This is a genomic window from Dyadobacter arcticus (assembly GCF_011762185.1).
Classification (GTDB): Bacteria; Bacteroidota; Bacteroidia; order Cytophagales; family Spirosomataceae; genus Dyadobacter; species Dyadobacter arcticus.
In genome coordinates this window covers 173,015-214,502 of sequence record NZ_JAASQJ010000007.1, presented here as the reverse complement: position 1 = coordinate 214,502, position 41,488 = coordinate 173,015, and the positions used below count along the sequence as shown (strand labels likewise).

The window sequence follows — 41,488 nt, the reverse complement described above, 5'->3', positions numbered from 1 at the left end:
TGATACTTGGATCAAACCTGGTAAAGTAGGTAGTCGCCACAATACCATTTATAGCAAAAGCATCCCCTAACAAGGATGCTTTTTTTTGTGTGTAAGTGGCCTGGTATCACCGCATCCCAGCAGGCTGGGATTACGCATCCCGGATCAAACCTGATAAAGTAGGGCGGGCTGCGTAGGTAGTCGCCACAATACTATTACCAAAGACCATCTTAAAAGGACGGTCTTTTTTGTTCTGAGGACTTGTTGGGTAGAAACGCTTAGTCCCGACGGCTTGCTCCGCACTCAGCCACAGCGAACGCGTCGAAAAGCAAAATCAGTTAAAAGATATATACCCAATGTACTTAATAAGCATAAAAAAATGTCACCTCTTAAAGTGACGTTTGGGTATTTCTAAGAAAATTTGACTAGTAGACTAATAAACAAAACGTTTTGATCTAACTCCCGCACCAAGCATTTCATTTACAGAACGTACAATTCCTGCGGTGTCTATTCCGCACTCTTGATATAATTCATTCGGTTCACCATGTTCTATTACTATATCAGAAACACCCAACCTTTTAACATTGCTGTTATAACCATTATCAGACATGAATTCAATCACAGCGCTTCCAAAGCCACCTTGCAGACAACCGTCTTCAAGTGTGACAATACGATCGAAACGTTTGAAGATTTCATGCAATAAAGCCTCATCCAAAGGTTTTGCGAACCTCATATCGTACAAACCCACAGAAATACCTTGAAGTCTTAATTCCTCGCATGCTTTTTGAGCAAAATTTCCGCCTGGTCCGAGTGACAATATTGCAAGATCATTGCCTTCCAGAACTTTCCGCCCGGTTCCTATTTTCACTTCTTCAAAATCTGTTTCCCATTGCGGCATAACACCAGAACCTCTCGGATAACGAATGGTAATCGCGTGCTTTCCTGATTGAAATGACTGCAGCTGGGCTGTAAACATCATATTTCGTAGTTCTTGCTCATTCATTGGAGAAGCAACCACCATGTTAGGGATACACCGCATGAAAGCAATATCATACAGTCCGTGATGGGTAGGGCCGTCAGCGCCTACAAGGCCGGCCCTATCGAGGCAGAAAATCACAGGTAACTCCTGAATGCAAACATCATGAATAACCTGATCGTACGCTCTCTGCATGAAGGTTGAATAGATATTACAAAACACCACGTCGCCCCGGGTAGCCATTCCAGCGGAAAAGGTTACCGCATGTTGTTCTGCTATACCAACATCAAACGCTCTTTCCGGAATTGCTTCCATCATGATGTTTAATGAAGACCCTGAAGGCATAGCAGGCGTTATGCCGACAATTTTTGGATTCTTTTTAGCAAGTTCAACAATGGTATGGCCAAAAACATCCTGGTATTTTGGCGCTTGAGGAGAGGTGTAACTTTTCTTCTTAATCTCTCCGGTAATTTTATCAAATACACCGGGAGCGTGCCATTTGGTCTGATCCTTTTCGGCTGGGCCATAACCTTTACCTTTTATTGTTAGGCAATGGAGAAGCTTAGGACCGGGAATACTTTTGAGATCATGAAGCACCTCCGTGAGATGACTTATATCGTTTCCATCAATCGGACCAAAATATCTCAAGCCCAACGACTCAAATAAATTACTTTGGCGAAGAATAGCGGTCTTCATGACAGCCTCTACTTTTGAAACAATTTCCTGAGCACTTTTTCCAAAATTGCTCATTTTACCCAGCAAATTCCAAACCTCATCCCTAAATTTATTATAGGTTTGAGATGTAGTAATGTCAGTGAGATACTCTTTTAATGCACCCACATTTGGATCTATGGCCATGCAATTATCATTGAGTATAATAAGCAGATTGGAGTCAGTAGCGCCGGCGTGGTTCATACCTTCAAAGGCTAATCCGGCTGTCATTGCGCCATCTCCTATAATCGCAATGTGCTGACGATCAAGGTTCTTTTCCAGTGCGGAAGCCACCGCCATTCCCAAAGCGGACGAGATGGAAGTGGATGAATGGCCTACGCCGAAAGCATCATAAATACTTTCCTTTCTCTTTGGAAATCCGGATAAACCGCCATATGTCCGATTGGAATGAAAGGTGTCACGCCTACCTGTAAGAATTTTGTGACCGTAAGCCTGATGTCCGACGTCCCAGACCAACTGATCGTCAGGCGTATTAAAAACGTAATGAAGCGCAACGCTTAGTTCAACAACTCCTAAACTTGCACCAAAATGACCGCCGTAAACAGAGACATTATCAATGATAAACTGGCGTAATTCATTGCAAACCTGCGGCAGTAATGAGATGTCCAGCTTTCGTAAATCCTCAGGAGAATCGATTTGAGCTAGTAATTTTCCGGGAGTTATGAGCATACGGCAGGCTATTAAATCAGATTACAAGCAATTGCTTGCTTTAAACACGGACAAAACTACGCAAATAGGGTCTAAATCTGACTTTTATTTTCGCTGGCTAGCTTTGAATAACTTCTGCTTTTCTTCCTTAGTTAAACTTTCATAACCGGATTTAGAGATTTTGTCAAGAATGGAATCAATCTCCGTTTGATCAGGCATTTCAATAGTACCTGACGAAGTCGATGAATAAACACTCGTACTCCTGTAAACTTGTCTCTCACGATAGGTAACCTGCATGGAAGGTCTTTTTCTAAATAGCCGCGACCAGCCAGTAATGACGGCGTAAATAGGTTTGCCCAAATCAGTCCCGTTCTGAAGTGATTTGATAAAAATGTAACCGATAAATGCGCCGCCTAAATGTGCCAAATTGCCACCGGCATTCGGTCCAACTGTTTGGGCAAGTGAGAGTATAATGTAAAATAAGGCAATAAACTTAATTCTTATCGGGCCTAAAAAAATGAGATTAAATGTATAATTAGGCAATAACGTGGATGCGCCTACCGCCACAGAAAATGCAGCAGCAGAAGCACCAAGCATCCTCGAACCTTCAATGTGAGCCTGAAAATACGGCAAGATGTTGTACAACACAATATAGATTAAACCTCCCGCAATGCCGCCCAGCATGTATAATGCAATTACTCTTTTTGCACCAAGATATTCATCAACAAGCTTTCCGAACCAGTACAGGAAAAGCATATTGAAAAGAATGTGGAAAATATCATCGTGTGTGAAAAAGTATGTTATCAGTGTCCAGGGTTTATACAGAAACTCGCCTGTTGCAGCAGGCAGCTGCAATGTATTTATAACCGCGAGATAGCTTTGGGAAGATTGAGACAGAGTCAGGACAATCTTGAGAAGCAATAATACAAGAAATACTGCCGTGTTTGCTAAAATTATCTTTACAAGTGCATTCTCCGATTTAGCGAATTCCCTTTTTACGTCGTCAACAATATTGCTCATCTTTTCAGTAGAAATTTGTTTTTTGCGTACCCCAGTAACGCAACAATATATATGCAAATAGCATTCCTCCTATATGCGCGAAATGCGCAACATTATCTGACTGAGCATTTTGAATCCCCGAGTACAATTCGTATAACCCATAAAAGGCTACGAAATATTTAGCTTTTATCGGAAATGGAACGAAAAGCAGGAAGAGCTCAGTATTGGGGAACAATAGTCCAAACGCCATAAGAATCCCGAAAATTGCTCCCGAAGCTCCTACCATTGGCGTATTGATCAAACGTTCATAATAGCCATTAGCGAAATTAATGCTATCCTGAATATAGTTGGAATTGGCGGGATTTTCTTCAAATTTATTCAAAAAGTCAAGATTGGATTCATAAAGACCCTTTGCATGTTTGCTCATGAATTCCACCAGCCCGTCCGGTGAGGGATTTTGTGTATATATCGCAACAGCATCCCTTACCTGACTATTCTCAAAATAATCAATTCCGGAGAAAAGAAGGCCGGCGCCAATCCCTGTAAAGAAATAAAAGAATAAAAACCTTTTAGGCTCCCACATCCTTTCCAGAAGCGGTCCAAACATAAATAAGCCAAACATATTGCTGAACAAATGGCCAAGGCTACCATGTAAAAACATGTAGGTAACAAATTGATAAGGCATAAAATCAGGCGACAAAAGTGACCTGAGTGCAAATCCGTTACTTAAATTGATAATACTCGAATCGACAAGGTAAAAGAGAACATTCAGAATAAGTAAGTTTCTGACAGTCGGGGTTATGGATAACATATTATATCAAAAAATCAAATTTTACATTCAGTAACTACAAGCGCTATGTTTTTGTTTCTTAGCTTTTAAATATGTTCGTCAGTTTATCCATAGTCAGCAAAACAATAATGGCTTCGCCACCAGGAGTCCGGTTCGGATCACTTGATGCAAAAAGCTGATCGATCAATGTGTGGATTTCGACAAATGATAGCTTTACGGCATAGCGGACGGAAAAGCGCCGGGCCAATGATCTGGACAAGCTTTCCGGTTTATTCAGTTTCAGATCGGAATAGCTTTGTTTCAACTGCTCCACTAACTCTTCAAAAAGGTCCTGTTCGCTTTCTTCTGGTAAGTCTGCTGGTATTCCACGGATGATCAGCTCATTAGCTCCGAAAGCATCGAACTCGAAGCCCAGGCTATGAATTTCCTTTTTGGTCTCCTGAACCAATTGCATATCCGAATGTGTAAGACGAATCCTTTTTGGAAAAAGCAACTGTTGACAAGCCCCGCTCCGATTAATCAGCATTTTACGATATCTTTCGTAGAGTATCCTTTCGTACGCGGCTTTCTGGTCAATCAGCATAATACCGTCCTTTACCTGAGAAAGGATATACCTATTATGTAGCTGGAATAGCATTGCGTCGCTTTCGGGCGCAGCAATAACCTCGGACGCCATTCTATTGATCTTACTCGCCACAGTCTTGGCTTGTTCCTGGTAAGCCGGCCTGGATACCGTTGTTGGGCCAACTTCAAATGCAGCCAATTCACGATTTCGGTCTTCTGTATTTTGTAAACCCTCAAATAACTTACTCCAATTGGTGAGATTGGATCTTGATGGACCATTGTCAGTCTTCTTCGACTGAGCCGCCCAATCAGGCATAACAGTTCTCGGAATCAGATTATGATCGGTTTGTGATGGATTTAGGAAATTGATATTATCTTCAAAATCAATTGATTGAGAAAGGTTATAAACCCCTACTGCCTTTTTAACCGCTGCCATAACGATGGCGTAAACAGACTTCTCATCATCAAACTTGATCTCGGTTTTAGTTGGATGAATATTGATATCGATGTGTGACGGATCAATGTCGATAAAAAGAACATAAAAAGGATGGCTGCCTTCCGGGATGGTGCCGTCGTAAGCGCTGATCACCGCATGGTGCATGTAGCTATGCTTCACAAAGCGATCATTCACAAAGAAGAATTGCTCGCCCCTGGTTTTTCTGGCAAACTCAGGTTTTCCAATGTAGCCGCGTACGTTAATGTAAGAGGTATCCTCCTGGCAAAACGCCAATTGTTCCCGATAACTTTTCCCGTAAATATCAATGATCCTCCGAACAAGCTTCGCTGTCTGCAGGTTGAAAACTTCGGTATCGTTATGATGAAGTGTGAAGCTAACTTCCGGATGAGAAAGTGCAACGCGTTGAAATTCGTCTAAAACATGACGCATTTCAACTGAATTGGACTTAAGAAAATTACGCCTTGCTGGAACATTAAAAAACAGGTTTTTGACTGAAAAGTTGGTGCCTTTCAATGTTGCAATAGCTTCCTGCGTTTTGATTTCAGAGCCGTCAATGCGGATGAGGCTTCCCAGTTCATCCGATTCCTGGCGTGTACGCACTTCAACCTGAGCGACCGCTGCAATCGATGCAAGAGCCTCTCCCCGAAATCCCATTGTTTTTATCTTAAAAAGGTCTTCGGAATGCCGGATCTTCGAAGTCGCGTGACGTTCAAAGCACATTCTCGCATCGGTTTCGGACATGCCCGAACCATTATCAATAACCTGGATAAGTGTGCGGCCTGCCTCTCTAAGTATAACTTGAATATGCGTTGCTTTGGCATCAATGGCATTTTCTAATAGCTCTTTAACCACCGAAGCGGGTCGTTGAACAACCTCTCCTGCGGCAATTTGATTAGCTATTGCATCTGGTAATAAATGAATGATGTCAGAAGATGGCATATCGCGATTGCTATTAACTTTAATATAACAAATAAACAAAAAATTACTTTATAGGGCCGGGTATTTCGGAACGTGCGGAAGTGCGTACTTTTAAAATTTTATTTTGTGATTATGGAATAATTATATTAATTATCGAAATGTTTAACATTAGGCGAACGTTTCGGCGGTAAATTTTTGTTGACTAGAAATAATTTGTATAACTTGTAAGACTAAACTCAGGAATTGTTAACCTATCTCGTTATGAAAGCGCCCATTTTCAAAAGATTCAATTTCACCATGGCCCTACAGTGGCTTATATTTCTCCCGATCATCTTGCCATTGTGCATCATTTTTGGAGCATTACAGGGAATATTGAATATGGTAGAGAAAATGGCCCAGAGAATGTGGATGGATATGGAACTGTAAATAGTTTGACCCTATAAAAGCAAACGAGCCCGGAAATGTTTCCGGGCTCGTTTGCTTTTATAGCTTTAATTAAAATTTCCACCTCACAAAAGCCTCCATTGCTTCGTATTCTGCCAGCCCGAGAGAATCATATAATAGAGCGGTACCCCGGTTACGCTCTTCCGCCCTTTGCCAGAATTCCCTTGAATCCTCCCCTTGAAAAACAACTCCGTCTTTTTGAGACTGATGTTTAAAAATACCCTGGCGCTTCTTCAACACCTGGTCGGGGCTCATTGGGACCGCCATTTCAATTTCATAAATATCCCACTCTGCCCATGCTCCGCGATACAGCCAGACCCAACAGTCTTTCATGAAATTTTTATGTTTAGATCTTTGCAATGCGGCTTCTATCGCATCCCAACAAACTTTATGCGTTCCATGTGGATCAGCAAAATCGCCGGCAGCATAAATCTGATGCGGCTTTACTTCTTCGATAAGATTTTCGATGATTCGAATGTCATCTTCTCCAATGGGCTTTTTCTGAACGGTACCTGTTTCATAGAAAGGCATATCCAGGAAATGCGCCTGGCTGGTAGGAATGCCCACAAACCGGCAAGTGGCCTTAGCCTCTCCCCTACGCAGCAATCCTTTTACCTTCCGGATTTCCGGAGTATCTATCTCACTGTCTTTCGTATGTTTCAAAAATTCCTTTGCGTCCAGAAATAACTTATTTGTATCCGGACTGTCGATATGAAAACCCTTATTAAAGTCAACCACAAAATCTATAAAACGCAATGCTTCATCATCCGCCACGGCAATGTTACCAGACGTCTGATATGCCACATGTACCTCATGACCCTGATCCACGAGCCTCTGAAAAGTGCCGCCCATTGAAATAATATCATCGTCCGGATGCGGGCTGAATATCAGCACACGTTTTTTAGCTGGCTGCGCCCGTTCAGGACGATGCGTATCGTCAGCATTGGCTTTTCCTCCCGGCCAGCCGGTGATGGTATGCTGAAGCTGGTTAAATACGTTAATGTTGATTTCGTAACCCGCTCCATACTGAGCAAGCAAGTCACTCATACCATTATCATTGTAATCTTTATCTGTCAGTTTAAGAATTGGTTTCTTTAAGCTTAATGATAAATGCGTCACCGCCTTCTTAATCATTTTATTATCCCAGATCACTGAATCCACCGCCCATGGCGTTTTGATCCTGGTAAGCTCTGAGGCTGCACTTTCATCTACAACAAAGGTGACGTCTGGATGTGCCTGTAGGTAGGAAGCAGGATTGACTTCGGTTACCGGGCCCTCAACCGCACCACGAATAACAGATGCTTTTCTTTCACCCCAAGCCAATAAAACCACTCGGCGCGCATTTAATATTGGCGCAATTCCTAATGTAATTGCTTTGCGGGGAACATTATGAAGACCGCCAAATTCCATCCCGGCAGCTACGCGGGTTGAATGATCAAGCGTGATCAGTCGGGTGCGGGAATTAATAAGGGATCCTGGCTCATTGAAACCGACGTGTCCATTACCACCGATACCTAGCAGCTGAAAGTCGAGCCCACCGACTGCATTGATTTTGTTTTCATAGGACATGCAATAATCCCGAAGCAATGCTGGCGGAACGGTACCATCCGGGAGGAAATAATTTTCTTTAGGTATATCTACATGATTAAATAACTGCTCCTTCATGAACCGGTGATAACTGTAAATCGAATCCGGCTCCATTTGATAATATTCATCCAGGTTGAATGAAATTACATTTTTAAAGCTAAGTCCCTCTTCCTTGTGCATCCGGACGAGAATAGCATAGACCGTTTTAGGGGAAGAGCCCGTAGCAAGTCCAAGCACACAGGGCTTATTTTCTTTTTGCTTCTGACGAATAAGGTCTGCAATTTCCCTGGCAACCGCATTAGAAGCTTCCTTGGAATCAGCAAATATTTGGGTAGGTATTTTCTCGTATGTTATAGGCTGCCCTTTGGTACCCGACGTGCCTTTCCCATTACTTGAAGCTTGCATCAAAATTGTTTGAGAACTCACCGATTGTTGGCTCATAATATACCTGATTATTTAAGGGTTCAAGAACTGAACAAATACTTGATAATGTGAAAAGTGCACGATCACACGATAGTAATTGGCCACAAAAATACATGGCAAATCAATGTTATTAAAATAATTTAAAAAATAAGTGTTGTCAATATTATGTCGCTTCGGGAAATTACGACTGTAAGGATAAGTTACTAAGTCGAAAGCCTTCGACTTTTAACATAAAGTAAGTGTTATTATTTTATTCCAAAAGATTTGCTCGTATTTTTGCGGCTTATTCAAAGAAACTTCACATCATTTTCTGATACCACCCATGGCTACACTCACCAGCGTTGAACGTGACACAACTATTTTTGATCTGATCAATAGAGAAAAGTACCGCCAGGAGTCTGGAATTGAGCTTATCGCTTCTGAAAACTTCACATCTCGTCAGGTGATGGAAGCGTCAGGAAGTGTATTGACCAACAAATACGCCGAAGGCCTTCCAGGCAAACGATATTATGGCGGATGTGAGGTGGTCGATGAAATTGAGCAGATCGCAATTGATCGCTTGAAAGAGCTTTTCGGTGCGACCTGGGCTAACGTACAACCCCATTCGGGTGCGCAAGCTAATACAGCAGTTTTTTTGGCATGTTTGGATCCTGGCGATAAGATCATGGGTTTCAATCTTGCGCATGGCGGACATTTAACACATGGTTCACCGGTTAATATTTCAGGAAAATATTTTAAGCCCGTTTTTTATGGCGTTGAAGCAGAAACCGGACTGATCGATTGGGATAAGGTAGAGGAGACCGCATTGAAAGAACGTCCTAAGCTTTTGATCTGCGGAGCGTCCGCTTACAGCCGCGATTGGGATTATGAGCGTCTGCGTTCCATAGCCGATCAGGTTGGTGCGTTATTAATGGCTGACATTTCGCACCCTGCAGGTTTGATTGCGAAAGGTCTTTTGAAAGATCCGTTTGACCATTGCCACATTGTTACTACCACAACACATAAAACCTTACGCGGCCCTCGCGGAGGCGTGATTATGCTGCGCAATGATTTCGAGAATCCTTTCGGTATCAAAACGCAGAAAGGCCAGCTTCGTACCATGTCTTCACTGCTTGACTCCGGCGTTTTTCCGGGAACACAGGGAGGCCCGCTGGAACACATTATTGCTGCGAAAGCAATTGCATTTGGTGAAGCATTGAGTGAGGGTTATTACAACTATGCAAACCAAGTTGCCAAGAATGCGCAAGCAATGGCTAAAGCATTTGTTGAAAAGGGTTATCGCATCATTTCGGGCGGAACAGACAACCACTTGATGCTGATTGACTTGCGTACAAAAAATGGACAAGATTCCGGCTTGACCGGCAAGCTGGCCGAAAACACATTGATCAAAGCGGACATTACCATCAATAAAAATATGGTACCATTTGATGACAAATCTCCAATGATTACCTCAGGTATCCGTGTTGGGACTGCTGCAATGACGACCCGCGGCCTTATTGAATCAGATATGGAGCGGATTGTTGATCTGATTGACACGGTTCTAGTTAATCACGATCAGGATGCGAAAATAGCTGCGGTGAAGGAGGAAGTAAATAGCTGGATGAAACAATATCCTCTATATATATAACCTAACTTGTTTTGACTTAGCAAAGTTTTCCTAACTTTGCACTCCAAATTCGAATTATTTGATATGAGCAAGAAAAATACGGACCAATCCGGGCTTGAAATTATAGAGACTCCGGAAGCATTAGCGGGCCAAATCAATAAAGCAGAGGTTTTTTTCGTAAAAAACCGTAAGATCGTGTTAGGTATTGGAGGGGTGATATTGGTTGCTATTATTGCTTTTGTCGGTTACCGTTTTTACATCGATGGTCAGGAAGGAACAGCTCAAAATGCCCTTGCAAGTGTCGTTTATGATTTTGAAGCGGATTCATTACAAAAGGCTTTGAATGGTAGCGGAGGAAATGAAGGGTTGCTTTCAATTGCTGATAGTTATAAAGGAACGGATGCAAGTAACCTTGCTAATTTCTACGCAGGAGTTGCATTATTGAAACAAGGAAAATACGATGACGCGATCAGTCATCTTCAGTCTTTTAGCTCCTCTGATCTATTGGTTCACGCTCGTGCACAGTCTCTGATCGGAGATGCATATCTCGAAAAAAATCAAGCAGCAGATGCTATCTCATATTATCAGAAAGCAGCTGACTACGAGAAAAATGAATATTTCACACCAGTATATTTAATGAAACTAGCTATTGCACAGGAAAAGGCCAATAAACCGGCCGATGCGGTTGCTTCCTATAAACGTGTGATCGACGAGTTTCCTCTTTCCTCGGAAGTTGTAAACGCTAAGAAGTTCATGGGTGTATTGGAAGGACAGGTCGGCAAATAATGGTTATCCATTTCTGATTCCTAAAAGGATAAAGCCGACAGAGGTTTTATCCTTTTTTTATTTATTGATTTTAAACATTGTTAAAAAATACCCAATACGATGTCAAGCGCAGATAAAAATTTAAGCGTATTTAATACAGCCGGTCTCCCGGACATCAGTTCTAAAAAATTTGCCATACTGGTTGCAGAGTGGAACTCCGAGGTTACTGAGAAGCTTTTCGCAGGAGCTTACGACACATTGATTCAGTATGGAGCAATGCCGCAGAATATCGAGAGAGGAAATGTTCCTGGAAGTTTTGAATTAACAACAGGTTCGCAATGGTATGCCGAGCGAAAAGATATCGACGCAGTCATAGCATTGGGTGTGGTTATTCAGGGCGAAACAAAACACAATGATTACATCAACCATGCCGTAGCCCAGGGCTTGACTAATGTGAGTATTAAAACAAGTAAGCCGGTTATTTTTGGTGTATTGACGCCAAATAACATGGAACAGGCGCTTGAAAGGGCTGGCGGAATGCATGGTAACAAAGGAGACGAGGCAGCTATGACGGCGATTAAAATGCTGGGGCTGCGTGGAGAAATCTTTAAAAGTCAGGGGTAGTCAGTAAATGGTCAGATGTTGTCATTTATTGTCAAAAGTGGTGAGGCAGCCTTCATCAAAATATAATGATCCCAATATTCAATTAATCAAATTCACCGGACCGGCGACACGGTCACTTTACACTAAATTATGCAAGTCTGGAAATTTGGCGGCACTTCGGTAGGTAAGCCTGAGCGCATGCACTCAATCCGCGAACTCCTTGACAGTGATCCTAATCGTAAAATAGTAGTGTTGTCTGCATTGTCCGGCTCAACGAATGCATTGATTGCAATTGGTGAGGCAGCCAAAGCATTTGATGATACCAGAGCAGCAGCTCAGATTGAAGACCTCAAGACGCACTACGGGCTTTTTATCAAGGATCTATACGCCACGCCGGAAGGACTTGCAAAAGGTCAGAATATTGTTGACACTGAATTTGGGTACATCAAATCATTGGTTGGCATCAAGCCCTTCACTATCAAGAAAGAGAAGGAGCTTGTAGCGGAAGGAGAAATTCTGAGCACCAAAATGTTTCAGGCGTATTTGGAAGAGAAAGGAGAAAATTCTGTTTTACTGTCTGCCCTGGATTTTATGCGCATCGATGCAGATGGTGAACCAGAACTTTCTACCATCGAGGAGAAGCTGGTGACCATTCTGAACCAGTATACAGATAAGCAGACAATCATAACACAGGGTTTTATTTGTAGAAACCCGCGTGACGAAGTTGATAACCTAAAACGCGGCGGGTCGGATTATACAGCATCATTGATTGGCGGTGCGATCAGGGCAGATGAAATCCAGATATGGACTGACATTGATGGTATGCATAACAATGATCCGCGCATAGTGAAACGGACTTTTCCAATCAGGGAACTTACCTTCGAAGAGGCAGCGGAACTTGCTTATTTCGGCGCAAAAATATTGCACCCAAGTACCATTACACCTGCCAAATTGCGAGGAGTTCCGGTACGTTTAAAAAATACGATGCAGCCGGAAGCGCCAGGTACTTTGATAGCGAATCAGACTTCGGACAGAGAGATCAAAGCCATCGCGGCCAAAGATAACATTACCGCGATTTACATCCATTCTACCCGTATGCTGAATGCTTACGGCTTCCTTCGTAAGGTGTTTGAGATTTTCGAAAAATACAAGACACCGGTAGATATGATCACCACTTCCGAAGTATCGGTATCGGTCACCATTGACAATTCTGAACATCTGGAAAAAATCAGTGCGGAATTGAAGGAATTTGCTGATTTAGAGGAGCATGACCGTGATCAGAACATCATTTGTGTTGTAGGAAACTTCAGTGCGGATAAGGAAGGCATTGCATTAAAAGTGCTGGATGCACTTAAACACATTCCTATACGAATGATTTCGTATGGTGCGTCGGAACACAATCTTTCGCTCCTTATTCATTCCAAGTACAAGTCAGAAGCATTGAATGTGCTAAATGAACGTCTTTTTTATTATGAAGATGCGATGAAGGACATTTTTACAGCTCCCTGATCTTATCCAATGCTAATACTCCCAAACTAATCGCTAAAAGCCAGTAGCTAAAAGCCAGATGTTACAAACCATTTTTATTCGTGAAAACCGTGACCTTACAATCGCGGGACTCAAAAAGAAGCATTTTAAAGACGCTGAACCTGCAGTGGATAGCATCATTGCGTTGGATAGGAAGCGTCGGGAATTACAACAGGAATTGGATGAGACACTGGCATCCTCCAACAACAAGGCCAGGGAAATTGGAGCGCTGATGAAGGCGGGGCAAAAAGAGGAAGCCGAGGCTGCAAAAGCGGAGACAACCGTATTGAAGGAACGTTCTAAGGCGCTCGAAGAGGAGCATAAGTCTGTTGAAAAAACGCTTCTTGAAGAATTGGTGAAGCTACCAAATCTGCCTCACGAAAGCGTTCCGGAAGGAAGGACACCTGAAGAAAATGTTACCATTTTAGAGGATGGTAGCAAACCCGTTTTGCCTCCTGGCGCATTGCCACATTGGGAGCTGATTAAAAAACTCGGAAAAAACCTGGCCCCGATCATTGATTTTGAACTTGGAAATAAAATTACCGGAGCTGGCTTTCCCGTTTATAAAGGCAAAGCGGCCAGGTTGCAAAGGGCCATGATCTCGTTTTTTCTGGATGAAGCAGGAAAGGCAGGTTATACGGAAGTTCAGCCCCCTATTGTCGTGAATGCCGATTCAGGGTTTGCTACTGGCCAGTTACCTGATAAAGAAGGTCAGATGTATCATGATGCCGCGGATGATTTGTACCTGATCCCAACTGCGGAAGTACCTGTTACGAATCTATATCGAGACGTAATTGTGGCTGAAAGCGAGTTGCCGGTTAAGAATGTTGCTTACACGCCCTGTTTTCGTCGTGAGGCGGGTAGCTGGGGGGCGCACGTGAGAGGTTTGAACCGTTTGCACCAGTTCGATAAGGTGGAAATCGTTCAGATCAACAGACCTGAGGAATCATACAAAGCTTTGGACGAAATGGTAAATCATGTGAAAGTACTACTGGAAAAACTGGAATTACCTTATCGTATCCTTCGTCTTTGCGGCGGTGATATGGGATTTACATCTGCATTAACCTATGATTTTGAAGTATGGTCCGCTGGCCAGGAACGCTGGCTGGAATGCAGTTCTGTTTCTAATTTTGAAACGTACCAGGCCAATCGCCTGAAATTAAGATACAGGAATGCTGATAAAAAAACGCAGTTATTGCACACCCTGAATGGTTCTGCATTGGCGTTACCACGTATTCTGGCCGCATTGCTTGAAAATAACCAGCAAGCCGACGGCACTGTGAAAGTACCTGCTGTTTTGGTTCCTTATTGCGGATTTGATGTCATTGAATAAGTCCAATAGATTTGCTGGAAGAAGGCTTTCGTTAATTTGAAGGCCTTTTTTTATTCTCGAGAAGCGCAAAAAGTGGCTGTAATGATTGGGCGTTAAATAAATTTAAATGGCTGACCTTTTGGGGAATGATAGCCAAATGAAGTAGCCTGTCAGGATCACAATCGCCAATTGCATAGAATAGTCAAGAAGCAATTGAGAGGAGGCCCAGGTATCGGAAAGAACCATGTAGCAAGGCATTCCCAGGCGCCACCAGAATGATGGATGGATGACGCAAAGCAAATTGAAAATAAAAATGAGGATTACCTGCTTCTTGTTCTTCCAATCGATCACATCAAAAACGAGCGGCAGCAAGAAGAGGAAAATATAATTGCTATATGCGCTTTGCTGGACGATCATCATGGTAGCATATAAGACAATCCAGACCCTGGAAAGCATGATCCTGAAATCGGCATTGCGAAGCCGCCAGGATGCCAGGCAGGATAACCCGACGGAAATCGCTAATCCAATCCAGTTCCAAAATTTTTCTCCAACGCCAATGCGGTTAAAGAACCACGGGTTAAGAAGGGCAGGAATATTGGGTGCCCGCAATGTCTTAGCTTCATCCAGCGGTTGCATGAATTCCAGGCCAACAGTTGGATACAGAATTGCCAGCGAGGCGATTCCAATTAGTGCAATCGGGATCAGGAAACGGATTTTCTCTTTTTCAAGAATTAAAAGCGGAACAAAGATTAATATGAAAATGGCTTTGGTCATCAGCAGACCAATGGCAAGGATTACCGCATACCATTCGACCCGTAATGTCCGCTCCCTGGCCCAATATGCCAGAATCACAAAAAGCCACATCCAAACGTCTTCCTGGGCGCCAATTACGCAAAGTACAAGAGAGCCAGGCAGCAACAGGTAAATGATTGCTTTAAAAAGGAATGTTCCCTGCGAATGAAATGGCCGAAAGAAATGATAAGATACCAGCAATGCAATACCATCCATAACCGCCATGGTAAGTACGATCATTTTGGGATCATACCAAAGTTTGAGCCATAAACCCAGAAAATATGCATATAGAGGCGAGTAAGGAGACCAAAAATCGCGATAAACGACCTGACCCAGCGAAGCTTTGCTGGCTTCATCCCAAAAGCCGTTTACATCAGAGGTAGGTTCGAATCCAGCAATAAGGTAAATAGCAATGAAAGGAAGCAAACGAAACAGTGCCCAAATTACTGAGAGGGTAATGGAGACGGATTTGCTTTCAAGCCAGTTGGTTAAAGCTTTCTTCCTGAAAAGAACGGCTGCTGTGCATAAAAGGCATAACAGACTGATTACCAATTTAGCAAGAACTATATTCATGCTGAGACAGGGTTTTCAGGAAGCACCACTTTTCGGTAGGTTTCCCTTAAAATCCAGAAAAAGCAAAGCACATTCAATATTTGAAGCAGATACTCAAACAAGAAAGAAGGATTTCCTAACATGCTAAGGGACTTGTATGCAGGTTGTTTGATATAAACCCAAACAAATGGCTGCACGACCGTCAGCCAGTTCAACGCCAAAAGGATAATAACATGAAACGACTTACGAATGTCAATAATTTCAAAGACTACAGCCATTAAATAAGCAATGACATAGGCGCCCATAGCACTTGCCTGGAAGATCATCATGCAAACAAAGCAAGCAATAAAAAGACCGGGAAGTATCTGATTTAGATGTTTATGGCGCGCTTTGAATGCGATATAAGCAGGAATGAAAACCGTAAAAAGCAGCCCGACCCAATTGATAAGTGTGGATTTCTGTTCGTCAACATGAAAAATCATTTCAACAAACGGTCTGCTGACAGAAAACAGATTGGGGGTCATTAATTGCTCGGTGTGTCGGATTGGCATCAGGAAAAGATCACCGATCTGCCAGTATAAGAAGCCAACGGCTGGCAATCCGACTGCCGCCATTACCAGCAGCAGTTTTACGGGTTTCTTTACACTAATAAGTAATGCAGGCAATAGAAAAATGAATGTTACCTTAATCGTCAGCAAAGCCAGCGCATACAGCATGCCTGCACCCACTTCATAGTCAACTGTTTTTTGAAGCGTATAACGCCAGATTAGCAGAGCCGCACCCCAAAACCAGACTTCCTCCTGTCCATCGACGAGGATATACATAAAACCGGCGGGAAGCAGAAGATAGATCATCGCCAATTGCAGCGCACGCGTTGATCGGTTCTTGTAAGTGCGGTATGTCAGCCATAAAATCCCGCTTTCCATGAGAATCATGAACAAAACGATTGAGCGGGGATTATGCCATATCCAAACCGGCAGACTGATCATGTAAGCGTATAATGGGGCATGATAGGACCAGAAATCACGGTATACAAAGCCACCAGCTTTGGCCGCTTCGGCCTTATAAAAAAAGAAGGGAATATCACCTCTTGGATCTTCGTTAATAATGAGGAAAATACCGATCCAGGGAATCAACCGAAGTAAGACAAAACCAAGTCCGAAGGTTAGCTTTTCATTTTCCTGCTGCCACTTTGAAAAAAGGTCGGACCTGCTGATAGTCCAGACAATTCCAAGGGTTAATCCAAGGTTGATGAAAAGCTTAATGTAAAAAATGGTAAGAATGGGCATGAACAATTGTCGTATTGCGGGCGCAAACTTAAGACAACTTTTCCTGAAAATGAGCAGCAAAAGCCAAAGTTTTAATTGGTTAGCATACAGTATGCTTGCATACCTTTTCTCAAAATCATATTTTTGAGAAACATCATTCACTATAATCACCGGTAGCCATGGCTTTTGCCTCACAATTGAACGGAATGGATTTTAACCTGAGCGAGGAGCATCAGGCAGTGAGGAATGCGGCCCGGGATTTTGCACAAAATCAACTTTTGCCTCAGGTGATTGAAAGGGATAACCTACAAAAATTCGATACCGGACTGGTGCAAGCCATGGGCGAACTTGGGTTTATGGGAATGATGGTAGCCCCTGAATATGGCGGTGGCGGAATGGATACGCTTGCCTATGCGATCGCAATCGAAGAGATTTCCAAAATCGATGCTTCTGCCGGGGTGATCATGTCGGTGAACAACTCACTTGTTTGCTGGGGATTAGAAAAGTACGGCAGTGAAGATCTTAAACAAAAGTACCTGACCAGGCTGGCGACAGGTGAAATCATTGGCGCGTTTTGCTTATCCGAACCGGAAGCAGGCTCCGATGCCACATCTCAGCATACCACGGCGGTGGATATGGGCGATCACTATTTATTGAATGGTACGAAAAACTGGATTACCAGCGGCAATACTTCCTCCGTTTGTCTGGTCATCGCTCAGACCCATCCTGAAAAAGGGCATAAAGGAATCAATGTGTTTGCGGTTGAAAAGGGCTTGGAGGGATTTACGATTGGGAGAAAGGAAGACAAGATGGGCATCCGCGCTTCTGACACGCACACCTTGATGTTTTCGGATGTAAAGGTGCCAGTGGAAAACAGGATCGGCGAAGATGGATCCGGATTTAAATTTGCGATGAGCACATTGAACGGCGGGCGCATTGGAATCGCCGCGCAAGCACTGGGTATTGCAGCCGGAGCATTTGAACTTTCCTTGAAATATTCCAAGGAAAGAAAAACGTTTGGCAAGCCGATCAGCGAGCATCAGGCTATTCAGTTCAAACTGTCTGAAATGGCTACCAAAATTGAAGCGGCCCGGCTACTGGTATATAAAGCGGCCCGGTTGAAAGATGAGGATAAAGATTACATCCAAGCGGCCGCAATGGCCAAGCTCTATGCGTCCGATGTTGCAATGTGGGTGACAACAGAAGCGGTTCAAGTTCACGGAGGATATGGTTACGTGAAAGAATATCATGTTGAACGTTTAATGAGGGACGCAAAAATCACCCAGATTTATGAGGGTACCTCTGAAATACAAAAACTCGTCATTGCTCGCGAACTCCTAAAATGATATCTTTTTAGATATAGAATCAATTTTGTTCTAAATCTTGGATTAAAATCATACCAAAATATCACTTTTTTTCACTTTTTTGTTAATCTATACTTGTATTAGTTTTGTACAATTTATTAGATTTGTACAAAAATAGAAACAACGGGCAAAAGGACCCTTAAATATATCAGGTATGGAAGATTATAATAAGATTATTGAGTCATTGGGGGTGAAATTCGTGAAAGCCCGTCATATTCGGATTTTACAGCCCATCACAATCAAGAATTTTTACGATGTACAAAATTCACTTACCATTTTATATGATGGCGAAGTTTCCTTTGGAGCGGAGGAATCGCATAAGGTAGAGGAAGGTGATATGCTTTTCATTCCCGGGGGCAAGCACGCGACGGTGACTTACGGAAACACACAGACCGCAAAAACAGTATCAAATGAGGAGTTCATGACCAATCGGGACAATTACATTGATGCAGGTCATGATCCTGCATTGATTGGCAAATTGCCCAACTCATTTGGACTGATTTCCTTCGAAGCGAAAGTTTTTGATACGGTTAACTTTTTTACATCTCTGGACGTCCCTCCGTTCTTGATTAAACGAGACGATCAGATCGCAGCTACGATCAATCAGATCCTGACGGAAGATATGCTGGATACACCTGGTAAAGGCCGTATCATCAAGATTAAGACCGAAGAGGTCGTTATTGAAATCATCCGGTACATTTTGAAAAACAAACTGTTTGTTGAACAGCTTGTTACCAATAGTACCTATTTTAAGGATCCACGTCTCATTGACATTTTTGCTTACATCAAGGATAACCTGGGAGGTGATTTGTCAAATAAAGTTTTGGCGAACGTGGCGAATGTATCGGAAGATTATGTAGGCCAATATTTCAAAATGCTTACTGGTATTAATCCGCAGGATTATATTGAGTATCAGCGCATGGAGAAGGCTGTTGACCTGCTACGCACTTCAAAAAAGAGTATTCGCGCGATTGGTTCTGACGTTGGTTACAAGGACACCGCTTACTTCTGCCGCAGATTCAAAATGATGTTCGGGATTCCGGCGGGCAAGATGCGCCGTCGCGAATCGCTGATGAATGTTTAGATTGACATTGATTTTATAAGTAAAGAGAACCCTGGCAAGGTTCTCTTTTTTATTGCATTCAAACCCCTTTTGGATTATTTGATTGGTGTTAACTGCACGGCAGCGACCTTCCAACTTCCGCCTGCTTTTACACAAACAGACATATAGGCGAGATCTCCCTGAAAATTATTATTCTGAATCCTGGCGCTTACGCTCCATTGTCCGGAGACTACCACAACGTTGCCATAGTTACGAGTGCTGGTGGCAGTGAGCATTCCTGAGTCGATCACAATGTAGCCTTCTTTGATTGCCTGCTGTAACATCGGGCCGTTGATCGGCTGTCCCTGAAAACCTACAACGGTAAAATCACTTGCCACGAGTCCCGAAATGCTGCTGTCATCTTCTTCCAATAAGGCTTTGAAAAAAAGGTTGGAGCAGTCGGTTCCGTCCATTGGCTGGATTGGAGTGGTCTGAGCATGAGCAAACGCCAGCGAAGCGAGAAAAATAAAGAAAAAAAGAACAGGCTTCATGGAATATAGGTGTTAAGATTGTGTCAGTTTTTTTAATAAAACGGATCGTGGTAAAAAATGACTAAGGTAATTGTAAACATTTTAAGCTGGATAGCAATTTCATGGTTGATCGGCTGTTCATCTCCTCCTGAAAAACTTGGAAATCTTGACTTAAAAAAATGGCGTTCAGACCGAAAAGGTTGTAACAATGTTCGATCGACATTACAGAACGATTTCAAAGCGATTCAGGGCGAGTTAAAGGGCAAATTTGCGGACGATATTGGCGAAATATTAGGCCGGCCGGACATACATCAGCTGGGAGAGAGAAACCTGAAATATTATGTCTATTTTTTTGAAAAGGGACCTCAATGTGAAGATATCAAGGCGAAATCAGCAGCAGCAAAAGTGATTTTAAAATTTAATGCAGTCGGCTTGCTGACAGAAATTACTTATCAGGACCGCCCTCTCTGATTTAAACGTAGAACTTCTTTATCCTGATCAGCTGTTCGACAGCTTCGGGAACCATGTAGCGGATCGAAAGACCTTTTTTCAGGCAAGCCCTCAGGAATGTTGCTGAGATATCCAACAAGGGAGCCTCTATGAACTTTACAGCGGGATTCTCAGCAAAATTGTGAGATTTAGCATTTGGACGCGGATAAACATATAAACCGGTGTATTCCAGAATCCTTTCGTAATTTTTCCAATTAGGGAATTGCGCCAGGTTATCTTCACCCATAATCAGTCTGAATTCGTGCTGCGGAAACTTCTCCTGAATCCGGATCAGCGTATCAATGGTATAACTAGGTTTAGGCATGTGAAATTCGACGTCAGTGACCTTCAAAAGCGAATTATCGGCAATCGCCCGCTGAACAAGATCATAGCGGTCAAACTCATGTAATAAGCTATTGCTTTTTTTGAAGGGATTTTGCGGGCTGACCACAAACCAAACCTGTTCTAGATCAGTAGTTGTGGCCATGGTATTGGCAATGATCAAATGGCCTACATGTATGGGGTTAAAAGATCCAAAAAAGAGGCCTATTTTCATTTGATTATGAAGCAATGAATTCCATTACTATTTCTTCCGCCCTCTCTAGCGTTTCGACAAGGTTGTCGTTAGCCAATGTAATGTCGAATTTGTCCTCAAAGCTGAGTTCGTAACGTACTTTTCCTAACCGGGTTTCCAGGGATTTTTCGGTTTCAGTGCCTCTTTCACTTAATCTTCGGATAATCTCTTCTTCGGAGGATACTTTGACAAAGATAGCAAGCGCTTTCTCCCGGTAAATTTCTTTCAGCTTCAAACCGCCTTTTACATCCACATCGAAAAGGACGTGTTTTCCTTCGAGCCAGAGCCGTTCGATTTCCGTTTTGAAAGTACCGTAGTAATTGCCTGCATAAACTTCTTCCCACTCAGCAAACTCATTGTTGGAAATACGTTCGCGAAAGTCTTTTTTTGGCAGGAAATAATAATCTTTTCCATCAATCTCATGCGCACGTCGCTCACGCGTAGAGGCTGAAACGGAGAATGCTAGAAGATCTGGAAATTTATTTAAAAGATGTCTTACGATGGTAGTCTTGCCGGAACCGGAGGGAGCAGAAAATATAATTAGCTTACCTTTCACACGAACAGATTAGCTATTGATTTTAGATATAATTGTGTTTAAAATACTTTGGGGGCAGGGTTTTTTCTCGATTTTCAAATTAAGGGAATCCTTAATGCATTTTTCCAGACGATATGACTCAATACAAGGAATGCATTTATCCATATTTTCACGGAAATGATCCTTCTCCGCTTCCGTCGCCTCATCATCCAGAATAGACTGAATGATTTTCATACATTCCGCATGATGCTCGCACGTATGCTTCATGTTTTGTTTTTCCGCTCCTTCTTCTACCGAAGGCGTCGTAAGAGATGCATTCATTACTTGAAATGAAATAAGAATTATGGATAGTAAGTACAGTTGTACCCTATAACCGAATAGGTTGCAAAAAAAGTTTCACAACTATGAATCATATCCCATCGAACTTGCATAACTCTTGAGTTTTTCTTTCAATAAGTTACGCGCACGGTGCAGGCGTGACCTTACGGTACCAATTGGAATATCCAAAATTTTGGCCATTTCCTCGTAAGTAAACCCTTCAATATCACAAAGAATAATCACTGTCCGAAAGTCAACCGGCAATGCATTTAATGCATTTGCAACTTCATCACCAATCAATTCCTGTACCGCATCCGCACGAAGGTCCACCGTGTAAGTGGTGTCTGACGCTTCCTCAGAGTTGTAAGTAGTTTCTACTTCCTGGTAGTCAACTTTGGAAGGCTCCTTGCTTTTCTTACGGTAATCATTAATGAAGCTATTCTTTAAAATCCTGAAAAGCCAGGCTTTGGCATTGGTGCCTTGTTCAAAGGAAGAAATAAAACGGAAAGCTTTCAGGTAAGTGTCTTGCACCAGGTCATTTGCATCGTCTTCGTCCATAGTAAGGCGAAAAGCAAAGTTGTACATGGAGTCAATGTGTGGCATGAATTCACGGTTAAATACCTCATAACGAAGGTCGTCCGTGTATTCATTAGTCGTGAGCTTTTCTGACATGGCAACTAACATAGGAATGCTGAATTTACAAAGATTAACAACAGCTCCAAATCGAACTAATTAAATATTGATGAATGGCTCTTTGAAGCTATATACAACCATTGCGTCACGAAAAACTAAAAATTAAGCGGAGTCCTAATAACATTCAGGCCAACTTCAGAATCCTTATTTTAATGTATCAACATCAAATTTCGAGCCAAAAAGTTGTTCGCGCCAAAATGTCATACTAGCGTTTGGAAAAAAGTTCCAGCAGGATAACAAGCAGCGTGGTGAAGAGTGCGCTGGCCCCAATGCGGATCAGTGTGTAAAGGATCATCCCAAAATGATTCATTTCCATGAAAAAGAGCATGGCGTGGTGCAAAAGGATCAGCGGCAAAATGTATGCGAGAAATGCACCCAGTCCTTGTGCCCTAATGCCGACCTCGGCCCTTTCCGCACCTCTGGATTTCATCTGGTAATGAATGAGGAAAGGACGCAGATAGGCAATGAGTACCGACGCGGATGCATGCATTCCAAATGTGTTTGAAAACACATCGACCGTGAAGCCTATTCCAAATGCGATCAAAAGCAAGTACATCCGGTCAATGTCAGCTGGAAGTAGCAGTACGCCTGCAATGTAAATAAAACAAAAGGCGTAATTGAACAACACAATATTTCGCATGAAGAAGATCTGCAAGAATAAATAGAGCAGGATCATCAGGGAATATTGTATCGCTTCGCGTAAACTCATCGCTTTTCTAGAGTACGGGATTGAAGAATTTCCTGCTCCCCAAGTTGTTGATTTTGTACCACATAAACATATGAGAGGTTTCGGAAATCAGTGGCCAGGTGCAGGGTAATGTTATAAAATGTCTGGTTTGGGTGTACTGTAACACTTTCTACTTTACCCACCATAATACCCGGAGGGAAAACAGAATTCTGGTCAGAAGTGACAGCAGAATCGCCTTTGAAAATTTTGGTGTATTTCGAGACATCAATCAGATCGATGATCCTCGGGTCTTTACCAGGCCATTTGGCATATCCGATTTCCTTACTCCGGACCAGTTTGGTGGATACCATAAATTGAGAGTGAAGGATCGAAGTGATGACAGCGTAATTGGCAGAACAAAACCGAACCTTACCTACTACGCCAGTAGCCGAAATGACACCCATGCCGGGTTTAATCCCATCGGCTGTCCCTTTATCTATGGTCAGCACATTGTTGGGCTTGTTGGTTTCATTATCAACAACTTTTGCCACCGTGTAAATAAAACGGGAAGCAAAAACGGAATCAGGAACATATCCAGCAGGAGAATCTATCGGTTTCTTCTGATTAAGGGCAGTGACCATAGCGTGCAAACGTGCATTTTCACTGGCAAGATCTGCATTAATCTCGCCGAGTTTCGTGTATTCCCTTGCTGAATTTGAAAATGCTAGTGTTCTTGCGACATAGTAGTTGGAGGTATTGAAATAGGTTGCGCCCCAATAGGTGTTGCTGCGCACGATAAGCCATATACTGAGCACTTCCAGCAATACAAATACCAAAAAGAAACGATTTCGGACAAAGAAATCAACAAGTTGGAGCATGGGCTAAATGTTCATACGCAGTTCACCAATTGATGAACTGTGAATGATCTGATCCTATGAAATCAGGACAGGCTTGTATAATTCAAGATTTTTCAAGACCTCACCAGTGCCTTTTACCACCGCTTTTAACGGATCGTCGGCAATGTGTACGGGAAGTTTTGTTTTCTGGGCAATACGTCTGTCAAGTCCATGAATTAGTGCGCCGCCGCCTGTGAGGTAAATGCCATTTTTAAAGATATCAGCAGAAAGCTCAGGAGGGGATATTTCCAGTGCTTTCATGACGCCTTCTTCAATTTTTGAAATAGACTTGTCAAGAGAGTACGCTATCTCACTATACGTTACGCGAATTTCCTTTGGAATACCCGTCATTAAGTCGCGGCCGCGGATCTGGTAGTCATCCAATGGAATTTCCAATTCAGGGGATGCTGATCCAATTGCCATCTTGATCAACTCCGCAGAACGCTCGCCAATCAGCAGGTTATGTTCGCGGCGCATATAGTCAACTATATCTCTGGTAAAAACGTCGCCTGCAATCCGTACAGATTGCTCGCAGACAATACCTGATAATGCGATAACCGCAATTTCAGTGGTACCACCACCAATATCGACGATCATTACACCATTTGGCTGGGTAATGTCAATGCCGATACCAATTGCCGCAGCGATCGGTTCGTGGACCATATATACCTCTTTCGCACCTGCATGTTCGCATGAATCTTTTACGGCCCGCTTCTCTACCTCGGTAATTCCTGACGGGATACATACCACCATACGATGCGAAGGAGTAAAAAATCTGCTGCCCGTATCGATCATCTTAATCATTCCGCGGATCATCATTTCCGCTGCGGTGAAGTCTGCAATTACCCCATCTTTTAATGGACGAATTGTCTTGATATTCTCATTTGTCTTCTCGTGCATCTGCATGGCCGTGTGGCCAATCGCTAAAACTTTGCCGGTGGTTTTATCCATGGCAATGATTGAAGGCTCGTTAACAACTACTGTATCTTTATGGATAATCAGGGTATTTGCAGTCCCCAAATCGATCGCTATATCGCTCGTCAAAAAATCAAACAATCCCATATAATTTATTAAAATTTGCGCTCACTTTGATTTCAGGGTGGCAAAATTACAGATTATTAACCACAAACAAAGGCATTTAAAAAATTTAGGCTGACGGGGTCTAATGGGCCAAAAAAGCCTCAGAATGGTAGCCGAAGACCGTAATTTACAAATCCTGCGTACCTTTGTTTTTACTATGGGAATCAGAGCACTTTTGAGTCAGCCGCTGGCTCGGTACATTGTTCAGCGACAGAAAAATTGGATCGCGCGCAGCATTGAAGTTCAGGAAAAATGGAGGAAGGATCTGGTAAAAAAGGCATCAAACACGCAGTTCGGAAAGGACCATTTTTTCAAAGATATCCGCAATTACAACGACTTTAAAGAAGCGGTTCCAGTTCATGATTATGAGGATCTGAAGCACTACATTGCAAGGGTCAAACAGGGAGAAAAAGATATCCTTTGGCCGGGCCAGCCATTATATTTTGCTAAAACTTCCGGCACCACCTCCGGTACCAAATATATCCCCATTTCCAGCGAGTCTATTTCCAATCACATCGACTCCGCCCGCAATGCCATTTTGACGTATATTGATGAGACTGGAAAAGCTGCTTTTTTGGATAAAAAACTCATTTTTCTGTCGGGAAGCCCCATACTGACAGACACGGGAGGGGTACTGACAGGTCGCTTGTCAGGTATTTCGAATCATCATGTGCCCGGCTATCTGCGCGCCAATCAAATGCCCAGCTACGACACAAATTGCATAGAGGATTGGGAGACAAAGCTGGATAGAATCATCGACGAAACTTTGGATCAGCCTATGTCGCTGATTTCCGGGATTCCTCCCTGGGTGCAAATGTATTTTGATAGGATTATTGAACGCACGGGTAAGAAAGTCAAAGACGTGTTCCCGGATTTTTCCCTGTTCATTTATGGAGGCGTCAACTTCGAACCTTATAAAGCCAAACTCTTTGAGTCTATCGGCAAGCGAATTGATTCCTTAGAGCTATACCCGGCCTCAGAAGGCTTTTTGGCTTATCAGGACTCACAGCAGGATGAGGGGCTTTTGTTACTGCTGGATACAGGCATCTTTTATGAATTTATTCCGGTTGAACATTTTTTTGATGAAAACCCCGAACGGTTATCCATAAGTGACGTAGAATTAGGTTGCAATTATGCCGTTATTATCAATAATAATGCAGGGTTATGGGGCTATTCGCTGGGAGATACGGTGAAATTTGTTTCGATTAATCCCTATAAAATATTGGTTACTGGAAGGATCAAGCATTTTATATCAGCATTTGGCGAACATGTGATCGGAGAAGAAATTGAAAAAGCTCTTCGCTACGCAATGGAACGTCACCCGGAAGTAGAAGTCGTTGAATTTACAGTGGCCCCAATGGTAAATTCCGAAGCTGGCGGACTTCCTTATCACGAATGGTTAGTGGAATTTGCAACATTGCCGGTGAACCCTGAGCAATTTGCAGCTGACATTGACCGGCGGCTGACGGAACTGAACATTTACTATAAAGATCTTATTGAGGGGAATATCTTACGTCAGTTACAGTTAACCTCATTGCGAAAAAACGCCTTTATCGACTATATGCGTGCAAACGGAAAGTTAGGAGGGCAAAATAAAGTACCCAGGTTATCCAACGATCGCAAGATCGCGGACGAGCTGACAAAAATGAACCGGTTGTAAGTTTACAAAACGAGATTTGTAAGATGAAAAAAAGAGTAGCGATTTTAGGCTCAACCGGATCAATTGGAACACAGGCGCTGGAAGTCATTGAGGCGAATTCAGAAGTTTTTTCAGTTTCCGTTCTCACGGCGGGCAGCAATGCGGATCTGCTGATAAAGCAAGCCGTCAAATTTCTCCCTGATGAGGTCGTTATTTGCGATAGATCACAATTTGAAAAGGTGAAATCGGCACTTTCATCTTTTCCAATAAAAGTTTACGATGGAGAAGAGGCGCTTATTTCGGTAGTTGAATCTGATTCGGTAAACATTGTATTAACAGCGATGGTGGGTTACGCGGGACTTTTGCCGACCATTCATGCAATAAAAGCAGGCAAACACATTGCCCTTGCCAATAAGGAAACATTGGTTGTTGCTGGTGAATTGATCACAGCGCTCGCCAGGAAACATCAGGTTAATATCTATCCCGTTGATTCGGAGCATTCAGCAATATTTCAATGCCTGGCAGGGGAAGAAAACAACCGCATTGAGAAAATCATCCTTACTGCTTCCGGAGGACCTTTTCGCGGAAAGGATCGTGCTTTTCTGGCCGACGTTACCAAAGCGCAGGCTTTAAGACACCCCAATTGGAGTATGGGTGCCAAGATAACCATCGACTCGGCGACCTTAATGAACAAAGGCCTGGAAGTGATCGAAGCAAAATGGTTGTTTGATCTGACAGCCTCACAAATTGATGTGATTGTCCATCCGCAAAGCATTATCCATTCCCTGGTTCAGTTTGAAGACGGAAGTTTGAAAGCCCAAATGGGCTTACCGGATATGAAGCTTCCAATTCAATATGCACTACATTATCCTACGCGGTTAAAATCAACATTTCCCCGGTTCAATTTTACCGATTATCCGTCGCTGACCTTTGAAAAGCCCGATCTGGAAACTTTTAGGAATTTGGGTATTGCCTATGACGTGCTGGAAAAAGGAGGGAATGCGGCCTGTATTGTCAACGCAGCAAACGAAATCGCCGTTGAAGCATTCCTGCACGATAAGATTGGTTTTTTAGATATTTCAGACGTTATTGTTGACAGCCTTTCCAAAATAGCATACATCGGGAATCCTTCATATTCTGATTATGTTGAAACAAATGAGGTTACGAGGCGTTTTGCTTCGGAAATGATTCAGGTAAAAGTATAAATGAAAACCACCTTTCTTAAGTACTTCTCTGTTGCCCTTGCCAGTACGCTAAAGTTTTTCGGAGGACCTATTGCGGGCGTTATCCTTAAACTGACTTGGATTGAAACAGCCATTTGCTCAGCGATTGGCATGATGTTCACCGTTCTGTTGCTGACGTATATCGGCGGAGGGATTCAGGCGTTGATTAAGAAGCACAGAAAATCAAAACCCAAGAAATTTACGAGGACTAACCGAATTGCGGTAAATATCTGGAGAAGGTTTGGGATAATTGGGATAGCATTTCTCACGCCTCCACTTTTTACACCCATTTTTGGGCCAATACTTGCCATTGCCTTTAAAGTCCCGCGCGCGTCCATTTTTCTCTGGATGTCAATCAGTGCCATTATTTGGGGATTGGGGATTTCCTACATTGCACACAAAGTGCATTTTATTCAGGATTGGATTAAGTAATTGAATATTACCTGCTTACCTCTTTTTTGGGAGCCACGTCTTTCTTCATGAAGTCACCCTGAGAAAAGTACTTCTCAATCAGACAATACATGAGAATAAAGAAGTAGCGACTTCCCATTTCCTTGATTTTTAGTTTGGAAACGCCATATTTACGATTGGTCCAGCTATTGGGTACTACTGCATAGTTGTAACCGCGGACGATGGCTTTAAGAGGAAGTTCAATGGTGAGATTAAAGTGAGGGGCGAGAAAGGGTTTGATTCCCTCAATGGTTTCCCGTTTATAAAGTTTAAAGGCATTGGTCGTATCGTTGTATTTGATACCCATCAAAATGCGCACAATGAAATTGGCCACCCGATTGATGAGTTTTTTCAGCGCCGGATAATCAATGACCTTTCCACCTTTTTCCCACCTGGACCCAAATACACAGTCGTAATCCCCTTCCAGCATTTTGAAGTAATACTTTGCCAGATCTTCCGGATCATCGGACATATCGGCCATAAAAACAGCTACACAATCACCCTTGAACCGTTCCAAACCGTAACGTACCGCATAACCAAAACCATTTGGGCCAGGATTGGTGTAATAAACTAGCGTTGGGATTCGCAAAGAAAGTTCGTCCAATACCCGAAGCGTTCCGTCTTTGGAATTATCGTTAGTCACACAAATCTCGTGAGGGATATTGTATTTATTTAATGTAGTGTGCAGCGATACAAGAGTGTCTGTAATCGATTCTTCCTCGTTATAAGCTGGTATTACGACGCTTAGCTTCATATAATGCAAATGTTGTAAACAGTACAAATTAAAGATTTTTAATCTGTACTGCCAATTTTAAAAGGCTGCAAGCCTTTCAGTGTAGGTTGCAAGTGTTTTTTCAATAGTACCGTGGTACTTATAGTTCAGCCAGTGATCCACATTTTCAAACATTTCCTTTCGGTTTTGCAGAAATTTTTGATTGGAATGCGAGTGTACATGGCTTAAACCTGCGCTGTGTTTCCTGTACACTCCCATCATTTCAGGTAAATAACCAATTCTTCCGGTTGCTGCAATCTGGATCATAATTGCCCAATCCCCGGCAGCAGCTTTGGCATGCCAATCAGCAAAATCATGGGCGAGAAAATGATTGCGGTACATCCAGCTCGCGGTCGCCATAAACCAACGGTCTTCCAGGATATCCACAATGGTCGAAACAGGTTTTTGATCAGGTTTATTAAAAGAATGTTCAGGCGAACCGTCCTCGTAAATGACCAGCATGTTGTGGTGGCAAATCGAAAAGTCTGGATGATCATCGAGGAAATCCACCTGCTTTTGAAGTTTCATTGGATCAGTCCAGAAGTCATCCCCTTCACACATAGCGACATATTCTCCACGGCAGGTTTTCAATAGCTGAAGCACATTGTTTCTGCCGGCGAATTCTCGTGGCTCCTTGGGCCCCTGATTTTCTGAATGCAGAAAAGCCCTGATTTTTCCAGGATGTTTTTGGGCATATTCCCGGATAATAGTTGGTGACGAATCCGAAGAGGCGTCGTCACCAATTACAATCTCAAAAGTGAAATCTGTCTGTTGCATCAATGCCCCATCGAGCATTTGGGCAATGTATCGTTCGTGGTTGTAGGTGGGAACGCAGACGGAAACTTTCATTTATTTAACTAAAAACCTCTTTTAATTGCGCAACGGTCGGGAAATCCGGGGTTACCAGTTCCGTTTCCGGTTTGTAGATGTAAGCCATCGGGTAGCCCCGATCAATAAAAGTCGGCTCGTCCAGGTTGTTGTAACGCAATTGTACCGACCAGCGGATGTTGTTTGTCACATTGTTTCCTGACTGATGGATTAAAAATGCCGAAAAAAGCAGGATATCACCGACCTGGAATTCTGTTTGAATAAAATCCTCCTCTTTAATGGAAGAGGTAATGCCTCCCTGATATCCGGAAGTGGTGGACTGTTGCAAACCAGTTTTATGACTTCCCGGAATCACTTGCAAAGCTCCAATTTCTGCACCGGCATCTACCATTGGAAACCAGATCACCGCGCTATCCAATGAACCCTGGCCCGTCCGCCAATCCTGATGTGCGTCGAGCTTCCAGTGTTTGCTGCCGTCTTTGGATAAAAAGCGGCTGTTGAATTGCATCGCTGCACGGGCCCCGATGATCGGATTAGAAAGGCCTGCTTCTTTCAACAGGTTTTCTATTTTTGGATCAAGCCCCAGGCGGTGAAGCGAGAAGGCATGCTGAACCGTTTTGCCCGTATTTACAAATGCATTGAAATCCTTTTCGAAAAATTCAAACATAGCATTTTCAAACGCATCGCGGTCATCAATGTCCACCGACTTCCCGGTGACATGTTTGATCTGCGCATTAAAAATTTTTCTCGCGTCGCGATATATACTATTGATGACTTCCTTGTCGAGAAAACCTCTTAAAAGGACATAACCATCACTGTTAAATTGTTCCTGAAGTGTACTCATTGTAAATCCCCTTTTGAAATCGTTGTTGCTTAATCTTCCCAAACTGCATATGCAAATCCTGCAGCTCCAAATCCATTACCATTATAAAGCAGGTATTTCTTACCATTATGCTGGTAAAAATTAGCATAATCAATCATCTGATAATCAAAATCTTCCGGGTTGTCTGATTTGGCAATGCCCACCAAATTGTCTTTTCTTTCCCAATTCGTTCCATCGACAGATTCCGCATAACCCAAGCGGTAGCTTTGATTGCGGTCAGTGCGATAGTCGCGGGTATGGCGGTAAGAATAGTACATTTTGTAAATACCGTCTTCCTTAAAAACGCTCGGACGTCCTACTGCATGCAGAAAATCGTCAAAATCGAGCATTGGAATGTTGCTGATTTCCCAGTGGATACCATCTTTGGAAGTGGCTGATTGTCCGCGATAGTAAGGTTCGGGATATCCATGAATGTATTCGCATTTATGGCCTGAAATGTACCACATCCGCCAGGTGCCGTCATCGTCAATCATGACCGATGGCTGCGCGGCCCAAAGCGGATTTTGAATGCTGCGGTCCATGATCGGGCCGACAAACATTTTTTTGAAAGATAAGCCACCGTCTGTACTTACAGCTAATCCCATTGAAAGCCTGTAAGAATTCCAGGTTCGGTTCCATCCGGTATAGTACAGCCAGATATCGCCGTTTGGCCTGTCGACAAACCAGGAAGGCATTGATCCAGTTTCATCATATTCTCCCGGCCCGCCCAATTCTAAAATAGGCTTATCATGTATATAAAGTATCTTTTGAGGATCGTCATAATCTACATCCAGGAAAGTCGGACGGGACTGCCCTTCCGAATCGCGCGATGAAAAATAGATGCGAAGAAAATCTTTATGCTTGTAAGCGAAAGGTACCTGGGCGTGTGAAAGACTGTGCGGCAGGCTTCCGTCCGGTTTATATACTACTCCTTTTTTAACCCACATGAATTATTTGAAATTAAATTTTAATAGAGAAGAGATTAGTCGACCGCTTTTTCAGCGCGCAAACGCCATGTGTCAACAAAATCCTTCCCAGGAATTGGCAGATCAATGTCTACCTCCGGTGCTTTGGCAGTAACCCTGTATTCCATTACGTAAAAGGCATTGCCGAAAACATAATGCAATTTGAAATTCTCAATATTAGCAGGAACATCTTCCAAAGGCACTTCTGCTCGGAACAATGGATTTGCTTTTAATAAAGTAGCATAACTAGGCGTGTTTCGTAACCAGGGCGCAACGCTTTCGTCGCCAACCACCACTTTACCGCCAGGACGAACGACGCGGGTTAATTCGTCAAATGCCCTTTTTCTCTCTGAAAATGTGTTAATTCCCCCAAAATGAAATATTGCGTCGAATGTATCGTCAGGAAAAGGGAGATATGAGCCGTTACCCAAAAAGTAATGGACATTGACGTCCTCAGTGGAAAGTTTTTCTTGTGCCAGTTTAAGCATATTGGGTGACAGGTCGGATAACACCGCCGTACCGCCCGGTCTAACCCGGTCCAATATCAATGCTGAATCTTTGCCAGTGCCCGCTCCTACTTCCAATGCGGTCATACCTGGTTTCAACTCCATCAGATCAATAAAGAATTGTCTTGTGGAAGCCTCATCGGAATGGTTGAGTGTTTCAAAAACCCATGAAACGCCTCTGTCGTATCTTAAAAAAGCTTGGTCGTAAAGATATTGCTCGCGGGCATCTTCGGGGAGTAATTCTTTGGGATATAACATATTAACAATGCCCGTATCACCAATTTCGTAAATGGTACCGTCCTGGCTGCTGAGTGTCTGGCCGTCGGCGGCTAATGTTAACGGGGTTCCGGTAAGTGGACAAACCAATGATTCTAAAAACTCCTTTTTATTCATTTTGTGGTATAATGATTGATTCATATCTGGTCAAAATTACCTTTTTTCTTTGGAACAATATCCAATGCATAACGTCTTCTTAGCAAAAGGAGGGCGAAATGGACTTTGCAGAACCCTCCGGCAAGCCATTCTATTTATTCTTACCTTTGGAAGATTTGTAATGTCAAATAGGTATCAGAGTAAGATTTAAGCCCATTATGTCTCAGCTTCAGGAAAAAATAAAAGCGCTTGCCACGAACCAGTCCGCCGATATCATTGCACACCGCCGCCATCTTCACAGCAATCCGGAATTATCATTTGAAGAGTTCAAAACAGCAAAGTATGTTGCCGCCGAACTCTCCGCAATTGGTCTACAGCCGGAAGAAGGCGTGGCTGGGACAGGCGTGGTTGCCATTATTGAAGGACGGAATCCGGAAAAAAGGGTGGTGGGCTTGCGGGCGGACATGGATGCCTTACCAATTCTCGAAGCGAACAATGTACCTTATAAATCCAATGTCCCGGGCGTCATGCATGCGTGCGGACACGATGTTCATACTTCCTCATTGCTCGGAACTGCCCGGATCCTCCATCAACTCAAAGAGGAATTTGAAGGAACCGTTAAACTGATTTTTCAGCCCGCAGAGGAAAAGGCCCCGGGGGGCGCTTCACTCATGATCAGGGAAGGCGTGCTGGAGAACCCGAAACCTGCCAGTATGGTTGGTCAGCATGTTGCGCCCAATATTCCGGTTGGTAAAATTGGGTTTAGAGAGGGAATGTACATGGCAAGTACCGACGAACTTTATCTGACAGTAAAAGGAAAAGGCGGACATGCCGCAGCGCCTCATCAATTGATAGATCCTGTATTGATAGCATCGCACATTATCGTTGCATTGCAGCAAATCATCAGCCGTAACCGCAATCCTGCCAATCCTGCTGTGTTGTCTTTCGGAAGATTTATTGCAGATGGCGTTACCAATGTGATTCCCAATGAAGTGACGATCCAGGGAACGTGGCGCTGCATGGATGAAGAATGGCGTGAAGATGGACTAAAAAGAATGAAGAAAATGGCTGAAAGCATTGCCGAAGCCATGGGTGGAAGCTGTGTTTTTGACATTGTAAAAGGATATCCTTTTCTCAAAAACCATCCAGAGCTGACCCGGCGCGTCAGGACTGCCGCTTCTGGCTACGTCGGAGCAGAAAACGTGCTCGACCTGGATCTATGGATGGCGGGGGAAGATTTTGCCTTTTACTCGCAAGTTGTAGACTCTTGCTTTTACCGCCTGGGAACACGCAATGAAGACAGGGGAATCATCTCGGGCGTTCATACGCCTACATTTGACATTGACGAAAGTGCACTGGAAATCTCAACCGGGTTAATGAGCTGGCTGGCTATTTCTGAACTTAATGTTTAGGAATATACCGTTTGAAATAACTGCTCACTTTCAGATTGATCACGCCAAGAATGGCTTCTTTAAAAATACCCCTTGACATTTTGGAGGCACCTTTGGTCCTGTCTGTAAAAATAATAGGTACCTCGGCAATCTTGAAACCATACTTCCACGAGTTGAATTTCATCTCGATCTGGAATGCATAACCGATGAATTTAATATTGTCAAGGTTGATCGTTCTAAGCACCTTACTGGTGTAGCAGATAAATCCGGCTGTGGGGTCCATGATTTGCATACCCGTAATCATCCGCACATAATAACCAGCAAAATAGGACATTAAAACCCTGTTTATTGGCCAGTTCACCACATTAACACCGGTAATATACCGCGAACCAATCGCGACATCATTACCCTCTGTTGCACAAGCGTGGTATAATCGAATTAAATCTTCGGGAGGGTGTGAGAAATCAGCGTCCATTTCAAAGATATATTCATAGCCTTTGTCCAGCGCCCACTTGAAACCATGAATGTATGCGGTGCCTAATCCTAATTTCCCTTTTCTTTCTACCAAATGCAAACACCCCTCATATTCATTCATGAGGCTTTTTACAATAGCTGCTGTTCCATCCGGAGATCCGTCGTCTATAATTAAAAGGTCAAACGGATGATTTAGGCTGAATACTTTTCGAATGATTGCTTCAACATTTTCAATCTCGTTGTAGGTTGGTATAACTACAATACAATTGTTCACAAGTAAAGATTGGTTTAAGTTAAATGTTTGATAAAGAGGGGTATAAGTATTTCAAAGCTTAATATTGCTGTTTTTCTCCCTTTTCTCAATTTTCTTATTCACGTTTTCATAAATGCGTGTCATAAGCTGCGGATGCGTCATATAGTACGAATAACTTTCCCTGTACGCCAGCGTATCGACCTTATGCTTTTTCCAAATGTCGTTTTTTAGTCGGTTGAAGATCATCAGCGAAGAATCGAGAGACCTCAGCTGCAAGCGGTTTACCCTGGATTCTGCCAAATGAATGTCTGTCAGGATCGTCGCCATTTGTTCTTCGGACATGGTATTCTTCGGCGGCTTTTCCTCTTCAGTACAAGCGCATAACAGCAAATGCAATGTCAGGAAAAGGACTACCCCAGGCCGGAAAATCGTGGTTGAACGCAGCATAACTATCAAAATGCATATCTTTGTTTGTACACATTTGATAGCAAAGGTTGCAAATTTTTCGCAAAACTTATGTTTGAACAGTTTTTAGGGAAGCTGAGAAAGTATGAAATCAGGATGCGAAAAGCAGTTACAAGTGAGCGTCACGGCAACTTTCATTCTGTTTTCAAAGGTTCGGGCCTGGAGTTTGATGACTTAAGGCTATATCAATACGGTGATGATGTACGCGCTATCGATTGGAATACCTCAGCGAAAGGGCACGGGACTTTCATAAAGATTTTCAAAGAAGATAAGGAGCAAACGGCATTTTTCATGCTGGATGTGAGCGCCTCCCAGCAGGTTGGCGAGGTTAAGAGACTCAAAATTGATATAGCAAAGGAAATATGCGGCGTCCTTACATTGTCTGCAATCCAGGAAGCCACACGGGTTGGGTTACTTTGCTTTTCAGACAGGAACGAACGTTACATCCGGCCTTCCGACGGAATGAAGCATGGTTATGTGTTAATTTCGGAGTTATACAAGCTCATACCTGAATCCACCCAAACGAACATTGCCGACGCGATCCTTATCACACTGAATGTTCTCAAGAGGCGCAGTCTTATTTTTCTGATCTCCGATTTTATCGACAGCAATTACCAGCATAATCTCAAAGCACTCGCCCGCAAACATGACCTGATCGTCATTCATTTGTACGATTCGAGAGAGGTTAATTTGCCTGGATTGGGCATCATTCCCTTATTTGATGCAGAAAAACAAACTACTGTCTGGGTTAATACTTCATCGAAACAATACCGCGAGGAAATGGCAAACCGGTTTGGCAGCCGTAGCTCTGAGCTGCAAACGCTCTGTCACCAAAACCGAGCAGATTATATAGCTATCAACACTCAGGAAGATTATGTTCCTGCCCTCATCCATTTGTTCAAAGTCAGGCGTTATACCAAGAGCTCCGCTTCCTAACCCCGATATGGATAAAATGACCACTGTTTATGGTGAGATCAAGAAAGTAGCCTGGGTAATTTTCATAGTGCTTCTTTTTTCAAGTATTACATTTGGTCAGCGAATCAAGCCCACCGGTGTTTTTCTATCTGATAGTATAGAGGTGGGAAAGCCTGTTTACTTTTCGCTCAGCGTGCGGCACAAACCTGAAACGGAGGTATTTTTCCCAGACAGCTCATTTAATTTTTCCCCATTTGAAATCATTTCCCAGCGAAGTTTCGTGTCCAGCACCGATGAGCGTGGAAGTTTGGACAGTGCAGTTTATCAGCTTGTTTCTTTCGATGTATCACCATTACAATCGCTTCGGTTACCCGTTTACAGTTTCCAAAAAAAGGATTGTACCGCTGTTTTTACATCGATAGATTCGGTTTTTTTAACCTGTAGTAACATTACTAAAACGGAAGAAAAGCCCGTTCTAATAGCTGAAACAAGACTACTCCCATTAAGCAGGCAGTTTAACTTTTCAATCTTAATAGGCTCGATTGCATTGATTATCGGTGTGGCCGGAAGCATTTACTGGGTTTTCGGGCAGGACATTTTCAAACAATGGCAGCTTATCAAATTGCAGCGAAGACATCTTGAATATGTTAGGTCCTTCAATCGCCTTATGCGCAATGCGAGAGAAAGAAATAACATCAAGGATGCTGAAAAGGCAATTATTGTCTGGAAAAATTATCTTGAAAGACTTGAAAAAAAGCCTTTTGCCACTTACACCACTCGGGAAATTATGGACAATATGCCTGACGATGATCTTGCCAACGCATTACAAAATATGGACGGTATCGTTTACGGACAAGGAAAATCCAAAAATATGGACGTTTACCTCGAAGTCCTTAAAACAGGTGCCACCAGGATTTACAGGAATAAAAGAAGGTTTATTCTGGACAGCCCTGCGATTTAAACACTTATGGACAACTGGTTCTCATTAAAATGGTTTGCTTACGAAACAATCAGGTCGTACGACTGGGTATACCCTTACTTATTGTACCTGTTACCATTTGTGCCGATCCTTTTCTGGCTTCGAGATGTATTTCACCGAAAACATAAGCAAAGGCTGGTAATCACATATAACCCGATCAGCGGGACGACTAATTGGCTGACCCTATTGCGTTTTGTGCAGCCTGTCTGTGTTGGATTGGGCGTTTGTCTGGTGATTGTAGCATTGGCCAGGCCGCAGATTGTATCGGAACGTACCGATCAATACTCCGAGGGGATCGATATCATGCTCTTACTGGATATTTCGGATTCTATGATGGAAAAAGACCTGGTGCCGAACCGCCTTACCGCAGCCAAAAAGGTCGCCAGGGAATTTATCCGAGGCAGATTGCAGGATCGTATTGGCCTTATTGTGTTTGCCGGTGAAGCGGTTTCGTTATGTCCGCTTACTACCGATTACGAGTTGCTTTATGGTTTTTTGGATGAAATCAATTCCAAAATGATCCCAACTGCCGGGACTGCCATCGGCAGTGCATTGGCAGTGGCAGTGAACCGAATGCGGGAAACAAAAGGCGAAAGCAAAGTGGCCATTCTGATCAGTGATGGCGATAATACTTCCGGGAACCTTGGACCAACGACTGCGGCTCAGCTTGCCAATGCATTTGGGATGAAAGTATACACGATTTCTGTGGGTCGGCCCAAGCAGAGAGCCAGGGCAGACAGTACCGGATCAAGCGCATTAATCGATGAAGTTGAACTCCAAAACATTGCAGGTTTGGGTAATGGAAAGTATTTTCGTGCAACGGATAATTCGGCGCTCGAAACGGTTTTTAAACAGATAGATCAATTGGAAAAAGTAAAATCAAGGGATGTGTTGTCAAGAGATGTGAAAGATTTTTACCGGATTTATCTCTATTGGGGCGTGTTATTCTTGCTTGCGGCAATCGGAACGAAAAGCACATTCATGGCCAATATACTTGAAGATTAATGCTCAGATCCTATTATAACATTGAAGTAATTGAAGCTGGACTTGATGAGGTTGGCCGAGGCTGCCTGGCTGGGCCAGTGGTTGCCGCTGCTGTGATTTTGCCAAAGGACTATAAACATTCATTCCTCAATGATTCCAAACAACTGACAAAAATCCAGCGACTTGTTCTTGAAAGAGAGATTATCCGTGAAGCCATCTGCTGGGCAGTTGCCGAAGTAGATAATCTTGAAATTGACAGGATCAATATATTAAAGGCGAGTTTTCTGGCAATGCACCGCGCCGTGGATAAGCTCAGGATGAAACCCGAACATTTGCTCATCGACGGGAATCGTTTTACGCCTTATCCCATGATTCCGCATACCTGCATTATTAAAGGCGATGCGCATTACCTATCCATTGCGGCCGCATCTGTATTGGCCAAAAACTACAGGGACGAGCTGATGGCCAACCTCTCTGCCCAGTTTCCACATTACGGCTGGGAGCATAATGTAGGTTACCCAACGATTCATCACCGCCGGGCAATTGGTACCCATGGACCTTGCGGTTACCATCGGATGACTTTCAGGTTATTAAAGGACGATTGCGATCAGTCAATGGAGGAAGAAATCGAAGACTTAGGTTTTTTATAAAGAGGAACGGTGCTGCAAGGCTCTCCGAACATGAGGCTTTGAACAACAGGCTTCAATAATCGGCTAATTTCTACATACGCAGAAACTGGGACAGAAACTTTGCTACATCCCTTTACCACAACCCTTTTCCCCCGAAACTCTTCAACATTGATGGAGGCAATTGCAGCCGCAAACAGCTTGTCTTCCAATGCGTTCAAATCGCCAAAAACAAATGCGTTCGCAAAGGGTTCAAGCTGGACAGCCAGCAGCATGTAGGCCCAGGTGGGTACAATGGCATCCTCAGAACAGATGATCGCAACATTTTTTCCTTGATATTGCGACCAGTCATGCGATTTTAGAAAATCCCGAAAATCTTTTTCGCGCAAGATCATTCCCTGCCACAAATTGTCTTTGATGTCGTACAGCACGCGTTCGCCGGAAGGGTACAGGTCTTCAAGATCCAATGACAGAATGCCACTTGTGGCGACCCGGTTGACAATTTCCTCTGTTTCCATCTATAAGTTGTTTACAAAATGGCTAACACCAAATTCTGAGAGTTTGTTTGTGAAATACCAAGAAATGGGTGTAGCTAAACCAATGCACTTGTTTTTTTGCGCGCAGGAGACATAAAGTCTTTTAGGTAGTAAGGTTCAAACGCTACCACATCTTCGAAGTTCCCTTGTTCGAATGCTGCAATCGCCAATTGGCCGATGGTACGTGCGGATGGATTGATATCGATAGAAGGAAAGAATGCATTAGGATGTTCTTTAAGCAACGGCCCGCATTTGGCTGCGCCATCACCAAAAAATACAACCTTAAAATCTTTTAACAGATCCTGAAAAGATTCATCATTCAAAATGACCGCTGCTGTTTCTCTTATAAAGTTGTTTTGATCATCAAAAAGAGCACAGTAAACCTCCATCCGGCGTGCGTCGATCATAGGACAAAGTAAATGTCCCTTGAAAAATGAACCAACTTGCAGGGCCATGGCTTCCAACGTATTTATTGCTATTAATGGTTTTTCAAGCGCATAGCAGAGCCCTTTTGCGGTGGAAACACCTACACGAAGACCGGTATACGATCCGGGCCCTTTTGCCACAGCTATCGCGTCAAAGTCAGCCAGCTGGTAACCGGCATTTTCCAAGCAGTTTTTTATGAGCGTGGTGAGCATCGACGACGAGGATTTGTCGGTGTAAAGGTCATAGCCAGCAAGCAAGCCAGCGTCACTATGGAGTGCGACGGAACATCCGCGTGTGGAAGTATCAAAACTTAGTATGAGCATAAAACAAAAACCCGACCAAATAGGACGGGCTTGATAAAACTTATTTTTTTTTCAGAATTTCATTGTAACGTGTCGGCTCCTTGAATAAAGCAAGCGCAGCTTTTACCTCTGGATCCTCATTGAACGAAGCTTCCCGCATGCCTTTTTCAAGGTAATAATGCTTGATAATTTCTTCTTCCAGGATTTGTTTGATCTCTGGTTTCAAGATTTGCAAGTCATTATCCTTACTGTGAGTAAGCTTAGACTTTAATGCTTTTAGCTGGTCTTCAATCACTTCCAGGGATTTTTCTTTTTTAGCCGATGCCTCAAGATCGTTCAAGTCGCGCTCAACCTGCGTTGTGTAATCATATTCTTTATCCCCAAGCCATTTCACAAATGCGGTATATTCTGGGTCTGTCAGATGAAATTCTTTTGCAGGCTTAACCGTGGGATGCTCAAAATGATATCTGACAGCGTAATCAAAGAAAAGCCTGTTGCGGCCCAACGAATTGGCCAAAGGCGAATACGTTTCTTTTTCGGTTAGAATGTCAGGTAGGATACCTCCACCGTCGAAGACCGAGCGGCCATTGTGTGTTTTAAATTCAGTCATCAATGAATCGGCAATTTTACCTACGCTGCCGTCGTCATTGCGATGGCTGTAATCGATTGCCTGGATGCACCTGCCGCTGGGAATGTAATATTTGGCAGTAGTGATCTTCATTTTAGTATTGAAAGAAAGATCTCGGGTTGTCTGTACCAGCCCTTTTCCGTACGTACGCTGTCCGATCAATACACCCCTGTCATAATCCTGAATTACTCCGGAAACGATTTCTGCGGCGGATGCGCTGCGGTTATTGGTTAAAACCACTACTGGAATGTCGGTATCTAATGCGGGATTATATGCCGTGTAAGTCTTGTTCCATTCGCTTACTTTTCCTTTCGTGGAAACAATTTCCTCGCCTTTGGCAATGAATATATTGGAAATCTCGATCGCCATATTCAGTAACCCGCCCGGATTATCGCGGAGATCGAGTACCACCGATTTCATTCCCTTGCCTTTCAATTCCTGAAAAGCGTTGCGGACTTCTCTGGAAGCCGTGGCAGTAAAATCTTTCAAGTCAATATAGCCTACCGTTTCATTAAGCATTCCGTAATAGGGCACGTTGGTGACTTTAACAATATCCCGGTTTAAGGTAATATCAAGGGGTTTGGTTATCCCATATCTTTTTACTGTCAGCGTCACGCTGGTTTGGGTCTGGCCCTTCAATAATTTTCCGGTATCAAAATCCTCTCTCGTCGAAAGGTCAATTCCATTAATTTTTGTGATCTCATCACCCAACTGCAAGCCTGCTTTTTGCGCCGGGGTATCCTCATACACCATCATCACAGT

At 43.2% G+C, this 41,488-nt stretch carries 42 protein-coding genes (1 of these 42 only partly in view); 17 read left to right on the top strand and 25 right to left on the bottom strand.

Going from position 1 to position 41,488, the window contains the following annotated elements; all coding sequences use genetic code 11:
* Positions 1-412 precede the first annotated feature (412 nt).
* From dxs to mutL, 4 genes are all read right to left on the bottom strand, one after another.
* Positions 413-2,356, bottom strand: a complete 1,944-nt coding sequence (dxs, locus tag FHS68_RS25820) for a 1-deoxy-D-xylulose-5-phosphate synthase (RefSeq protein ID WP_167277019.1) — start codon at positions 2,354-2,356, stop codon at positions 413-415.
* Positions 2,357-2,440: 84 nt separating this feature from the next.
* On the bottom strand, positions 2,441-3,355 hold the full coding sequence (locus FHS68_RS25815) for a rhomboid family intramembrane serine protease (protein WP_167277016.1): 915 nt from the start codon (positions 3,353-3,355) through the stop codon (positions 2,441-2,443).
* A gap of 4 nt (positions 3,356-3,359) precedes the next feature.
* The gene (locus FHS68_RS25810; protein WP_167277013.1) at positions 3,360-4,145 is read right to left on the bottom strand and encodes a rhomboid family intramembrane serine protease; all 786 of its coding nucleotides are present in this window, start codon (positions 4,143-4,145) and stop codon (positions 3,360-3,362) included.
* A gap of 58 nt (positions 4,146-4,203) precedes the next feature.
* Positions 4,204-6,084, bottom strand: coding sequence for a DNA mismatch repair endonuclease MutL (gene mutL, locus FHS68_RS25805; RefSeq protein WP_167277011.1), 1,881 nt, complete (start codon positions 6,082-6,084; stop codon positions 4,204-4,206).
* 240 nt (positions 6,085-6,324) lie between these two features.
* Here mutL and FHS68_RS25800 point away from each other — a divergent pair, with 240 nt between their 5' ends.
* Positions 6,325-6,489, top strand: coding sequence for a hypothetical protein (locus FHS68_RS25800; protein WP_167277008.1), 165 nt, complete (start codon positions 6,325-6,327; stop codon positions 6,487-6,489).
* A 69-nt stretch (positions 6,490-6,558) separates the two neighbouring features.
* On the opposite strand, the gene nagB is transcribed toward FHS68_RS25800, so the two are convergent.
* Positions 6,559-8,499 carry a glucosamine-6-phosphate deaminase gene (gene nagB / locus FHS68_RS25795; protein WP_208408452.1) on the bottom strand — a complete coding sequence of 647 codons (1,941 nt, stop codon included), beginning with the start codon at positions 8,497-8,499 and terminating at the stop codon, positions 6,559-6,561.
* Between the two features lie 340 nt (positions 8,500-8,839).
* Between nagB and glyA the strand changes: the two genes are divergently transcribed.
* The 5 genes from glyA (at position 8,840) to serS (ending at position 14,351) form a co-directional block, all read left to right on the top strand.
* Complete coding sequence (gene glyA, locus FHS68_RS25790) at positions 8,840-10,144, top strand: serine hydroxymethyltransferase (RefSeq protein ID WP_167277003.1); 1,305 nt, start codon at positions 8,840-8,842, stop codon at positions 10,142-10,144.
* A 63-nt stretch (positions 10,145-10,207) separates the two neighbouring features.
* Positions 10,208-10,909 (top strand): tetratricopeptide repeat protein, encoded by a 702-nt coding sequence (locus FHS68_RS25785; RefSeq protein ID WP_167277000.1) that lies wholly within the window; start codon positions 10,208-10,210, stop codon positions 10,907-10,909.
* A gap of 99 nt (positions 10,910-11,008) precedes the next feature.
* Positions 11,009-11,512, top strand: a complete 504-nt coding sequence (gene ribH / locus FHS68_RS25780; protein WP_167276998.1) for a 6,7-dimethyl-8-ribityllumazine synthase — start codon at positions 11,009-11,011, stop codon at positions 11,510-11,512.
* A gap of 129 nt (positions 11,513-11,641) precedes the next feature.
* On the top strand, positions 11,642-13,000 hold the full coding sequence (locus tag FHS68_RS25775; protein WP_167276996.1) for an aspartate kinase: 1,359 nt from the start codon (positions 11,642-11,644) through the stop codon (positions 12,998-13,000).
* Positions 13,001-13,058: 58 nt separating this feature from the next.
* The gene (serS, locus tag FHS68_RS25770) at positions 13,059-14,351 is read left to right on the top strand and encodes a serine--tRNA ligase (RefSeq protein ID WP_167276993.1); all 1,293 of its coding nucleotides are present in this window, start codon (positions 13,059-13,061) and stop codon (positions 14,349-14,351) included.
* Positions 14,352-14,453: 102 nt separating this feature from the next.
* On the opposite strand, the gene FHS68_RS25765 is transcribed toward serS, so the two are convergent.
* Positions 14,454-15,695 carry a hypothetical protein gene (locus FHS68_RS25765; protein WP_167276990.1) on the bottom strand — a complete coding sequence of 414 codons (1,242 nt, stop codon included), beginning with the start codon at positions 15,693-15,695 and terminating at the stop codon, positions 14,454-14,456.
* On the bottom strand, positions 15,692-16,963 hold the full coding sequence (locus FHS68_RS25760) for a hypothetical protein (protein ID WP_167276988.1): 1,272 nt from the start codon (positions 16,961-16,963) through the stop codon (positions 15,692-15,694). The genes FHS68_RS25765 and FHS68_RS25760 overlap by 4 nt, the downstream gene beginning before the upstream one ends.
* A 185-nt stretch (positions 16,964-17,148) precedes the next feature.
* Between FHS68_RS25760 and FHS68_RS25755 the strand changes: the two genes are divergently transcribed.
* Positions 17,149-18,288, top strand: a complete 1,140-nt coding sequence (locus tag FHS68_RS25755) for an acyl-CoA dehydrogenase (protein ID WP_167277064.1) — start codon at positions 17,149-17,151, stop codon at positions 18,286-18,288.
* Positions 18,289-18,460: 172 nt separating this feature from the next.
* Positions 18,461-19,390: a helix-turn-helix domain-containing protein gene (locus FHS68_RS25750; protein WP_167276985.1), complete on the top strand. Its 930-nt coding sequence runs from the start codon at positions 18,461-18,463 to the stop codon at positions 19,388-19,390.
* A gap of 74 nt (positions 19,391-19,464) precedes the next feature.
* On the opposite strand, the gene FHS68_RS25745 is transcribed toward FHS68_RS25750, so the two are convergent.
* Positions 19,465-19,899, bottom strand: coding sequence for a nuclear transport factor 2 family protein (locus tag FHS68_RS25745; RefSeq protein WP_167276983.1), 435 nt, complete (start codon positions 19,897-19,899; stop codon positions 19,465-19,467).
* 57 nt (positions 19,900-19,956) lie between these two features.
* Here FHS68_RS25745 and FHS68_RS25740 point away from each other — a divergent pair, with 57 nt between their 5' ends.
* The gene (locus FHS68_RS25740) at positions 19,957-20,349 is read left to right on the top strand and encodes a hypothetical protein (RefSeq protein WP_208408450.1); all 393 of its coding nucleotides are present in this window, start codon (positions 19,957-19,959) and stop codon (positions 20,347-20,349) included.
* A 1-nt stretch (position 20,350) separates the two neighbouring features.
* Here FHS68_RS25740 and nadD read toward each other — a convergent pair whose 3' ends face one another.
* The 7 genes from nadD to FHS68_RS25705 all read right to left on the bottom strand — a co-directional run bounded on the left by nadD (position 20,351) and on the right by FHS68_RS25705 (position 25,112).
* Positions 20,351-20,923: a nicotinate (nicotinamide) nucleotide adenylyltransferase gene (gene nadD, locus FHS68_RS25735; protein WP_167276980.1), complete on the bottom strand. Its 573-nt coding sequence runs from the start codon at positions 20,921-20,923 to the stop codon at positions 20,351-20,353.
* Positions 20,924-20,927: 4 nt separating this feature from the next.
* On the bottom strand, positions 20,928-21,497 hold the full coding sequence (gmk, locus tag FHS68_RS25730; protein ID WP_167276977.1) for a guanylate kinase: 570 nt from the start codon (positions 21,495-21,497) through the stop codon (positions 20,928-20,930).
* Between the two features lie 9 nt (positions 21,498-21,506).
* Positions 21,507-21,797, bottom strand: coding sequence for a phosphohydrolase (locus FHS68_RS25725; protein ID WP_229212065.1), 291 nt, complete (start codon positions 21,795-21,797; stop codon positions 21,507-21,509).
* Between the two features lie 81 nt (positions 21,798-21,878).
* Positions 21,879-22,478, bottom strand: a complete 600-nt coding sequence (locus FHS68_RS25720; protein WP_167276974.1) for a sigma-70 family RNA polymerase sigma factor — start codon at positions 22,476-22,478, stop codon at positions 21,879-21,881.
* A 214-nt stretch (positions 22,479-22,692) separates the two neighbouring features.
* Positions 22,693-23,196 carry a hypothetical protein gene (locus tag FHS68_RS25715; RefSeq protein ID WP_167276972.1) on the bottom strand — a complete coding sequence of 168 codons (504 nt, stop codon included), beginning with the start codon at positions 23,194-23,196 and terminating at the stop codon, positions 22,693-22,695.
* Complete coding sequence (gene mreC, locus FHS68_RS25710; protein ID WP_167276969.1) at positions 23,193-24,032, bottom strand: rod shape-determining protein MreC; 840 nt, start codon at positions 24,030-24,032, stop codon at positions 23,193-23,195. The genes FHS68_RS25715 and mreC overlap by 4 nt, the downstream gene beginning before the upstream one ends.
* A gap of 54 nt (positions 24,033-24,086) precedes the next feature.
* Entirely contained in the window at positions 24,087-25,112 is a 1,026-nt protein-coding gene (locus FHS68_RS25705) for a rod shape-determining protein (protein ID WP_167276967.1), read from the bottom strand.
* A 175-nt stretch (positions 25,113-25,287) separates the two neighbouring features.
* Between FHS68_RS25705 and FHS68_RS25700 the strand changes: the two genes are divergently transcribed.
* From FHS68_RS25700 to FHS68_RS25690, 3 genes are read left to right on the top strand one after another with little or no spacing between them, the layout of a single operon-like run.
* Positions 25,288-26,790, top strand: a complete 1,503-nt coding sequence (locus tag FHS68_RS25700; protein WP_167277055.1) for a GH3 auxin-responsive promoter family protein — start codon at positions 25,288-25,290, stop codon at positions 26,788-26,790.
* A 23-nt stretch (positions 26,791-26,813) separates the two neighbouring features.
* On the top strand, positions 26,814-27,974 hold the full coding sequence (locus tag FHS68_RS25695) for a 1-deoxy-D-xylulose-5-phosphate reductoisomerase (protein ID WP_167276964.1): 1,161 nt from the start codon (positions 26,814-26,816) through the stop codon (positions 27,972-27,974).
* The gene (locus tag FHS68_RS25690; protein WP_167276962.1) at positions 27,975-28,424 is read left to right on the top strand and encodes a hypothetical protein; all 450 of its coding nucleotides are present in this window, start codon (positions 27,975-27,977) and stop codon (positions 28,422-28,424) included.
* 7 nt (positions 28,425-28,431) lie between these two features.
* On the opposite strand, the gene FHS68_RS25685 is transcribed toward FHS68_RS25690, so the two are convergent.
* The 5 genes from FHS68_RS25685 to FHS68_RS25665 are packed head-to-tail and all read right to left on the bottom strand — an operon-like array spanning position 28,432 to position 32,792.
* A complete protein-coding gene (locus FHS68_RS25685; RefSeq protein ID WP_167276958.1) occupies positions 28,432-29,196 on the bottom strand; it encodes a glycosyltransferase family 2 protein in 765 nt (254 codons plus the stop codon).
* Positions 29,197-29,253: 57 nt separating this feature from the next.
* Positions 29,254-30,063 carry a glycosyltransferase family 2 protein gene (locus FHS68_RS25680; protein ID WP_229212064.1) on the bottom strand — a complete coding sequence of 270 codons (810 nt, stop codon included), beginning with the start codon at positions 30,061-30,063 and terminating at the stop codon, positions 29,254-29,256.
* A 4-nt stretch (positions 30,064-30,067) separates the two neighbouring features.
* Positions 30,068-30,886, bottom strand: a complete 819-nt coding sequence (locus FHS68_RS25675) for a phytanoyl-CoA dioxygenase family protein (protein ID WP_167276955.1) — start codon at positions 30,884-30,886, stop codon at positions 30,068-30,070.
* Between the two features lie 29 nt (positions 30,887-30,915).
* Entirely contained in the window at positions 30,916-31,851 is a 936-nt protein-coding gene (locus tag FHS68_RS25670) for a glycoside hydrolase family protein (protein ID WP_167276953.1), read from the bottom strand.
* 35 nt (positions 31,852-31,886) lie between these two features.
* Positions 31,887-32,792 carry a class I SAM-dependent methyltransferase gene (locus FHS68_RS25665; RefSeq protein WP_229212063.1) on the bottom strand — a complete coding sequence of 302 codons (906 nt, stop codon included), beginning with the start codon at positions 32,790-32,792 and terminating at the stop codon, positions 31,887-31,889.
* A 173-nt stretch (positions 32,793-32,965) separates the two neighbouring features.
* Here FHS68_RS25665 and FHS68_RS25660 point away from each other — a divergent pair, with 173 nt between their 5' ends.
* A complete protein-coding gene (locus FHS68_RS25660; RefSeq protein ID WP_167276951.1) occupies positions 32,966-34,159 on the top strand; it encodes a M20 metallopeptidase family protein in 1,194 nt (397 codons plus the stop codon).
* Here FHS68_RS25660 and FHS68_RS25655 read toward each other — a convergent pair.
* Both FHS68_RS25655 and FHS68_RS25650 read right to left on the bottom strand, forming a co-directional pair.
* Complete coding sequence (locus FHS68_RS25655; RefSeq protein WP_167276947.1) at positions 34,149-34,886, bottom strand: polyprenol monophosphomannose synthase; 738 nt, start codon at positions 34,884-34,886, stop codon at positions 34,149-34,151. The two genes, FHS68_RS25660 and FHS68_RS25655, sit on opposite strands and share 11 nt — an antisense overlap.
* Positions 34,887-34,937: 51 nt before the next feature.
* Positions 34,938-35,312 carry a DUF4296 domain-containing protein gene (locus tag FHS68_RS25650; RefSeq protein ID WP_167276945.1) on the bottom strand — a complete coding sequence of 125 codons (375 nt, stop codon included), beginning with the start codon at positions 35,310-35,312 and terminating at the stop codon, positions 34,938-34,940.
* A gap of 69 nt (positions 35,313-35,381) precedes the next feature.
* Between FHS68_RS25650 and FHS68_RS25645 the strand changes: the two genes are divergently transcribed.
* Genes FHS68_RS25645 through rnhB form a run of 4 tightly spaced genes read left to right on the top strand, consistent with a single transcriptional unit; the run spans position 35,382 to position 38,858 of the window.
* On the top strand, positions 35,382-36,266 hold the full coding sequence (locus tag FHS68_RS25645) for a DUF58 domain-containing protein (RefSeq protein WP_167276942.1): 885 nt from the start codon (positions 35,382-35,384) through the stop codon (positions 36,264-36,266).
* A gap of 16 nt (positions 36,267-36,282) precedes the next feature.
* Positions 36,283-37,206, top strand: coding sequence for a hypothetical protein (locus tag FHS68_RS25640; protein ID WP_229212062.1), 924 nt, complete (start codon positions 36,283-36,285; stop codon positions 37,204-37,206).
* 6 nt (positions 37,207-37,212) lie between these two features.
* Positions 37,213-38,229, top strand: a complete 1,017-nt coding sequence (locus FHS68_RS25635) for a VWA domain-containing protein (protein WP_167276939.1) — start codon at positions 37,213-37,215, stop codon at positions 38,227-38,229.
* Entirely contained in the window at positions 38,229-38,858 is a 630-nt protein-coding gene (gene rnhB / locus FHS68_RS25630) for a ribonuclease HII (RefSeq protein WP_167276937.1), read from the top strand. The genes FHS68_RS25635 and rnhB overlap by 1 nt, the downstream gene beginning before the upstream one ends.
* Here the strand turns inward: rnhB and FHS68_RS25625 are convergent.
* From FHS68_RS25625 to FHS68_RS25615, 3 genes are all read right to left on the bottom strand, one after another.
* A complete protein-coding gene (locus FHS68_RS25625) occupies positions 38,816-39,352 on the bottom strand; it encodes a DUF2480 family protein (protein ID WP_167276934.1) in 537 nt (178 codons plus the stop codon). The genes rnhB and FHS68_RS25625 overlap by 43 nt on opposite strands.
* 74 nt (positions 39,353-39,426) lie before the next feature.
* Positions 39,427-40,119: a tRNA (adenosine(37)-N6)-threonylcarbamoyltransferase complex dimerization subunit type 1 TsaB gene (gene tsaB, locus FHS68_RS25620; RefSeq protein ID WP_167276931.1), complete on the bottom strand. Its 693-nt coding sequence runs from the start codon at positions 40,117-40,119 to the stop codon at positions 39,427-39,429.
* A gap of 40 nt (positions 40,120-40,159) precedes the next feature.
* Positions 40,160-41,488, bottom strand: partial view of a S41 family peptidase gene (locus FHS68_RS25615; protein WP_167276929.1) — the 3' portion only. It continues 324 nt past the right edge of the window; the window shows 1,329 of its 1,653 coding nt (coding positions 325-1,653); its start codon lies off the right edge, out of view; its stop codon occupies positions 40,160-40,162.

Excerpts from the sequence above, each read along its gene's own strand:
- FHS68_RS25775 (WP_167276996.1), top strand. The coding sequence starts at position 11,642 with ATGCAAGTCTGGAAATTTGGCGGCACTTCGGTAGGTAAGCCTGAGCGC.
- FHS68_RS25755 (WP_167277064.1), top strand. The coding sequence starts at position 17,149 with ATGGATTTTAACCTGAGCGAGGAGCATCAGGCAGTGAGGAATGCGGCC.
- FHS68_RS25740 (WP_208408450.1), top strand. The coding sequence starts at position 19,957 with ATGACTAAGGTAATTGTAAACATTTTAAGCTGGATAGCAATTTCATGG.
- FHS68_RS25675 (WP_167276955.1), bottom strand. The coding sequence starts at position 30,886 with ATGAGTACACTTCAGGAACAATTTAACAGTGATGGTTATGTCCTTTTA.
- FHS68_RS25695 (WP_167276964.1), top strand. The coding sequence starts at position 26,814 with ATGAAAAAAAGAGTAGCGATTTTAGGCTCAACCGGATCAATTGGAACA.
- FHS68_RS25745 (WP_167276983.1), bottom strand. The coding sequence starts at position 19,899 with ATGAAGCCTGTTCTTTTTTTCTTTATTTTTCTCGCTTCGCTGGCGTTT.
- nagB (WP_208408452.1), bottom strand. The coding sequence starts at position 8,499 with ATGCAAGCTTCAAGTAATGGGAAAGGCACGTCGGGTACCAAAGGGCAG.
- FHS68_RS25725 (WP_229212065.1), bottom strand. The coding sequence starts at position 21,797 with ATGAATGCATCTCTTACGACGCCTTCGGTAGAAGAAGGAGCGGAAAAA.
- FHS68_RS25670 (WP_167276953.1), bottom strand. The coding sequence starts at position 31,851 with ATGTGGGTTAAAAAAGGAGTAGTATATAAACCGGACGGAAGCCTGCCG.
- tsaB (WP_167276931.1), bottom strand. The coding sequence starts at position 40,119 with ATGCTCATACTAAGTTTTGATACTTCCACACGCGGATGTTCCGTCGCA.
- FHS68_RS25690 (WP_167276962.1), top strand. The coding sequence starts at position 27,975 with ATGAAAACCACCTTTCTTAAGTACTTCTCTGTTGCCCTTGCCAGTACG.
- FHS68_RS25715 (WP_167276972.1), bottom strand. The coding sequence starts at position 23,196 with ATGAGTTTACGCGAAGCGATACAATATTCCCTGATGATCCTGCTCTAT.
- FHS68_RS25680 (WP_229212064.1), bottom strand. The coding sequence starts at position 30,063 with ATGAAAGTTTCCGTCTGCGTTCCCACCTACAACCACGAACGATACATT.
- FHS68_RS25635 (WP_167276939.1), top strand. The coding sequence starts at position 37,213 with ATGGACAACTGGTTCTCATTAAAATGGTTTGCTTACGAAACAATCAGG.
- ribH (WP_167276998.1), top strand. The coding sequence starts at position 11,009 with ATGTCAAGCGCAGATAAAAATTTAAGCGTATTTAATACAGCCGGTCTC.
- glyA (WP_167277003.1), top strand. The coding sequence starts at position 8,840 with ATGGCTACACTCACCAGCGTTGAACGTGACACAACTATTTTTGATCTG.
- FHS68_RS25665 (WP_229212063.1), bottom strand. The coding sequence starts at position 32,792 with ATGAATCAATCATTATACCACAAAATGAATAAAAAGGAGTTTTTAGAA.
- FHS68_RS25815 (WP_167277016.1), bottom strand. The coding sequence starts at position 3,355 with ATGAGCAATATTGTTGACGACGTAAAAAGGGAATTCGCTAAATCGGAG.
- FHS68_RS25760 (WP_167276988.1), bottom strand. The coding sequence starts at position 16,963 with ATGCCCATTCTTACCATTTTTTACATTAAGCTTTTCATCAACCTTGGA.
- dxs (WP_167277019.1), bottom strand. The coding sequence starts at position 2,356 with ATGCTCATAACTCCCGGAAAATTACTAGCTCAAATCGATTCTCCTGAG.
- FHS68_RS25640 (WP_229212062.1), top strand. The coding sequence starts at position 36,283 with ATGACCACTGTTTATGGTGAGATCAAGAAAGTAGCCTGGGTAATTTTC.
- FHS68_RS25700 (WP_167277055.1), top strand. The coding sequence starts at position 25,288 with ATGGGAATCAGAGCACTTTTGAGTCAGCCGCTGGCTCGGTACATTGTT.
- serS (WP_167276993.1), top strand. The coding sequence starts at position 13,059 with ATGTTACAAACCATTTTTATTCGTGAAAACCGTGACCTTACAATCGCG.
- FHS68_RS25720 (WP_167276974.1), bottom strand. The coding sequence starts at position 22,478 with ATGTTAGTTGCCATGTCAGAAAAGCTCACGACTAATGAATACACGGAC.
- FHS68_RS25650 (WP_167276945.1), bottom strand. The coding sequence starts at position 35,312 with ATGCTGCGTTCAACCACGATTTTCCGGCCTGGGGTAGTCCTTTTCCTG.
- FHS68_RS25750 (WP_167276985.1), top strand. The coding sequence starts at position 18,461 with ATGGAAGATTATAATAAGATTATTGAGTCATTGGGGGTGAAATTCGTG.
- FHS68_RS25685 (WP_167276958.1), bottom strand. The coding sequence starts at position 29,196 with ATGAAGCTAAGCGTCGTAATACCAGCTTATAACGAGGAAGAATCGATT.
- nadD (WP_167276980.1), bottom strand. The coding sequence starts at position 20,923 with ATGAAAATAGGCCTCTTTTTTGGATCTTTTAACCCCATACATGTAGGC.
- FHS68_RS25645 (WP_167276942.1), top strand. The coding sequence starts at position 35,382 with ATGTTTGAACAGTTTTTAGGGAAGCTGAGAAAGTATGAAATCAGGATG.
- mutL (WP_167277011.1), bottom strand. The coding sequence starts at position 6,084 with ATGCCATCTTCTGACATCATTCATTTATTACCAGATGCAATAGCTAAT.
- mreC (WP_167276969.1), bottom strand. The coding sequence starts at position 24,032 with ATGCTCCAACTTGTTGATTTCTTTGTCCGAAATCGTTTCTTTTTGGTA.
- FHS68_RS25705 (WP_167276967.1), bottom strand. The coding sequence starts at position 25,112 with ATGGGATTGTTTGATTTTTTGACGAGCGATATAGCGATCGATTTGGGG.
- FHS68_RS25810 (WP_167277013.1), bottom strand. The coding sequence starts at position 4,145 with ATGTTATCCATAACCCCGACTGTCAGAAACTTACTTATTCTGAATGTT.
- FHS68_RS25660 (WP_167276951.1), top strand. The coding sequence starts at position 32,966 with ATGTCTCAGCTTCAGGAAAAAATAAAAGCGCTTGCCACGAACCAGTCC.
- FHS68_RS25765 (WP_167276990.1), bottom strand. The coding sequence starts at position 15,695 with ATGAATATAGTTCTTGCTAAATTGGTAATCAGTCTGTTATGCCTTTTA.
- FHS68_RS25625 (WP_167276934.1), bottom strand. The coding sequence starts at position 39,352 with ATGGAAACAGAGGAAATTGTCAACCGGGTCGCCACAAGTGGCATTCTG.
- rnhB (WP_167276937.1), top strand. The coding sequence starts at position 38,229 with ATGCTCAGATCCTATTATAACATTGAAGTAATTGAAGCTGGACTTGAT.
- FHS68_RS25785 (WP_167277000.1), top strand. The coding sequence starts at position 10,208 with ATGAGCAAGAAAAATACGGACCAATCCGGGCTTGAAATTATAGAGACT.
- FHS68_RS25800 (WP_167277008.1), top strand. The coding sequence starts at position 6,325 with ATGAAAGCGCCCATTTTCAAAAGATTCAATTTCACCATGGCCCTACAG.